Below are 57,671 nucleotides of genomic sequence, written 5' to 3' on the forward strand. Positions count from 1 at the left end.
CTGTCGTATTATAAAAGGTATTAATACGTGAAAGTACCTGTCTGGCCGTTGATTGATCTATGATATTATTTGAAGCAAGATTGATATAATCAACGTCGTTCATATGATTTATATCGATATAAAGACCGGACTGGCCGGCAAAATCATATCCGCTCCAAAGATTGAGAACATCTCTGTTATCATACTTAAAATTATATCCGTAATGAGAATCATTTTGCAGATCATTTTTAAGGAAATAATCGCCTTTTTCCTTAAAATAACCCATCTTCAACTCCCCATGTGAGACTTTTGAGTCAACAAAACGAAAGTTCGTGTAAAGACCGGATCCTCTGCTTGTTCTAATTTGAGGCAACAGTTCCAGATCCCACCAATTCTGTTCTGCAATATAAATTGGCTGCTGATAATAAAATCCTTCATCATTTGATAACCCGACAGAAGGTTTTAAAAGACCTGTTCTTCGTGTCGTATCAAGAGAATAGCCAAAATAAGGTGTATAGAGTACTGGGATATCGTAAATATACAGACGCATATTGTAAAGATTGATCCACTTTGACTCGGTATTGTAATCTGAAGAAGAAAATTCCATTGTCCAAAGCGGATCTATCGGATTACAGCCACTGACCACACCTGAGGATATATCTATTTCAGCATTATCAGCTTTACCTTCATCACCACTCATCCAGACATCGGATTTGTTATCTATCATATAAAAAGGTCGGAAAAGTTTCTCTTTCTTTGCAAGGTTGAGTCTGGCATATTTTCCCAGAACCTTATATTTACCTGCACTGTTGGCACGGATGTTTTCAAAAAGTTCAAGCTCTCCTGTTTTTTTATCATATCGCGCTCTGTCTGCTGTAATAACATAATCTTTATAGATTACCGAAACACCGCCGGCTGCACTGACAACTTCATCATGAGAAGTAAGTTTTGAAGCATAGATCTCTACTTTATCACCGGCATGCAAGGATACAAAAAGTAAAAAAAGAAGAAAAAAACTACGCATTGACCACCAAAGTTCTCGCTGTTTTATCATGCCATGTCTGACGTGCAGGATCCATTACACCCCATAAAAATCCCAGATAAAAAAGCATTTCACTGATAATGCGAAAGACAGCACGGTTCAAAGCAACCGCAAACGTAGGATTTTGCAGTGTTGCTATCTCAATGACACGTATTTTCATGGCAATCTTACCAAGAGTTGCACCATACTGCATGACAAAAAAAGTCTGATAGACGATTTTCATCAAAATATATTCCCATAAAAAACTGTTTGTAAGCATGATCATCTCTTCTACAGTTTTTGCATTGGAAAAAGAGTCAGACATTGCAATGATTAATAAAAAAGAGAGAAGCATCTCATCAATAAAAAAGGCTATAGCACGTTTTTTAATATCTGCTAATACAAACCCTTCACGATGGAGAACGTTTTCTATCTCTTCATTCAAAATCAAAAACCCTACAACGCTTGATAGGCTATGTCGCTACGAAATTTCTTCCCTGCAAAGTGTACCTGACCACAACGAAGATAAGCTCTGTCGCGTGCTTCTTTGATACTATCACCCAGACCGACACAAACTAGCACACGTCCGCCTGTCGCATACAGTTTTCCATCTTCTTTGCTTACGCCTGCATAAGAGATATGCGTATATTTTTCAATCTCTTCGTGGTGAACATCGTCTAAAATTATTTCAGCTGGTGTTGAAGATCCATACGGATAATTTTCACTGGCCATGACAACGCCGACGGCATACTGGTCTGAAAATTCCACTTTTATCTCGCCTAAACGATTTGTTGCCGCTTTATAAAACATATCTGAGACAGGTGAAGTCATCAGCGGCATCAGTATTTCACACTCAGGATCACCAAAACGTACATTGAATTCTAACGTAATAGGCTCACCGTTTACAACCATGATGCCGATAAAAAGGACACCCTCAAACGGTGCACCCTCTTTTTGCATCCCATCCAATGTCGGACGGATAATTCTATCTTTGACTTTTTGATACAATTCCTCATCGACAAGCGGTGTCGGAGCGTAAGCCCCCATTCCACCTGTATTTGGTCCGGTATCACCGTCACCAACACGTTTATGATCCTGTGCTGCAGGAAGCAAGATATAATCTTTTCCATCACATACTGCAAACATTGAAAGCTCATATCCGTCTAAGAACTCTTCGACAATCACTTTTTTTCCTGCATCACCGAAGCTTTTTCCACTCAGCATCTCAGAGATCGCTTTTTTTGCCTCATCATGACTCTGCGCGATGATAACACCTTTTCCGCCACAAAGCCCATCTGCTTTGACAACGATCGGAGCCCTCAAAGAGTTTGTGAATTTGAAGAGATCCTCAATTGAATCACTCTCAATGTAACGTGCTGTAGGGATGTTGTACTTCGCCAAGAAGTTTTTCATATAGACTTTGGAACCTTCAAGCTGTGCCGCTTCCTTACTTGGTCCAAAAATAGTCAATTCGTTTGATTTAAAGATATCGACCACACCGTCAACCAAAGGTGCTTCAGGTCCGACTATCGTCAGATCTATTGCATTTTCTTTGGCAAAAGCAGCAAGTTCATTGTAATCTTTGATATCGATATTTGTTCCAAGTGCATCTGTCGCACCATTTCCAGGTTGAAAAAAAAGTTCATGTCCGGCATTTTCATTTGCAATCGCAAGCCCGATCGAGTATTCACGGCCACCACTGCCAAGTATCAATATCTTCATAAAATCTCCATATAAATAAAAAAAGTTTACTTAGCCCACCTCTGTGGAATAAGTAAACTTTTTATGTAGCCTGAGAAGCCGTCACACAATTGGCTTGGTTCTAAAAGCCGAATTTGGGTGAAGAGAGGACTATCTGACGGCGACAATCTCATCGGCAGAGTAAACATGCCTCAAGTGAGACCATCGACACACGATAGTTCTACTAGTTCACAATATGAATATGTAGAACCCTCATATACGTGCTGACACGTACTTCTCAGACTAACAATATTATTATACTAAGTTTTTGCTTGAAATTATTTTAGAAAGTGCTCTTTTGCTATTTCTATACAGCTCTCAATAGTTGTTTGCGGTGATAGAATGTAGTTACACTCTTGAGGCAGTGCTTTTGCCGTTGTTTTTCCAATGACTATCACACTCTGTTCCTGCGTGAGCTTATGCTTTTTCAAGAAACATTTTACACTTGAAGGCGACGTAAAAATGAGTACCGCATCTTCTTCGACGGTGACATTTTGTATCGCTTTGGAGCAGCCACTCTCGTAGACCACTACTTCATCGATATGATATCCCTCATCTCTACACAACTTTGCAAAATCCGATGCCACCTCTTTTGCACGCAGATAGAGCCACTTTTTCTGTTTTGGATAGGCCTTTATTTTTTCAACAAGATTATCTCCGTAACCGCCGCCGATATCTAAAACCTCTCCTCCCAATGCCTCATAAGAAGCAGCACTCGCAACCGAGACACATAAAGCAGGCAAAGAAATATAACTCTCTTTGGCATACTGCGTGAGTGCTTTGGAAGTCTGTTTGGATGTAATGATGAGCGCATCATATTTTGAAAAGTCGATATCAGGCTTGAAAAAAGTAATGTCTAAAGAGTTGATGCTGATTGCATCGGAATGTGAAGAGATGGAAAAGAGATAAAGGGGACGCATGGGATAAGCTCTCGCTTACTCCCACTCAATTGTAGCCGGCGGTTTACTTGAGATATCGTAAACAACACGATTGATGCCATCGACCTCATTGATGATTCTTCTTGAAATTCTTTCTAAAAGATCGTGCGGCAAATGTGCGAATGTTGCTGTCATACCGTCAACGGCTTCAACAACTCTCACGCAAACTGTATTGTCATATGTACGATTATCACCCATAACACCGACAGATTTTACATTGAGCAATACAGCAAATGCCTGCCATGTTTTTGCATAGTATCCGCTCGCTTTTAACTCATCAAGTAAAATAACATCTGCCTCACGCAACAGATCAAGATCAGCAGGATTAACATCACCCATGATGCGAATCGCAAGTCCCGGACCAGGGAATGGATGACGGTTTATCATAGATTCAGGAAGTCCAAGTTCAAGACCAATCTTGCGTACTTCATCTTTAAAAAGCTCACGCAAAGGCTCGATCAGCTCAAAATCCATCCAGTCAGGAAGGCCGCCGACATTATGGTGTGATTTGATAACTTCACTTGGTCCATTTACAGAGATAGACTCGATAACATCCGGATAGAGTGTTCCCTGTGCAAGAAACTTAATACCGTCGTGTTTCTTCGCCTCTTTTTCAAACTCTTCAATGAACGTATGTCCGATAATCTGACGTTTTTTCTCTGGGTCACTAACACCCGCTAATTTTGAAAGAAAATTTTCACGTGCATCAACGACAACCAATGGAACTTTCAAGTTCACTTTAAAAACTTGTTCCACCTGCTCACGCTCACCTTTACGAAGAAGCCCGTTATCAACAAAAACCGGCACAAGCTGATCGCCAATCGCTTCATAGAGCATCGCTGCAACAACAGAACTATCTACTCCACCGCTAAGACCGCAGAGGACTTTTGCATCACCGACCTGTTCGCGAATCTTCTCTATTTGCTCTTTTAAGAAGTGTTCCATTTTCCATTTTTCAGTCACGCCGCAGATATTTTTTGCGAAGTTACGAAGCATAAGATAACCCTCTTCTGAGTGTTGAACTTCAGGGTGAAACTGCATTGCATAAACACGTTTTTCATCATTTGCGATAGCTGCATATGGAGAGTTGTCCGATGTCGCAATGACTTTAAAACCCTCAGGAAGTGTCTCAACTCTGTCAGAGTGGCTCATCCAGACAATACGATTGTTTTCACACTCTGCAAACAGCGGGGAGACATTGTCAGGATAACCGACAATGTTTAGCTCCGCTTTTCCATACTCATGATGGTCAGAACGAATGACACTTCCACCGAAATCAACTGCAATTCTCTGCATGCCGTAACAGATACCAAGAACAGGAATCCCCATCTCATAGACACCTTGATCAACTTCATAGGCATCTTCACTGTAAACAGAAGAAGGTCCGCCTGAGAGGATGATACCTTTAGGGTTTTTAGCCTGAATATCCGCTACTTTTGTATGGTATGGAAGAATCTCACAATAGATCTTATCTTCACGTAAACGACGAGCGATAAGCTGTGTATATTGAGAACCGAAATCGAGAACGATGATGCTAACATTTGTCATGTAAATGCCTTTAAAAATGTAGAGTAAATTATATTAGTGAAAGGATACTATAAATAAGATTAAGATTTAATTTGTTTGAAAGAAAAAAATCCGGAATGAAAATTCCGGACTAAAAAGATATTTTTAGTAAAGTCCCATAATTTCGAACTGAACATACCAAATGGCGATAGAAAGGATGTAACCTACCAAAATAGTCCAGGCATGTTTCATGTGTGAACCAAAAGTATAGATACCTCTTAAACGACCCATAACACCGACACCTGCAGCAGAACCAAAAGAGATAAGGCTTCCACCGACACCAGCTGTCATTGTAACAAGCATCCATTGATCGATTCCCATTTCAGGAGAAGATTTTAAAATCGCACTCATAACCGGAACATTGTCGACGATCGCCGAAAGGAAACCAACACCAACATTGGCTGCCGTTGAACCTATCATACCGTAAAGCTCGTGAATATACTCCAAAAATCCTAAAAAGTGAAGTGCACCAACAGCTGATAAAATACCAAAGAAGAAGAGAAGCGTATCATTTTCAACTTTTTCCATATTCACATAGATATTAAAACTCTCTTTTCCGCCTTTTTCAAGCGTAACTGAGTAAAGTTTAAGCAGTGCGAGACCAAACATCATACCCCACATTGCCGGGAAATGGAAAAACTGATGTCCCAATACGGCGATAACGATCGTACCCACACCAAGATAAACAACACCCATACCGCCATCTCTGACAACCGGTTTTTTCTCTGTTGCTGCATCGAAGGCAGGCTCACCAGAAGGAACACTCATAGAAAGAAGAAATGCCGTAACACCCCAACCTAGAAATGCAGCTGGAAAAAGATAAAGAAAGTCTACAAATTCTCCCTTACCGGCAGTCCATGCCATAAGCGTTGTGATATCACCAAACGGCGACCATGCACCACCAGCGTTGGCAGCGACAACGATGTTGATGGCACCGGGAACCAGGAAGTTAATATTTTTCTTATCTATTGTAAAAAGTACCGTTGATAAAATTAATGCCGTTGTCAAGTTATCTGCAACAGGAGAGATGAAAAATGCCAAAAGACCGGTCAGCCAGAAAAGTTTTTTATAACTGTATCCTTTGGAAACAAGTTTGTACTTCATAAGGTCAAAAACACCACGTTCGATGAGTGTTTCAATGTATGTCATAGCGACAAGCAAGAAGAAGAAAATCTCTGCAATCTCAAGAATAAGATTCTCCAACTCATCATGCAGACCATCTGGACTCATGCCATTGATAGTGAAATAGATACCGATGAGCATAAACATAAATGTACCGGCAAAAAGTGCAGGTTTCGCTTTGTTTACCTCATATCTCTCTTCAGTAGCAATAAAATAATATGCTATGATAAAAACAGCTAAACTCAGCCATCCCACCCATGTCGTAGCCAGATTTATATGTGTTGCAGCATGTTCTGCAGCCTGTGTAACACCTGCGATTGCACTATGTTCCATTAGTTCTCCTCTTGAATTGTGTGAACCCCTATCGATTCACTTCTGTTTAATGCCGAAAGTACGATCTCCCGTGCCGTTAATAAACGAAATTTCAATAGTTTACCAATTTTTTCATTTAAAAGAGCATTAATTGTATCTAAAGCATCATTTAATCCATTTTTTGTTCGAATAATGGACACATTTTCCCACATTATATGACGCAGTTGATTTTTTTTGGACTTATCGTCTTTGTAACTCATCACCGCTTCATCGACAGGAAATTCTCGAAACTTCTTTTCCTCTGCAGTGTGCAAAATATCATCAACAGCGACCTTTGCAAACACCAGACCCTCAAGCAGTGAATTTGATGCAAGACGATTTGCGCCATGGACTCTTGTAGAAGCCACTTCCCCGATGGCATAAAGATGCTTTACATTCGGTACACGCGCATGCAGATCCGTTCGAATACCTCCAATTGCATAATGAAAAGCTGGCGATATCGGCACTCTGTCCTTTGGCACCTTATAGCCAAGTGCACGAAGATTTTTATATATATTTGGAAATCTGTGTTCGAAATACTCCTCTTCAAAATTTGCCATATTGAGATAAACATTAAGTCCGCTTTTCTTTTTGTATTTAAATATTGATTTACTGACAATATCACGTGAAGCAAGTTCTCCCCGCTTATCATACTCAAACAAAAATCGTTTTCCGTTCTCATCTTCGATTGTCGCGCCCTCACCTCTGAGTGCCTCTGTTAAAAGCATTTTTTGCGCACCCGTAGCATTGACAAAAACAGTCGGATGAAACTGCAACATCTCCATCCTGTCGAGTTCGATTCCCTTCATGACACAAAGTCCCTGCATATCCGCACTGATGCACGGAGCATTTGTATGGTATTCATAGAGTGAACCGACACCGCCGCTTGCGATGATGACATCTTTGGCATAGAGATTATAACTCTGACGATGATCAAGAACGGTTACACCATAGCATTCTCCATCTTCAATCAACAAATCGACAACACGGGCATCACTGAGCATTGCGTGAGAATTATGAGAGAGCAGAAAATGGTGCAGGTAGCGTCCTGTCGCATCACCACCCGCATGTAGTATCCGCTCACAGGAGTGTGCTGCCTCTTTCGTATAAAGCAGATTGCCCTCATCATCTTTGTCAAATTCAAATCCGTTCATTATCAGATCATCAATCGCTTCACGTGAGTGTTCGCTTAGAAGTTCAACAGCCTCTTTGTCACACAGACCGTCACCTGCAGCAAGCGTATCTTTTATATGCAGTGGTATGTCAGCTTTATCCTTCGCAAGCGCTACACCTCCCTGTGCATAGAAAGTGTTACATTTAAAAGTCTGCCGCTTATTGATCAGCAGTACTTTTTTCTCAGGCGGCAGTTTCATTGCAGCATAGAGTCCGGCGACACCTGCACCGACTATAATGACATCATATTGAAACATTATCTGCAGCTCGCATTTGTTTCATTGTTCTCAAAATTCTTGTCTTTATAATAGAACTCCACATTTTTATCACCTTTAGGCACTTCATCCTGATAATATGGCGGTGCCTTATAACCACAAGCACTTAAACTTAATAAAAAGCTTGTTATAATTGCCATATGAAAAACGCTTGTGATATTATTCATTCTCTTCAAAACAGACCTCAGTTCTCGAAACTATCTCGTTTTACATGTATTGACAAGATTCGTTCCAGTTTTAGTTCGCCCCTGCAAAAGATGATAAAGTTCTCTTACATAAAAAACAATACGCTCTTTTTCGTTCTCAATCATCCGGGTGCCAAACAAGAGTTTGATAATAATATACAAAGTATTAAAAGCGCTTTAAAGTTCGTACAACCGCAGGAGTGCAAAGCACTCAATATTACAGATATAAAAGCATTTGTAACGCATACACCGACTGTGCGAACCGCTCCGGCTCAGATAAAAGAACCACAGACATACCCTGAACGTTCATCTGGAGAGTTCAAAATCACAACCGAAGATGAGAAGCTTCGAGGAGTTCTTGAATCAATACAGAATATTATTAAAGAGAAGCATGAATCTTAAAAAAACCATCACGCAACTCCCTGCATCTCCCGGAATATATCAATATTTTGATGACAACGGCAGACTGCTTTACATCGGAAAAGCGAAGAATCTTGCCAACAGAGTAAAAAGCTACTGGCTTTTCAACCCCCAACTGCGGCCAAATCCAAATCTCTCAAGCAGAATAATAAAGATGCTGCAGCAGACGACATCGCTTAACTATATCGTTGTCAATTCCGAACATGATGCTTTGATACTTGAAAACTCACTCATTAAACAGTTGAATCCCAAGTACAACATCCTTTTGCGTGATGACAAGACATACCCTTACATATATATAGACAATTCTGAAAAATATCCACGATTTGACATTACCCGCAAAATCATCAAAAGTGATGACATTACTTACTATGGACCCTACAGCATCGGTGCACGCGACATTCTCAACTCTCTTTATGAAATTGCCAAACTCGTTCAAAAAAAGGGATGCCTCAAATCAAAAAAACTCTGCCTCTATCATCAGATTGACAAATGTCTCGGACCTTGTGAACTGCCTGTATCAAAAGAGCGTTACCAAAAAGAGGTCGATTTGGCCACACAGCTGATTAAAAATAAAAAACTTCTCCTTGAAAAACTGCAGAACAAAATGGAGTTCTACGCAGAGGAGCTGCGTTTTGAAGAGGCTGCCGAGTTGCGTGACAGAATGGATAAGATAAGCCGCTCCGAGATCAAGAGCGAAATTGATTTTGCATCCAATGAAAATTTTGATATTTTTGCAGTGGATCACACAGATGAACGAGCTGTGGTTGTGAGAATCTTTATGCGTCATGGTAAGATCATCTCTTCTTCTCATGATTATATAAACCTGCGTGAGGGCTTTGATGCCAACGAGCTCTACTCGCGTGCCCTTCTCGATTTTTATAAAGATGAAAGACCGCCGATTATCGCACCCATTCTTATTGCACATGCGTTTGAAGACCTGCTTCTCATCCAAAAGCATTTAAGCCGTGTCTTTGAGAAAAAAGCGACCATAACCATGCCAAAACGCGGTAAGAAAAAAGACCTCACTGCGCTCGCACTGCTCAATGCCCGTGAGCTTCTTAAAAAAGATACAAAAACAAAAGATCTGAAAACATTTCAGGATGTACAAGAGCTTTGTGCGCTTGAAAACACGCCATACCGTGTCGAAGTCTTTGACAATTCTCATATGGCAGGTGTTGCCACTGTCGGTGCCATGATCGTTTATGACAACGGCAAGTTTGATAAGAAGTCTTACCGGACCTATCATCTTGACGCACAAGACGAATATGCACAGATGAGAGAAACCCTCTCACGCAGAGTAGAAAGCTTTTCAAAGAATCCGCCTCCTGATTTATGGATTCTTGACGGCGGTGCGACACTGCTCAAACTGGCTTTGGAAATTTTAGACTCAAATGGAGTGACACTCGATGTTATCGCCATTTCAAAAGAGAAAGTCGATGCAAAAGCACATCGAGCCAAAGGGAAAGCAAAAGACATTATCTACACAAAAAAAGATATATTTCGGCTAAAAGAGAGTGACAAGCGATTGCAGTGGGTACAAAATTTGCGTGATGAAGCACACAGATCGGCAATAACATTTCATAAAAAAACAAAACTCAAACTCGATCAGGAGAGTAAGCTCTTAAGTTTACATGGAATTTCAGCTGCAAAAATACAAAAACTGCTCAATTATTTTGGAACTTTCGAAGAGTTGAAAAGGCTCTCAATTGAGGAGATTAGTGCAGTTTTGAATGAAAAAGATGCAAAAACTATCAAAAATTTTTATAAATAAGTTTTTTTTTCACTCCTTTATGATATATTTGTGATAATTTTAGTTATCTTTAACTTATAAGGTTTTTTAATGAACAGACCAACACCCATAGATGAAGAGTATTTTTTTGAAGGCTCAGCCATCATTAGCCAGACAGACCTCAAAGGTACGATAACCTATGCCAATAGAGCTTTTAGCGAAGTTTCCGGTTACAGTGTCGAAGAGCTTGTAGGCAAACCTCACAATGTTTTAAGACACCCCGATATGCCAAAAATCGTTTTTGAAAAGATGTGGAGCACCATTCAAAGCGGACAGGCATGGAATGGACTTGTTAAAAACTTGAGAAAAGACGGCAGATATTACTGGGTTGATACAGAAATACTTCCTATTAAAGATAACGACAGCAATATAACAGGCTATATAGCAGCCAGAAAAGCGGCCTCACGCAAAGACATTCAAGAGAATGAAGAGACATACAAACGTATGATTGAAACACAAGATTAAGAAGGTAGAACGATGCTAATTTACAATTATCAAAAAGAATTTTTAGGAATTGATGAAAAAGATTTAAAGACGCTTGGCTTTAACTCCCTTTCAGAACTCAGAGCCGAAGTAACAGATTTTGCCGATCTCTTTGTAAAAACACCCGGTTATGTTCATAATTTTCAGCATGTCCACTGGATAGATTTTATTAACTATGCCGATGTTTCTGAAGAATCAAAAGTACTTATCAATGTAAATTCAAAAACATTTAAAGCTACCCTTTCTGTCTCAACTATCTTTTTAATAGACAATCCTACATCGCCTGCTTATATGATATACCTCAATAATCTCCGTCCTCTTTCAAAAAGTGAAAACGAAAATATTTCAAGTGATGTTTTAGATAGAGAACTGCCAAAGGTTGAGAAACAAGAGCCTAAAGCCTTTACCCCTGCACCTGAAGTGGCACCAGCTATCCATGATGCCTATGATACAGGAGCACAGGAAGCAGCACCTATACCTCAAGTGGAAGAAGATCATCTCGAAGTTCAGGAAAATTATGATGAACCGCTAAGTGTTCCGGAATTTGAAGAAGCACCATTGGAAGTTTATGAAGAACAGCAAGTCACAGAGCCAAAAATATCAGATGAGTCACTTGATGTAGGAGACCTTTCACTAGATGTTTTTGATGAAGAAGAGAGTACTCCAGTAAAAGAAACAGCTGAACCAGTGGCAGCAACACAAACAGCTGCACCGAAAAAAGTTGTGAAAAAAAAGGTTATTCAAGAAGAGTGGGACAACGGTTATCACTATGATCCACACATCGCATCAAAAGAGTTAGGACTTCCACTTGATCTGATTGAAGAATTTATTCAGGACTTTATTGCACAGGCTAAAGAGTTTAAACCAAATATCTACAGCTCGATAGAAGATGGTGATGTAGATAATGTAAAAATACTTTCTCACAAACTCAAAGGTGTTGCCGCCAACCTTCGTATAGAGGATGCGCATGAAGTTCTCTCAGCTGTCAGTACGACAAATGATATGGATGTAATTCATGACAATCTCGATACTTTTTACAAAATTATTGCAAAATTATCTGGTGAACCAATTGAGAAAGTAGTCGTCGTCGAAGAAGAAATCGTCGAAGACACTCCAGAAGAAGTCACAACAGATTCTGAACCTGAAATTGCAATAGATCTGGCAGATGACGATGAGCCTCTTACTCTTGATTTTAAAGATGACGAAGATGAAGAAATTACATTATCAGAAGAGATCGAAGATAAAGATGTTCCTAAAAAAATCGAAATGCCGGAACTTGCCGATGATGATTTTTTAAATATTGAAATCGCCGACGATGAGGACGATATTATCACTGAAGAGAATCCGTCTGAAGTTGACATATCAGTTGATGAGGAAACGGAAGAAATTCATTTTAACAAAGCAGATGCCGCGAAAGAGATTGGCATAGACGAAGAAAGCTTCAATGAGCTCTTTAATGATTTCGTTACAGAAAGTCATACGATCTTTGAAAAAATCGAAGAGGCCATTGAAAATGATGATCTGCAAAGCTGCCGCAATGAAGCACTGAAATTTAAAGGGATGAGTGACAATATGCGTTTTCATGAATTTACAAATGAGCTTGAAACACTTATTCACTCTTCAGATAAAGATGCCATTGTTCAATCAGCGGAAAAAATAGATGCATCACTAAACAAAATCTCAAAGATGGGAGCTTAACATATGCAATTAGGCTTAAAGAACAGACTTAGACTAATCAGTCTTTTTCCAATTATCATTCTTATTTCTATTACAAGTTACTTTTTATATGACTCATATATGAACTATAAAGCGGCTCAGGTCTTACAAGATAAACTCTCAGTAAACAGAGAGCTTAATGACCTTATCAATAATATCTCTCGTGAGAGAGGTATGACCGTAATGTATCTTGGTAACTCATCGCCAAATACATTAAAGTCTCTTGTAAAACAGAGAAAGATCGTTGATGAAAAAGCAAAGCTTTACTTTGAACATATCAAAAACCAGCCAAAACTGCATGACCATACCCATGGTGAAAGCAAATGTCCTACATGTCAAAGAGTCCATACACTAGAGGGTGAGTTAAAACAGATAGTAGAGATCAGAAAACTTGTCGATGAACAGCAGACAAACTTTGAAGATGTCTATGATATCGTTTACGGTAAAGCTGAAAAAGAAGGTATTAAAGAGCTTGAAGAGATTACCTCTCAACAGATGGATCCAATCATCAATGAATTTTCTACAGAGTATATCTCCCTTGTTCGTGCCAATGCGGCAACTGCAGATGAACGTGACTTTATCTCATATACCATTGCACGTTCAACAGAACTTGAAGAAGAAGACATTAATAAATGGATTTCACTTATAGCAAAAGCGGATGCCATCAGCTATGATACTATTCAAGATAAAGAACTCGTTAAAAAACTCGATGAGATTCTTAAAAATGAAGATGCAAAAGAGCTCTTTGAAGATATCAATAGTGAACGTGCAAACATTTTAACACTTGCATCAAGTGGAGAGTATGACACCAATGCCGGTGTATGGTTTGCGATGATATCTGAAAAAACAAACCTTCTTTCTGATGCTGAGAATACTGTACTCTCAAGCATGGATGAACGAGCTGTTACAGTAAAAACGGATGCACTGCAATTCCTTGCCATAACGCTTTCAATCTGGCTTGTCTCTATTATCTTGGCTATCCTTGGTTATCTTCTGTCAAATGAAATTGCAAGAAACATCAAGAACCTTGAAGATGTCCTTACCAAAGTTGCCGAAGATACGAACGAAGGCGACTCAGCGGTCAATATCAACCTCCACACTGCGCAGGGTACAGCAGAAGCGTATAAACTTCTTGAGAAAATCATTGAACAGACAAAACTCGATAAGGAAGCGGCACAGGAAGCTTCTGAAGCAAAATCTATGTTCCTCGCCAATATGTCGCATGAGATTCGTACACCGCTCAATGGTATTGTTGGATTTACTGAACTTCTTAAAGATACAGGTCTGCGTGAAGAGCAGGCAGAGTTTGTCGAAATCATTGAAAAATCATCTGAAAACCTGCTTGAGATTATCAACAACATTCTTGACCTCTCTAAAATCGAGTCAAATAAACTTGAGATTGAAGATATTGTCTTTAATCCTATTGAAGAATTTGAAAGTGCCGTTGAAGTCTATGCTGTGCGTGCGAGTGAAAAACATATCGATCTTGGATGTTTCATCGATCCTGAACTTGAGCAGCCGCTTAAAGGGGATCCAACTAAGATTAAAGAGGTTATTATCAACCTTCTTTCAAATGCTGTCAAATTTACAAGTTCCTCAGGAGCCATCAATGTCGATATCAGAAAACTTGACTCCGAGCAAGATGGCATCACCAGAGTACGCTTTGAGGTACAAGACAGCGGTATCGGTGTAACCGGAGAACAAAAAGCAAGAATCTTTGAAGCCTTCTCTCAAGCCGATACATCGATTACGCGTAAATATGGCGGTACAGGTCTTGGACTTACAATTTCCGCACGTTTTATCGAACTCATGGGTGGTCAACTTGACTTGCACTCTGAGCCTGGTGAAGGAACTACTTTCTTCTTTACAATCGATTTTGAAGAGATTGAAGTTCTTAATGAAAGTTCAAAAGGCACATTCTCAAGTATCAATGCGCTCATCCTTGAATCTACACATAAAACGAAACGTCAGGATACTTACCTTCGTGAATACCTTGACTTCTATGGCGTTAGTTATACGACATTCAAAGACAGAAGTGAACTCGAGATTCTACAAAGGCAGGTAAGCTATGATCTGCTTATTACCGACTACGAGTATGCAAATGAAGATGATCTAGAAGCTTACAGCAAAATGCCCGAAGAGATGATACTTCTCACCAAGTCCTACTTCATGAGAAAAATCGACTCAATGGCTCTTGATATCTTTAAAACGATCTACGAACCGCTCAACAATACAAAACTCAAATCAACGCTTGAAGCATACAATAACGAAAACTTCAAAGCTGAAAAAGCAAAAAAAGCAAATCGTAAAAAATTCAATGCCGAGTCTTCAAAATTCGATGCAAACATTTTAGTTGCCGAAGATAATATCATTAACCAAAAGCTCATCAAACGTACACTTGAAGATCTTGGACTTACAGTTGACATTGCATCCAATGGTCTTGAAGCATTCCAAAAACGCAAAGATGGAAACTATGACCTTATCTTTATGGATATTCAAATGCCTTTCTTGGACGGAATGGAAGCGACAAAAGAGATACTTGAATATGAAGAGGACTACAATCAGCCACACGTTCCTATCTTGGCTCTTACTGCCAATGCCCTTAAAGGTGACAGGGAACGTTTCTTACGTGCCGGTCTTGATGAATACACAACAAAACCACTCGTTCGTGCAGAAATAGTAACACTCTTAAATCACTTCCTTTCTGACCATATCGTTGATGCAGATGAAGCTGTTCCTGCAAATGTAGAAGCACTCAAGGAGACAGAATCAACACAAGTAGAGCAGGAACCAACACCAATAGCAGAAGAAGAGTTGGAAATAGAAACTCCTCCTGCATCTTCAGAGCCTCTTCTCATGCCACAATTAGATCAGGATGATGAAGAGATTCCTGCAATTGAAGTAGAGGAGGATATCCAGACAGAGATCGATGAAGAGCCGATAGAAGCAGAAACAGCAGAGGAAGCAGCCAAAACACCTAGCTATACTGCAGACATTCTCTTGGCAAAGAAAAGTCCATTTGAAACAAAACTTTTTACAAAACTTCTTGATTCATTGGGTTACAGTTATGAAACAGCAGCATCTTCTGATGAACTTAACAGTAAAATAAAAGAAAATGCATACAAGCTGGTTCTTTTTGATAAAGAGTCTGAAAAACTTGACGTAGTTGATTTTGCAAACTTCGTAAAATCTCAGAATGAAGAAAAAGGCATTACATCAGTACTTATTTTAATTACAGATCCGTCAATGCCGGAAGATGCAACAGATCTCAGTTATGTAGACGAAACTATGAAAAACATCATAAATAAAGATACACTTCACAGTGTAATAAAAAAATTCATATAAACAAAAGGTAAAAGAAAATGACAAGAACAGATCTGGTTGTACTCGCTGTCGATGATGACATAATTAATTTAAAACTTTTAAAGTCAATGCTTATGAAAAGTGGTCATGTAAAAGAAGTAATTGAGGCAAAAAATGGTTCCGATGCCATCGGAGAGCTCAAAGCGCGGGATGATATTGACCTTATTCTCTTAGATATTATTATGCCTATTATGGGTGGTATAGATATGCTGAAAGTCGTTCGTGCGGATGACAATCTCCGTCAACTGCCTATTATTGTGCTCACAACAGACGAGACAAAGAAAAGTGAAGCATTGGAATATGGTGCAAATGGATTTTTAATGAAACCTATCAGAAATGATGACCTTCTTCAAAAAATGGAGACGGTCATCGTTTAAACATGATTAAAACAGGTTCTAAATCAGAACCTGTTTTAAAACCTCTTCAACTCGTTTTACAGGAACAATCTCTAAAGATTCCTGAACTTCTTTTGGAATATCATCCAAATCTCTCTCATAATTTTTAAATGGAATAAGCACTTTGCTCATTTCAGCTTTATGCGCTGCAATAAGCTTTTCTTTCAATCCTCCGATAGGAAGAACTTCGCCACTAAGTGAAACTTCACCTGTCATGGCAATCTCAGAACGAATCTTGCGTGAGCTTAAGATAGAAGCAATAACACTCACCATAGCAATTCCTGCGCTTGGACCATCTTTTGGTGTTGCACCGTCTGGGACATGAACATGCAGATCATAACGCTTATAGACCTCACTCGGATCGACCTTTATCTTTTCAGTTTTTTCACTGTAGGTCATAGGAATATTATCTTCAGAAATACGTAATTTACGTTTGTCTATCAAAGTCTTGACAACACTCATCGCAATGCGTGCAGACTCTTTCATAACATCACCAAGACTTCCGGTTAACTGCAAATTACCTTTGCCTTTGATGCGTATACTCTCTATTTTAAGAACATCACCGCCTACAGCTGTCCATGCAAGGCCATTCACCACACCTACAACAGGAACCTTATCTGTCTTTTGGATTTCAAAGACTGATTTATCAAAGAACTCTTTAAGATTCTTGACAGATACAGATACTTTCTCTATCTCTGAATTTTTCAACAGTTCACGCGCTGCCTTACGGCACATCTCTGCGATTCTTCTTCTAAGATTTCTTACTCCCGCTTCACGTGTATAGCTGTGAATCAGCTCACGCAGCGCCGGTTTTGAGATAGTAAGCTCAGACTTTTTCAACCCGTGCTTTTTCAGCTCCTGCGGTAAAAGATAGCGTTTGGCTATCTCAAACTTCTCCTGCGGCGTGTAAGAGCTTAGTGTAATGAACTCCATTCTGTCACGCAGCGGTGCAGGAATACGGCCTACATCATTTGCTGTAGCAATAAAAATGACGTTGGAGAGATCCAAATCAAAGTTAAGATAGTAATCACGAAACTCACTGTTTTGCTCAGGGTCAAGAATCTCTAAAAGTGCTGCTGTCGGATCACCCCTCTGTGAACGTGAAACTTTATCTATCTCATCAAGAACAATGACAGGATTCATCTTCTTCGCATCGATAAGCCCTTGCGTGATACGTCCAGGCATAGCACCCACATACGTTCGGCGGTGTCCGCGCAGTTCATTGACATCTTCAAGTCCGCCTAAAGCGATGCGGATAAGCGGACGCTTCAAAGCTGTAGCGATGGAGTTCGCAAGAGAAGTCTTACCAACACCCGGAGGACCTGAAAAGCAGAGAATTGCTCCAGCACCTTTTTTGAGTGCTATGCCGCGTAACTCCAACAGCTCTTTGACCGCAAAATATTCTACGATCCGCTCTTTTGGCTTTTCAAGTGAGAAGTGGTCTTTGTCAAGCTGCGTCTCTACATTTTCAATTTTAAGTGCTTTTTTTGCAAACGAGCCAAATGGAATATCTAAAACCCAGTCAAGATAAGTCTGCGTCATGGAAGCATCAGACGAGTCAGGATGCATACGCGCAAAACGCTCAAGCTGTTTTTTTATCTCTTTATAGGCATCTTCGCCCATTTTGTCTTTTTTCGCCTCAAGCTTTTTATAATACTCTTCTATCTCCTCTTCACGAGCAGTGTCCGTTCCAAGCTCTTTTTGTATCTGTTTGAGCTGCTCTTTTAAAAAGTACTCTTTATTGACCTTTTCAATGTGCGTATGCACTTTTGAGCGAATCTCTTTTTGTAGTTTATTCGCTTCTATCTCATCTATGAGAATGTCAATCAAATCCAAAAATCGCTTTTCGGTATCTGTCTCTACAAAAAGTTTATATGCCTGCTCTTTTTTGAGTTTGATCGTTGAGCAGATAAGGTCTATGATACGGTTGTGGTCATGATTTTCTTCTATGGTACGAAGCAGATCTGGCGGAAAATAATTACTCACCGCAGAAAGCGCTCGAACCTTCTCACGCACCACTTCTAAAATAGCATCGATTTTCAGTGAATTTACTTCTGTAGGTTCTAAAATATCTACATGGGCAATCAGTGGATCATCAGATACTTTATAAAGCGATTTTGCGCGTGCAAGCCCCTGAAAAAGAACTTTTACACGACCATCCGGCAAAGAGACCTTGCGCATAATGGAGCCGACAACACCTGCATCATACAGTGACTCATACTCACGTTCTCCTTCATGTTCCGCTTTTGTCGGGCAGACAATGACAAGTGTATTTTCATCTATAGCCTTTGTTGCCGCTTCTATATTCTTTTCATCACTCAAAAAGAGCGGTGAGATCATGAAAGGGTATAAAAAGATCTCATCTTCGGCTATCACAGGAATATCAGCCGGAAATTCACCGTAATTACTTAGTTTCATTACTGTCCTCCTGAACTGTGTTGCGTGAAACGACACTTTGCGTGTCTGGAATCAAAAAGGCATACCAGGATGCTGTGCCGTCACCCTCGAACATAGAACGATACCAAGGAGTATTCGCACGTTCAACTTCATCCCAGTTTATCCATTTCTCCGGCATTATTGCACGGTAATAAGCTGCTGCTTTTGGCTTGTCTATACGATCATAAAGAGACGCAATGGTCTCATTTAAAACAGCATCTGCGAGATAAAGATTTGTAAGCATGCTGTCTACCAAAGAGTAGTACATAGAGCGTGGATACTTTTGTTTGAATGATTTTGCTTCACTGATAGCATCGGAAATAAGCACCTGGTCACGGCGTGGATTCGGCAGCGCCATGTATTTCGCTTTTATCTTTAAAAACTCTGCAAACTCCCGCTCGTTTTCATTGGCATAACGCTTGACATACTCATTCAAAAAATGTTCAGTTAAAAGATACTCTTCATTGTGCATATGAGCAATGGCAAGAATCATCGTAGCTTCCGGCAGCAACGGCGAACCGATATGTTCACCCTGCAGTGAAGAATAGTAATCATCTGCTTTGTCAATATCGCCATCGGAGATAGACTGAATGATCTTGCCATACCAATAGGCAGCCGGTTTGTTATACTCGTCAACCTCTTTGGAGCATGAGCTAAATATGAGTAGAGAGATAACTGCAAATGTAAAAATTTTTAAACTTTTATTCATAAAATAGATTCCTGTTGTTAATTAGAATGTTATTTTATCCAAAAGATATATAATGAGGATTAAATTGCTGAGTAATAATGATTTTTAAAAGGAAGTGGTGGCCTGTCTCGGAATCGAACCAAGGACACAGTGATTTTCAGTCACTTGCTCTACCGACTGAGCTAACAGGCCATCTTTAAGAGGAGAGAATTTTACAGTTTTGTATCTAAAAAAGAGCTTACACCCCTTAAAATAATACTTTTAGAAAAAATAAAACATAAAAAAACATGAAATCTTTGTCAAAAAAACTCTATTTTCATATATTTTCAGAACAATCTGTAAAAAAAGTGCTACAATAGAGTAAGGACAAGTAACATTAGTGTTGAGCGGATGTTTGGTGCACTAATTTTACTTAAAAAAAAAGGGGGGGGGGATCTGCCATGAAGTCATTTTCAAAAAAAACAATTTTTTTATTATTACTTATCATAATACCCACATCATCAATTGCTGCAACAGCATGTACTGGAACAACAGCTACCTGTTCTTATGATATCACAGCTGCAGAATTGGCCTCACAAATAGAAGGCTCTGGTATCACTATTACGAATCCAGTTATTACCCATGGTTCTGGTTCCCAAGTAGGTATTTTCTCAAATGGAATTAATGGATCCAATTTAGAAATTGATGAAGGAATCACACTTACCTGTATGAGTGTTGAAGAATCCTTTACAACTAATAGCTCATGGAGTACTTCAATTACTGCTTCAGACACATATACTGATGCTGACTTAACCGGTATTGACGATAAAGCAATATATAACCCTGTAATCTTTGAGTTTGATGTTACATTAGATGAGAATACACGTCTTTTATTGATTGATTATCAATTTGCTTCTGAAGAATACAATGAGTATGTAGGTTCCCAATATAATGATGCTTTTGGCTTTTTTATCTCAGGTGGTGATTTAAACCAAACATACAATATAGCAAGAGTCGTTGACAATCAGACATATGTAACCATCAATGATATTAACAATTATGACACTGTCACTTTAAATAATGTCAATAACGGAACTGCTGGACAATATGGGACACAAGCAAATGTCAATACAGCCAATACAGCTTATTATATAGACAATGATCAAAACAACCAAGGAGGAACTTCTCCAGTTCTTGTAGAATATGATGGTCTTACACATACACTACATGCTACGCTTGACAACCTTACACCGGGAGAGACCTATCATTTTAAAATGGCTATCGCTGATACTGCCGATGCATATTGGGATACTGGTGTATTCATTAACAAAATACGTGGTCTACGGGCACCAAAGCTTTGTTATGACTATGCTTATAAACAAAATGAAAGATATATCACTGCAGAATATAATGATAGTGTTGGTCCCTATATTGATACTGATGTATCTACAAGCGAACCACTTGAAATTGCAATGTACTTTAAAAATCAAGAAGAATCTGATTTAGCAGTAAGCAATGTCAAACTCAATGTACTTGATATCAATACATCACAGGCAGCATATTCATCAGAGTCTGTATACGTTACACAACCAGGTAGTGTCTACCCAGAACATATAGCAGATAATACTTTAGGTATGACTACAACTAATAGTGAAATACTTAACATACCAATCGATTCTTTTGATAGTTTTGAAAACTTCTATACATATTTTTCTATTAACCCTCAAACATCTCACTTGACAATGCCTATAGTCGCTAGACTTGATTACAATATCACTATTCCACTTTCAGCTACACAAAGCGTAACTCTTCCGCGCTCAAGTCTCATTGACCAGGATATTCCAATTTGTGGAGGCGGAGCATCTAGTTATAAACCTGCATACGGTCTATTTAATATCATAGAAAATGGGTTAAATCCTGGAAAAAGTGCAGGTGACAATAACCTGTTCTATAATTTAAATACTCAGGTTGTCAACAGAACTCCAAATATATCTGTTGTTTCTATGGATGAGAACAATCTAGATACCTTAAAAGACATCAATGGTTCTGTGATAGTGGCTGTTGACATGGTGGACTTAGGAGCCTTTCATGATACAGTCGCTTCTTGTAACGAAGAGAGTAATGCTATTTCCAAGAGAGTATGGACAACAATTGACAATGCTGCACAGGCAGCTGTTTCCTTACTTCCTGGAGAAGCCCGTGTAAATGCCACATTTAGAGTGAGCTACAATGCTGACGGCAACAACACTGGAGCTTTACATCTCATACCTGCTGCGACAGATGGTAGTGGAAATGTTATATCTTGGAATGTAGCTAATTTCCCATCACTGGCGGGCAACAATTGTTTACAAGACATGGATGGCAATCCAAATAATGTAGATACAGTTCCTTCCTGGTGTAATAATGCAGGGACAGCTGCTGCATCAGCTATGGACTTTGATGAACTCGTGGCATGTCAACAGTGTATCTATGGATATGATACGAAATTTATCTGTTCACGAGACAATTTTGCTGTTCGTCCTGAAGCTTTTCATATACAGATAAAAGATCAAAACCAAACTGTAACAACTGCAAATGAACCACTGATTGGCACGAATACATCGACATCCCCTCTTAAATTAGCAGCAGGTTATAACTATATTTTAGAGATAAATGCTACAAATCATCTTGACAACAATGCATCACGAGGTTATTATACAGGCATTGATACAGCATATATTTGGTCTCCGCCAGTAGGAAAAGATATAAGCGGATGTAATGACGACAACAACTATACTGCCAATATCAATTTTGGCAATGGAATTGCCGACCAAAACACAAGTCTTAATCAAGTAGGTGCGTATAGTTTCAATATAAGTGACACGAAATGGACAGCAGTGGATAGTGACCTTAATTATTTAATGGATACAAATAGGACTAATCATTATCTTGCACCTTATTCAGCCCACTTTTTAACGGGAACTGATTGTGTTCTCAATAGCGATTTTGTAGATCAGTCAGCTGTAAATGACAATCTTACTGGATGCGATATTAACAGTACACATTCTACGCATATAAGTAGTACACAGACAATTACATATAACGATTTAAATATCAGTTTCTATCCTTATAAATTCGACATTAATGGATCAGTTACAGGCAATCCTATTCTTCCAACGGTAGGAATAAATTATCAAGCAGTAGCCCCAATCCATGCATTTGTCTATATGTCCGATATAAACAACAGTGCAGATGAAAACATGTCTTATCATCTCAACGGATTTATATCCGCAGCAGGCTACAATGATGTATTAGTAGGTAATTTTGTAGAAAAATGTTATGCAACTCCATTAACAATCACTATAAAAACAACAAATAGAGATCTTAATGATACGGAGGGTAATCATGTAACGTTTAGAGCAAGATTTCACGATGTAAACAAAACAACCACTAAACCTATCACAAATTTAGATGTCAATGTAAGTGACACTGCACCTAATGTTGCAGAGTTTCAATTTGATACAAACGAAAGTCATTTTTATAAAACATCAAATGGTAGCATAAGGACATATCTCAACCTCAATTATGATAGAAATGTAACCAAAACGGTCAATCCAAAAGCAATAATTTTTCTCTCTTATGATGTAAATGATACCAATATAAGCCATGCTTTCCATGCAGATCTGCTTAATAATAAAACTTCTGAAATGAAAAAGGATCTCAACACTACGCTACCTATTAAATTTTATTATGGTCGTGCTCACGCAGGAAAACAAAGATTTGAAGTACCGACAGACAATCCGTATACTACAAATATTTATTATGAAATCTACTGTTATAATGCAGGCTGTAATCTTGCACTGATCCCTAGTATCCAGCATGTTGATGATATTCGCTGGTATCAAAATACATTACATGTGACGACAAATGATGGTAATGTCAGTAGTCCGCTAACAGAGCAGGGAGCGTTCAATGTAACATCAAGCATCCCTGCCAACGGAACGAATACAACAACGGCAAATCTTAACTATAATGGAGCTCTTGGTTATCCATACACAACCACTATGGAAATCAATGCGTCCAATTGGCTAATTTATAACGAAAACGATGCAAATGCGCAAACAAACCCTTTTCAAGTAGAATTTAACAATGCTAATAGCAGCTGGAGTGGTGAGAGAGAAACAACCACAACCACAAAAGCATCCAATGTTTCAAAAACGAACAGGAGAACAATGTGGTAAAAAGATATGCATTTACGATGATCGAGCTAATATTTGCTATTGTCATCATATCAATTGCCATTGTCTCTCTGCCTGTTATGACAAACACGACGCAAAAAGGGGTCGAGCAGAATATAGTACAAGAAGCCATCTTCGCTGCTTCTGCGCAGCTAATGGGAATCATGTCCGGATATTGGGATGAACTTTCTATGCAAGACAATGCTCTTAGTAATCTTTCAAGAGTCATCAATATAGGCGGTGATTGCGATGCAGTTACACGAATGAGACCAGGACATATTGCTCAGCCTTTTCATCGCCGCTGTTTAAATAATGATGTAAACCCTGCAAACTTAAGTGCAACAGGCGGCAATTTTTATTCACTTGATGATGCTGTTGCTGCTGTCAATGGGACAGCTGATATATTTGATAATCCAAATGCATCTGATACAGGGTATAAAGATACTTATACAAGTACAGCAACAATTTCAAGAACAAACGACTTAAAAAAGATTGCTGTCTCAATTCAAGACAGCAATGGCAATACAATTACAAAACTTATCAGTTACAGTGCAAATATCGGTGAGCCGGAATACTATAAAAGGACTATGCAATGATGCGCCGTTATGCTTTTACAATGATAGAGCTTATATTTGTTATTGTGGTAATGGGAATATTGGGAAAATACGGAGTTGAATTCCTTGCACAGGCATATCATAACTATATATTTGCACAGGTAAACAATCAACTACAGGCAGATGCTGAAATGGCAGTTGAAACGATTGCTGCAAGATTGCAGTACCGTATAAAAGCATCTGTTATTGGTCGCAAATCAAGTGACAATACATTTGTAGCTATCCAGAGTGCAAGCGGAACACAGTACAATATATTAGAGTGGGTAGGGAGTGATGAAGAGAGCTTTCGAGGGAAAACAGCTCCTTATTGGAGCGGAATTATAGACTTAGATGACTCCAATGCTACCTATCTGGCTTCTCCTGGAACGAACACTGCCGAGATAAACAATATAATTGATGCTCTTGCACATAATAGTGGTACCGATATTAATGACAGTGCCATCTACTTTGTCGGTTCCAACAGTAACAGCCAACAATGGGGATGGACGATTCCACATGCTGCTTTTATTGATCAAAGCAATGCTATGCATCCAATACAGACAGATGCAAACACTTCTGTTCTCATTCCAAAAGTCGGTTCATTCAGCGGAGAAGATGTTTATGAATATTATAAACTTGCATGGACTGCTTATGCAGTTGGTATAAAAGATTATGATGCTGCTACAAACAAGGGCACTCTTACACTTTGGTATGATTATCAGCCATGGGAAGGAGATGATTATACAAAAGCAACAACACAATCCTCTGTTATCATGGAAAATGTAAGTACATTCCAATTTCGTGCAGTAGGGTCTGTCATAAAAATTCAAGTCTGTGTAAAATCAGATTTAATAGAGGATGAAAAGTATTCATTATGCAAAGAAAAAACAGTTTTTTAAGACATTCAGCTCATAAAAGAAGATCGGGAATAGCTATGATAATGGCTATTATGGTAATTGTTATTATTGCTACCATTATGGCACTAGCCTTAGCGCTTACATCACAAACGACTAAAAGGACAACAGATATCTATCTTCATGAACAAGCATCTCTCTATTCAAAAGCAGCAGCAGAATTAGCACTTTTGAACATTGCAAAAAACGGTTGTTCTAATAATTACAATCATACTTTTGGAGATGCAGGAGAAATCAAATATGATGCAAATGTAACCATGCAATATATCTATACTGTTCCAATTGGAGGATGCACCCAATATATTACCATTCATACTCCTGAAGAAAGTGGCTCTGTCATGATGGATATAGCAGTAACACTGCATGACCCTTCAATAACAAGCGAACCTATCCGCTATTTTAGAAGAACTATCCAAAAATTATAAAATTACATTTTCTATAAACCTTTTAATGATATAATCCAAAATATATTATAAAAAAGGATTGGGAAATGAATATTTCTTTAACAGGCAGAAATTTAGAACTGACAGACGCTATCAAGCAACATATGACAGCATCTATAGAAGCACTTAAAAAATACAATATGGACATTATTTCTGCAAATGTAATTGCAACGACTGCGACAAGAAAAGGAAAAGAACACTTTAACATAGAGTTTGTTCTTAACCTTCCTCAAAAAAACACTATTGTTATCAATCAACATGACAGTGATCTCTATGCAGCTATTGACATTGCGTTAGAGCGTGCGGAAAAAGCACTTCGTCGTTTACATGACAAAGAAGTCGATCACCATAAAGTCGGTCTTAATGAACTTAAAGCAGAAATTGTCGATGTAAAAGAGGTAGCCGAAGAGATGGAAGATGAGATCATCCCTGTAGAACTTGATCTTTACAAACCACGTGAAGTCGAAGATGTTCTCAGCGACCTCAAAGAGAGCGGAAAAATGTTCGAGATCTTTGTGGACAATGAACATAAAACTCGTGTTCTCTACAAAAGAAACGACGGTAAATTCGGTCTTTATTAATCGTTATGAGGTAAAAGAAGCAAATCTTCTTTTACTCTCTTCACTATCTCTGTATCTTCAGCAAAATCCACCCACGTAAACTGTGAACCACTTTGATTTTTCCCTTTCAGTAGATCACCGCTTTTTCTATATTTGAGATCCAAGTTAGCTATATCAAAGCCATTGGTAGTTTTTACAAATTCATCCAATCGCTCAGAGTTGTTTTGGTTAGTATATAAAAAACAGTAGCCCTTGAGTCCTGTTCGGCTCACGCGACCGCGTAACTGATGCAATGTTGAGAGCCCTAACCTCTCAGCGCCTACAATGACAACCGTTGTGAGCCTCGGCAACGATATACCTACTTCCACCACTGTCGTAGAGATGAGAATATTGCCTTTTTCTCGAAAATCCAAAAGCACCTGCTCTTTTTCTTTGTCTTTTCCGTGAGTGACATAAACATTACTGAAATTCTTTTCCCAATACCCTCTAGCTTCATCAATACTTTGATACGCCAGCATCTCACTCTGCTCCACCAACGGATAGACAATAAGTACCTGATTATTTTTGGCTATCTCATTTTTGATATGTTCCAATAACTCTGAAAAATCATTTTTATGGATCACTTTCGAGTCAATGTCTTTTTTATAAGGTGTAGAAGTAATTAAAGAAACATCAATATGGGCAGATTCTATCATTGCTAAGGTTCTTGGAATAGGCGTAGCCGAAAACTGTAGATAATGTGGTTTCTTTTCACCCTGCGTTATGAACTTTTCAAGCATATTACGCTGCTGCGTTCCAAAACGGTGCTGTTCATCCACCATAACCAAAGCGGCATCTGGAAGTTCTCTATAGAGAAGTGCATGGGTTCCTATGATGAAATCATATGCATCCAGAGGTACTTTTTTTGTTTTGTTCGTGATAAGGGCTATGTTCATACCCGGTAGAAATTTTTGTGCCTCTTCATAGAGCTGATTTGCCAAAATTGTCGTGGGTGCCATTAAGATGGAGCGGTGCGGCATCATCATAAAAGCAGCCGCTAAAATCACCATTGTCTTTCCGCTGCCCACATCCCCGACTATCATTCTCTTGGCTGCCACATCTTTGGAAAAATCGTTTTGTATATCGTTAATGGCATGTAACTGCTCCTGCGTGAGCGTAAATGGCAAAGCAGATAGAAAAGACTCATAACTGCTCTTTTTTGAAGCTATGGCACTGAAATATCTTCGCTTGCGTGAGAGCTGTTTCATATAGATAAAAAGTTCAAGGTATTTTAATGCTTCCATCGTCTGCTGTGAAAGTTCTCTGCTTTGAAGCAGTATTTCATCAGGAAAATGCAGTTTTACAATCTCCTCTGCAACCTCTTGAGGTATCCCCTCTTCTTGCAAAGATTGTACACTGACAAGTTCCTGCACAAGACGAGCCATCACATCCGTTCTGAGTGCTGTTTTATATTTTGGAGTGATAGTGCCTACTTGTGTGACTTTTCGCGGCATACTCATGGAGCACTGTCCGTTTTTGCACTCTATCATCCCATAGTAGCAGTCTCTCTCTCCTGCCTTGAACTGATGCAGCATATACGGCTTAGGACGAAATAAGACACCGGTTACTCTATGTCCAAAATTATGTGCAAAGAAAGTTACCTGAATGGAATTTGGTGCACGATAAATCGACTCGACGGTTGCATCGATGAGTTGTGCTGCGTGAGGATGAAGTCTGTTTTGAATTCTGTAATCTTCATAGGAGTTGGGAATCAAAAGAGCGAGTTCGCTTATGGTAGATATACCGAGTTTTTTAAATTTTGCTTCTTGCTCTTTTGATAGTTTTTTCATGCTTATATTATACAAGCAAATTTAAAAAACTTTTTAAAAATATGTCAAATTGAAATATTTACCCGTTAACGCGTTTATTTCTCTCTTCTTCCTGTGCTTTGTAAAGTTCTGCGCAGCCGCGTGAGAGTTCACGAATTTTAAGTATATAGTTCTGTCGCTCTGTCTGCGAGATCGCTTTTCTTGCATCGAGAACATTAAAGACATGCGATGCCATCATACAAAGATCATATGCCGGTAAAGGCAGCCCGGCTTCAAGTGTTCGCATGCACTCTGCACTTTTTGCATTAAACTCTTCAAAAAGCATTGCTGTATCTGCCACTTCGAAATTGTACTTACTAAACTCTATCTCGCTCTCTTTATGTACATCTTTATAGAGTGTTTTGTTGCCCTCTTTATCTACATTCCAGACAATGTCAAAGACCGTATCAACCCCTTGAAGATACATAGCAAGTCGTTCTGTTCCGTAAGTTATCTCAGCAGTAACCGGTGAGCACTCGATGCCGCCGACCTGTTGAAAATATGTAAACTGTGTCACTTCCATACCATTGAGCCACACTTCCCAGCCAAGTCCCCATGCACCGAGCGTAGGTGATTCCCAGTTATCTTCAATAAAGCGGATATCGTGCTTACTTACATCAAGACCCAAATACTCCAAAGATTGCAGATAGAGTTCTTGAATATTATCCGGTGAAGGTTTTATAATTGCCTGAAACTGATAGTATGAACCAAGTCTGTTTGGGTTCTCTCCGTAGCGTCCGTCTGTCGGTCTGCGTGAGGGTGCCACATATGCCGTAGCCCACGGCGTAGAGTCAAGTGAGCGAAGAAAAGTTGCCGGATGAAATGTTCCTGCCCCTGCGGGAATATCATAAGGCTGTACAATATTGCACCCCTGCTTCATCCAAAATTCCTGTAATTTAAGTAACATCTCACTAAAAGTTATCATTATATCTTGCCTTATTTTATTTTTCGTATTATATCCAAAGAGACTTTTTTGCTATTTAAACATTCTTGTTTGTCAATTTGCAAACGATATCACCGACACTTTTTCCTAAAGAAGCAGCGACAACTTCACACTTCACTTTAAGCAAAAAGCAGATGTTACCTCTGTGTGAAGGAGAAAGACACTCATAGTTTCCCATCCCTTTGCTAATGACAACATCCGCACTGTCAAATACTGATTGAGCATACTCACTGGCACGTTCATAGGTAAATCCCGGAGTATTGACACCACTGTCAATAAGTTCACACAGTTTATCAAAACCAGCCTCTTGTGCTTCTTTAAGTGTCACATCGTTGATAATTGGACATCCGCGTACCATGTAGGAAAAATGGATCTGCGGATAGAGTTCCTGCAGCACTTGAATGAACATATAATCAAATATATGCTCTCCTACATTATCTCCTAGTATCGTAACACTCTTCGCACAAGCGAGCTGCTCACGCAGAGCTTCAAAATCATTATGAGCAAACTCAGTATGAAAAATTTTCTCAAGCTCTTCTTCAAGATCAAAGGTAACTTCAGCCGCCAGATCTATGACATTGCCTGCAACCGCTATCTTTGTTGCCGTTAGAAGTTTATCATCTGAATTTTGGAGTTTTTCTTTTAAAAAAGGAACGAATGAGCGGGCTTTTTGGGTAGAGTGTTCTTTGACCTCAGCATAAAGATCCTCTTTATGAGCTATCTCAGCCATTTTTTCATACACATCGGCAGCAATTTCAGGAGGTGTGAGGTCAAAAGAGAACTCTTTACTCATTGCATCGACAGTAGTAAGCAGTTTTTTTCTTAAAGCGCTGTCCGCACCAATAGCATCCGCGACTTTGACGCTCTGGTTAACAATACAGCCCACACATGCAAGATCTATATTCATCTAAGAAGTGTGTTCATCGATGGCTTTATTCCACATAAGCTTGTACTTACGACGCATAAACTCAACTTCCTGCTGAGAAAGCTTCAGCTGTTCTTGAAGCGTGTGAATGGTCTTTCTGTCTTCATCATAAAGTTCTTGCAGCGATGCAAGCGCCTCACGCAAAAACTCATTTTCTGTTTTCACGGCCTCAAGCGTCTCATCTTTTGCATCAAGAACTTTCTCATGAAGATTGATGATCGTACCTATCGTCTTTTCAACGAACTCAGGCTGAACAAGCATCTCATGTTTGTTTTTTTCACTGAGTTCACTCAGTTTTGCAGGAACGACAACTTCTGTAGCACCTTTTGATGGATCGATGTAGCGTATGCCGTCTTCAACTTTTACAGTCAATTTACCACGCTCTACCAGATCATCAATAGCCGATAATTCCAGTCCGGTCAATTCACTGTATTCATCGTCCTTCATCCACTGCATCGTTATCTCCTGCTTCTGTTTGCTATTTTATAATAGTCTCTATCTCTAAAGAATCCATCTCGACTTTTTTCGCTTTTGCAATGCGGTCTTCTTTTAGCTTAATCGCCAGCTCTTCATTTTCCAGTGCCAAAATCTGCATAGCAAGATATGCAGAGTTGATCGCTCCGGCTTTTCCTATGGCAACTGTAGCAACCGGCATTCCAGCAGGCATCTGTACGGTTGAAAGGAGTGCATCGATTCCACTCAGTGCTGAAGCCGACATAGGTACACCGATGATAGGTTTGATTGTCTTTGAAGAGAGAACACCCGCCAAGTGTGCAGCCATTCCGGCCGCTGCAATAAAGACCTGTGCGCCTTTTTTTTCAGCTTCTGCAATATACTCTTTTGTTCTCTCCGGTGAACGGTGTGCAGATGAGATAATCATCTCATAATTTACACCAAAACTCTCTAACGTGTCAGAACACGACTTCATTACTTCATAGTCACTCTTTGAGCCTATTACAATTGAAACAAATTTCATACAAATACCCTTATAATTTTATCTTGAAATTATACACTAATTTTTTGGAGCAGTGTTCATATCATCCCGTGCCGGAATCCTAAAAAATGTAAACGGCGGAAATGTTGTCGGCAGTTTTATCGGGTTGATGTTTCCACTGTGTACCGCTTCCCAAACTTTGCCTTTTTCATCACGCAACTCCTTAAACTGCAGGTAAAGCCTACCCTCTTTTTCGTATGTTGTTCCTGTCTCATTGTCAACAAGTGCTATTTTGCTATCGAGCGGTGCAACGACTTCAAGCTCATCACCCGGTCTTGTCGTAAACTTACACATATAATGCGTACCGGCTTCATTAGTCACACCCGTTACCTGATGTGTTCCTAGTTGCATCGTAAAATCAAGTGACTGTGTATCGTGCTTTTCAAAAGGACGAGAGATAAGATACGCATCCGTGTAACCACGGTTTTGCAATGACTGAAGCTCATACTGATACTTATCACTCTCAACTTTCCCTGCATAGTAGTCATCTATCGCCATTCTATAGGCTTTTGCTGTCACTGCCGCATAGTAGGCTGTTTTTGTTCGTCCTTCTATCTTAACGGAATCAACAACACCAGAATCCAGGATTTCCTGCATATGTGAAGCGAGATTGAGGTCTTTTGAGTTCATGATGTAAGTACCGACACCCTCCTCTTCTTCAAGCTTGAAAAGCGTTCCTGTTTCAGGATTCGCGGCATACATCTCATAAGGAAAACGGCAGTCATTGGCACAGCTTCCACGGTTTGGGACACGACCACTTTGCAGTGTAGAGATAAGACAGCGTCCAGAATAGGCAAAGCACATAGAACCGTGAACAAAAACCTCAAGCTCAAGTTCAGGCAGCTCTTTTTTTATCTCTTTGAGATCTTTTAAACTAATCTCACGTGCAGTAATGATACGTGTCGCTCCAATGTCCGCATAAACCTTTGCATCGAGAACGTTCATCACATTTGCCTGTGTGGAGAGATGTAACGGCATATCAGGAGCAAGTTCATGGGCTAGTTTTAAAACACCCGGTGTTGCCACGATAAAAGCATCCGGTTTTAGCTCTGCCATTTTTAAGATGTGTTTTTTGAGAAGATTGAGCTGAGAATTGAACGGAAAACCATTAATGGTTGCATAGACTTTCTTACCTCTTGCGTGAGCATAGGCGATTCCTTCTTCAAAATCTTCCCAACTAAATTCTTTGCCGCTTCTTATCCGAAGCGAAAAATGGCTCACACCGCCATAAACAGCATCAGCACCGTAATCAAAAGCAATCTTGAGTTTTTCTAACGTTCCTGCCGGAGAGAGGAGTTCAACTTTTTTCATTATTGTCCAAACTGCGCAAGCAAGGCTTCGATATCTTCAGTAGATGCCACATCATTGTGAGCATCGCCGACAATATGTGTTGCTGAAGCAACACGTTTTTCATCATCGACTTTTCCTTCAAAAAGAGTGTTCATGTATTTTGAAAGTGCACGCATAACATTGATGACACGTTCTATCTTCTGTCTGTGAATATCCTGATACTGCATGATATCCATTACATTCATGATGGAATCACCGCTGTTTTGTAGTGTTTCTATGACTTCTGAAAGATTCTCTTTTGCCTCTTTATTCGATGCAAGCTGTGTTTGAAATGTTTCAACATCAGGAAATTTATCGCACAGTTTTTCAAAGAGAGCAATATTTGCTTCTATAACTTCCGTTACACCGCTTAACGTCTCTTCTCTTTCCATAAGGTCATTACTGATATTTTCAATAATGTCAAAAATTTCACTCGCTTTTTCTTCAGACTCTTTAGTCACATCATCAAGCTGGTGGACCATTTTATTCTCATCTGTTGCCGGAAGTGGAAGTTCAGCTGATTTTATCTTGTTTCCTATGATCTCTTCAGGATCTATTTGAGAATTCTCATCTGCAGCATCCTCTAGAGTTTCCTCTGCATCTTCCGCTATATTTTCTTCTGCAGACTCCTCTTCAGAGAGTTCTTCCATATCGCCCATCTCACCGTTCATCAATGCATCTAATTCTTCTTGCGTCATCAAGGTTCTCCGTACTCAAAATTGGTTTAATTTATCAAATGTCACTATAATAGCATAAAATAAATAAATTCGAGAAAAAATGATAGTAGATTTACATAACCACACACCCCTTTGCAACCATGCCGAAGGTGAGATAGAAGAGTATATTGAAGCAGCTATACAAAAGGGAACAAAAGTTTTCGGTTTTTCCGATCACGCACCGATGGATTTCGACCCTGAGTACCGTATGAAATTTGAAGATATGCAGGCGTATGAAGCGAGTGTGCTTGCTGTAAAAGAAAAATATAAAGACAAAATAGAGATCCTTTTAGGCTACGAGGTCGATTATCTGCCGGGTCATATGGATGAGCGAGTTCTGCATGCAGATGTAGACTATCTCATCGGTTCTGTACACTTCATTGATGAGTGGGGCTTTGACAACCCTGAGTTTATAGGGCAGTATGAAAATGAAGACATCGATGTTATCTGGCAGAAATATTTTGATGCCATAGAAGCCATGGCAAAGACAAAATTATTTGATATCGTAGGGCATTTGGATCTTATTAAGATCTTTAAGTTCATGCCCAAAAAAGAGATAACAGAGATTGCAAAGAAGGCTTTGCTTGCCATTAAAGAGAGCGATATGGTTTTAGAGATCAATGTCGCCGGATACAGAAAACCTGTCGCTGAGGCATACCCTTCCAAAGAGCTTTTAGAAGAAGCGTATAAACTCGGCATCGATATAACCCTCTCTTCCGATGCTCATAAACCCGAACAGGTAGGACTCTATAACGATCAGGTGATTGCCATGGCAAAATCAATAGGCTACAGAGAGTGTGCCTATTTTCAAAACAGAGAAAAGAAGTTTCTCCCTCTTTAACTCTTTGTATTAATGACCCATTTGGAAAAAATGTCAAGGTAGTTCCAAAAAGATTCAATGTACTCCGGGGAGATGCCTTCATCTTCAAGTTCCATCAAAAGCGGCTGATACAACTTCAGCCACACCCGTCTTGCTTTTTCATCAATTCGAAAAGGGGCATGACGCCCTACCATCTGATGGTCACCACGTGTCTGCGTGAAATAATCAGGTCCACCGGATATCTCTATAAGAAAATCCGCTGCATGCTTCTGGGCTTCTGCAAAATCTTCATCGTCAAATACAGGAAACAAAAAAGCTATATCACTCGTTTTAATGGAATCATAATGATCATGAACAAGTTTCCTGAAACGCTCTTCTCCCACCTCATGAAAAAATCCCGGATGCGGCTTTGCAACTGGAGGCCGAACACCAAGTTCACCGTCTGTAATTTTTAGATTCAAAAAGCTTCCTATTTTTTATAAAAGTATATAAAAAACTCCATCCCTCTAAAATTAAAATTTCTGCATAATATCACTATAAAGTTATAATTAATAATTGCACTTGTATAATACTTCAAAACAATAATGTAAAAGGAAATCCTAATGGGTAAATATATTGAACTAACAGCTGATAATTTTGAAGCGACACTTGCTGAAGGTGTTTCACTAGTAGACTTCTGGGCTCCATGGTGTGGGCCGTGTCGTATGATCGCTCCGGTAATCGAAGAGCTTGCTGAAGATTATGACGGAAAAGCAAAAATCTGTAAAGTAAATACTGACGAAGAGCAAGAGATTGCTGTAAAATTTGGAATCCGTTCTATCCCTACTGTAATGTTCTTCAAAAACGGTGAGTTAGTTGACCAAATGGTTGGTGCTGCTTCTAAACAAGCATTTGCTGACAAACTTGACGCACTTTTAGCGTAATTTTAAAAGGCTAAGCAGAGTGGCAAAACGCAAAGGAGGCAAAAGCCTCTTTTCACTCTCCACTCTTCTTGCTTCTTTCTTTGGTGCCGCAATGATTGCCGGTGCTTTTGCCTACTTCAACTACAAATTTTCCGAATACAAATTTATCGATTTCAAAGAGTGGTCTTTTTATGAAAAAAGTGATATTTTCATGCCAAAAGAAGAACGCTACATCGTTATCTTTTACTCCTCACGCAACAAAGGAAGTATGGAAAAACTGGCAAAGCTTAATCTTAACAATCCTATTATCGCCATTGATTACTATAACAAGATCTATCCAAACTCAAAGAACACCACTTTTTTACGCGCAGGAACCAACACCTCACTGAAGTTCATTCAGCGTTTCAACATTTATGAAGTCCCATCTATGTTCTTTATAAAAAGAATCAAAGAGACTCTTTATAAACAAGATAGTATGATACGTACACTTGATAAACTAGATGATTTAAAGGATGCGAATTATGAGTAATATATTAGACTGTGCCATCGTAGGTGGAGGACCGGCAGGTCTTACTGCAGGACTCTACACAACACGCGGCGGCTTGGAAAATGTCACTATGTTCGAAAAAGGTATGCCGGGCGGTCAGATCACACAAAGTTCAGAGATAGAGAACTATCCCGGAGTTACAGGGGAGATCACAGGAATGGATCTTATGATGCCATGGCCCGAACAGTGCCAAAAATTCGGTCTCAAACACGATATGAGCGAAGTGAAACAGATCCGTAAAGACGGTGACATTTTCACTGTCATTAAAAGTGATGATTCACTTATTCACGCTCATTCTGTCATTGTATGTACAGGCTCTTCTCCAAGACGTGCAGGTTTTGCTGGCGAAGATGAGTTTTTCGGTAAAGGTGTCAGTACCTGTGCGACCTGTGACGGTTTCTTTTACAAAGGCAAAGAGGTCGCTGTTATCGGTGGTGGAGACACAGCACTTGAAGAAGCACTCTATCTCGCTAAGATCTGTACGAAAGTCTATCTCGTTCATAGACGTGACACATTCAGAGCAGCGCCAAACACAGTAAAACGCGTAGAAGAAAATGACAAAATAGAACTTGTTCTCAACTCTGTTCCCGATGAAGTCTATGGTGATGCAATGGGTGTTAACGGTGTGAAGGTAAAAGACAAAGAAGGCAATATCCGTGATATTGAAGTACCAGGTGTCTTTGTTTTTGTCGGAAACGATGTCAATAACCAAACACTCATTCAAGAAGACGGCAGCTTTTTATGCGATGTCAATGATCAGGGGCAGGTTATCGTTGATTTGAGCATGAAAACCTCGGTACCGGGTCTTTTTGCAGCAGGTGATATGCGTATTGAAGCGCCTAAGCAGGTAGTATCTGCAGCCGGAGACGGAGCAGTTGCAGGTATTGCAGCAATCTCATATGTAGATGAACTATTAAACTAAAAAGGATATAAATGACAACTATCAAAGTAGGTGTATTTGGAGCAAGCGGCCGTGTAGGCAAACTACTTATAGAAGATTTAAAAAATACGCAAGGTATGGGTTTAAGTTCTGTTTATGTCAGAAACTCTCTTGATTTTGCAATCGATCCTTCCGTATTGGTAACATCTGATATGCATTCATTTATCGGTGCTTCTGACATCATTATTGATTTCTCATTGCCAGAGGCTTGTGAAGCACTGCTCGAAGAGGCTATTAAAACACCAAAACCGCTTGTTATCGGAACAACAGGTTTAAATACACATCAACTCAACCTTCTCAAGCAGGCAAGCGAGCTTATGCCTGTTCTCTATGCGACGAATATGAGCCTTGGTGTAGCTCTTTTAAATAAACTTGTTCATCAAGCCTCAGCCGCACTTGAAGGTTTTGATATCGAAATCGTAGAGATGCACCACAGACATAAAAAAGATGCCCCAAGCGGTACAGCACTCACACTTGCAGAATCTGCCGCAAACGGTCGTAATCTTGATCTTGATAAAGTTCGTGTCAGTGGAAGAGACGGTAACATCGGTGAGAGAACGAAAGATGAGATAGCCGTTATGGCACTTCGCGGCGGCGATATCGTCGGACGTCATACAGTCGGTTTTTACAATGACGGCGAGTTCATCGAACTCAACCATACCGCAACCTCACGCAACACTTTTTCAAAAGGTGCACTGCGTGCCGGAAAATGGCTCTCAGATAAAGAGCCGGGGCTCTACAGCATCAGTGATTGTTTAGAACTTTAAACATCTTTTTGTTTTAAATCTCTAAAGCCGATTTTGCAAGCTTTGCCCAGGCGGAGCTTGGATCGGCCTTTATCGCTTCGTTATAGGCCTTCTGTGCCTCTTCATCTCTCCACAGTTTACCAAGAGCCATGCCAAGCAGATATTTTTGTCTTGCTCTCTCATTTTTACTCAGTTTTAACGTATCCAAAGAGCGTATTACACTTAATGCTTTATTGTAATCATGTTTATTCATCAAAGCACTGTAAAGAGCAAATTCTATAAAAGGACTTTGTGCATGGGAGTGAGATCGTTTTTGAATACGCATTACTTTTGTAGCGTATTTGATTATCATATTATCATCTTTAAGTTCATCTCCAAGATTTACCATGGCAACATACCTGTCGATATCTTTATAATCAAGCCCAAATATATCTTCAATCTTCGCCATTGTTTTAATCATATTCTCTTTTTGTTCTAAGCGTTCATAGGCATCAAAAAGATATCTGTAAACCTCTTTATAAGGCGATTTTTTAGCATTTTCAATGAGAGCGATGAGATCTTTGGCAGCATCCACTACCTCACTGTAGTTTCCTGTCTCAAAATCAATCTTGATGTATCGATAGAGCCATTTTTTACGCTGCTGAATATTTTTAGACTTGAGATGTTTGAAAGCGACTGATTTACAAAGTTTGAAATCTCCGCCTTTCATCCCACACTCATATATACCGTCATCCCATGAGTTAGAGAGAGTGATATTGTAGTCATTAGCAATAACAAGTACATTTTTACAGTTTTTCTTCTGCAGTGAACTCTCCATGAGTCCCACAGCTGCCTCTTTTATGATCTGACCAACATCTGTAAATCTATCACTGTCAAGATTCTTCAGCTCATCTTCCATAGCGAGCAGTGCTTCATAACGTTTCTCTCGAAGCAGCAGTTTCGCTTTTTCATACAGTGCTTTATCGGCAATGAAATCACCCTGATACTCTTGAATGAGTTTGTCATACTCAGCAAGTTTTACACTGCTGTTTTGATCATCATCTTCAAAGAAGAGCCCATCTTTAGCTGTTTGTACATCATCGATGTAGTCACCATCCGGAAATTTCTTTATATAGCTGTTGAGTGCTGCCAATGCCGCTTTTTTATCTTTTGTTTTTGCCAGCCAAAGCGCTTTGTCTTTGAGAAGCTCTTCATATTCATCATAGGTAGGCCCCATAGAATGCAGCATGGTATCTGCTATAGCTGCTGCTGTTTTGTATTCCCCTGCATCAGCAAGTGTCTGCATAATCTTCATTGATGCCTTGATATTTTCCATAAAGAAATCCGGTTTTGCCTGGATGATCTTCATGGCATATTTGGCTGCTTCTTTTGGAGAATGACTTATGAGTATCTTGGTAAGATGAAAAGCTGCCGAAGCTGCCACTTCAAGATTCTTCGTTGTATAAAGCGCTTTTTTATAGTACTTTATCGCTTCTTTATTAGCTCCGGAACTCTCAAGCATCTCGCCCTTGTAAATATAGCCCCATTGCGCATAGACATTTCCTTTATGTTCACTAAAAAGCCTATCAAAGAAATAATCTGCATCTGTATTTTGACCTATCTTCGCATAGGCCTTTGCCATCAAGGAAAGCACTTCAGGAACATTCTCATCCGAAGAGTACTCACGCAGAAACTCTTTTGCCAGTGCAATGACATTATCATAATTTTTAATTTTATCATTGATTTTAATCTTATAATAAATAAGTTCCGATTTAAAAAGTGTGTGTGGATAGGCTGAAAGAACATCGTCAATCATCTCAATGGCTTCGTCATATCTCTTTTTCTTGAAAAATCTTTTGATTTTCAGATACTCCGTTACATCTTCGACTTTTTTAATTTTGACAGGATTACCCTGCAGGTCCAAACTTCCTACATATGGAAGTTTGTCCTTATCAAGAAAAAAAGGAAAATTAAGTGCCAACTCTGATTTTGACTCCTGCTTTATTAATGGTAAAACTTTTTTATAGCCAATAATTGTCCAACTTTTAGCCATTTTCACATTGGCCGTAAATACTGTATCATCTTTACTCAAATCAAAGACATTGGCAATGAGCTTCATCTTATAAAAAGGCTTGATAGATACAAAAAAAGTATCTTTTTTAGTAAAGCTGTGCACTATAAAAAAATCGTTCTGAAGTGACGGTACTAACTGTGCCGGTTTTTTAGAAAATGCACAGACTATCTCTTTGGTTACATCGAGGTCATCTTTAAGTTCTTGGCAAACAAAACTGCTTTTGTCTGAGATAAGTAGAATGGAATATTTTGTGAAATTGTCTTTTGCACTCTCGATTGAGATCTCAAGTGCAAAAGCATTCAGTGTTATAAAGGCTAAGAGTATGTATCTGTACAAATGCTCTTCTCCTTTAAAACAGAGTTTTATTGAGTTTAGTAGCCGCTATGATATACAAAAGCTGTAACAAACTCTAATAGTGGATTTATCGCTATAAAAGCAAATATAGTTCCTATTGCTGCTATACCGATGATGGTTTTCAATGCAAGCGTAGCATTTGAAACATATACCTGTCCACTTTTAGCATCGATAACAGGCTCTTTCATAAACATATAGACAATGAGTTTCAAGTAGTAGTATCCTGCTATCGCAGAGTTAAGAGCCATTATAAGTGCAAGTATAGTATAACCGTTTGTCACTGCAGAACTAATCATATACAATTTACCCCAGAACAGTGCAAAAGGAGGAACTCCAGCCAAACTTAACATAAACAGACCCATGATAAGTGCTGCTACCGGTGCTGTCTTGATCATACCTGCAAACTTGTCATAAGAGTGATCTGAACTTTGATGAGCAGCAAGATGTTTCTGACGTGACATCCAAAGCATAGAGAACGATCCAAGGTTTGTAAAACTAAACAGGATCCAGTATAGGAAAAGTGCTGAGTTTGCCTGTGTCGTTCCAATCAAGATCGCAGCCATAACAAAACCTGCATGAGATATGGAAGAGTAAGCAAGCATACGTTTTACATCCGTCTGCACAAGTGCCCACATATTTGATGCTGTCATCGTAATAACAACAAAAGCATATAACACGATATCTAGCCATACTATATCGCTGTGTACCAAAAATTCAAAAAATCTCATAGCAACGACAAATGCAGCTATCTTTGGAACGATTGACATATATCCTGCCATTGCCGCAGAAGAGCCTTCATAGACATCAGGTGCCCATGTATGGAATGGAACAAGTGAAAGTTTGAACCCGAATGCTGCTAAGAAGAAAGCTACACCCACAAGAACGAATCCTATATCTGCATAGCCGTTTGCAGCTAGAACAAGTGCAATCTTATTGATCTCAACAGATCCTGTAAGTGCATAAAACACCATTGCACCAAAGCTAAAGAAACCTGCTGCAAGCGCACCCATTGTAAAATACTTCACAGCCGCTTCAAAAGATTTTTCACGGTTATGCATCGCAATGAGTGTATAGAGTGCAAGCGATGATGTCTCAAGACCGACAAATACCAAAATAAGGTTATCTGTAGCAACCATAAATTGGAATCCTGCAATCATGAACAAGAAAAGTGCAAAGAATTCAGGATATGAAAACTCATGAAAACGCTTGTGTGTCAATGCTAAAGGAATAAAGAGCATGGAAGCACCGACAATGATAAACTGTGCAAGAATTGCAAGTCCGTCTACAAGCATTACATCAAAAACACCAAGAATAGTACCATCTTGCATAAAGATACCGCTGGCATCTGCCACTGCGGCAAAGTCCATCGCCAAGAACAGAAGGCTTAAAACTACATAGAGTGATTTATGCAAACCACCTTTGACAATATCTATAACTAAGATTAAAAGTGCGCCAACTACTGGAATAAGCATTGGTGCCAAAGTCATCAGATTTAATGACTCCATTGAAACATTGATCGGCGACAACATTAGCGCACCTCCTCTTCAATTACAGTTTTTTTAATGACAATCACTTTCTCTTTTATAAGATTAGGGATTCTCTCTTTTGCTAATTCAGTAGTTGATTTATTATGCATTAACTGCACAATTGATTTCACACTGTTGTTAATTGGTTCCAATACAGGTTTTGGATATACACCCAGCCATATTGCCACAATCACCAAAGGAATCAAACCAAAGAGTTCTTTTTTATTGACATCCGGTAAATCTTTATTTTTTTCATTCGTTACTTCACCGAAAAATGCTTTTTTATATGCTGCAAGCATATAAATAGCACCGACGATAATACCAGTACCTGCTAAGAGTGTCAAAATATGAGACTGCTGATAGAAACCAAGTAAAGAGAGGAACTCTCCTACAAAGTTGATTGTAAGCGGCATACCGACTGAAGCCATCATCATGATTCCGAATATAGCTGCATATCTTGGCATAACATGCGCCAAACCGCCAAACTCACTCATAAGTTTTGTATGACGTCTGTCATAAATCACACCTACAAGTAAGAAAAGTGCGCCGGCAACAACACCGTGACCTAACATTAAGAAAATAGAACCGGAAATACCTTCTACATTTAATGCAAAAGTTCCTAAGATAATAATACCCATATGTGAAATAGATGAGTATGCAACGACCTGTTTAATGTCTTTTTGCGCATAAGCAACCATTGCCGTGTAAATTACCATAATGATCGCTAAGACTGCAATAGGAATCATAAAAAATGCAGAAGCATCAGGAAATAGTGGTAATGAAAATCTCACAAATGCATATGTTCCCATCTTTAAAAGAATTGCTGCAAGTATTACAGAACCGATAGTCGGAGCTTGTCCGTGTGCATATGGCAACCATGTATGAAATGGAAACATTGGTACTTTAATGGCAAAGCCAAGAAAGAAAGCGGCAAAAAGCCACAATTGAAATGATTCAGGTAATATAAGTCTATACCAGTCTAAAAGAGCAAAACTCCACGCACCTGTTGCCTGATAATAAAAATATGCCATAAAAAGCATGCCTACAAGCATTACAAGTGAACCTGCAAAAGTGTATAAAAAGAATTTTATTGAAGCATATATTCGTAATGGTCCACCCCATGCACCGATAATATAAAGCATCGGTACAAGTGAAAGTTCCCAAAAGATATAAAATACAATTGCATCAAGAGCTGCGAACACACCGACCATTGTCATTTGTAAGAACAAAAGAGTAATAATCATATATTTGACTTTTGGTGTATCTGTTAAAGAACCGATACCCAAAAGTGTAAAGAATGCTGAAAGTATAATAATAAAAACTGAAATACCATCAACACCTAATATATAATTAATTCCAAAAGATGGAACCAACGGAAAATTTTCCATGAATTGCATGCCAGATACATTTCCATCAAACACATACCACAGCCACAATGCAAGTCCAAACTCAATAGCGGCAACACTCACACCGTAAGCACGCATACTCTCTTTTTGGATCATAAAACCAAATACAGCAGCCAGTGCCGGAAAGAAGATTAAAATCGATAAAATATGATCTAACATTTACATAACTCCTAAGCCTGATAAGATCGGTAGGATCGCATCAGAATATCTTGCTGCAAGTCCAAAGACAACAGCTAATGAAAGCAGACCAACGAGACCGGCTACCATCCATTTGAGCATTGTAGAGAGATTACCGCTCTGCATTGCTCTTGTTCTCTCACCCGTACCATAGATAATACCGGCAATACCATCGACAGTTGCATCGACGATTTTAAGATCGACTTTACTCCAAAATACATCTGAAATTTCTCTATACGGTTTAACAATGTACTCCTCATAAGCATAAGGAATATAGTATTGATTAATAAGTAATTTATACATAAAAGAGTTTTCCACTTTGCTTGTACCATCCGGCACTTTAACACGTGAATTTGCATATTTTTTATATGCATAAAGGATAGCCAAAGCAACAAAAATCTGTGTACCTACAAGCATAATTAAAGCCGTAACATGTGAATGGATATGATACTCTGTAGCACCTAATATCTCTTCAACCATATGGAAGAAAGGCTCTTGAAAAACACCTGCAATCATCGCAAGGATCAAAAGAGGACTCATAGCTACAAGCATAAATCTATATGCTTCATGTGGATGGATTCCAAAGATTTTGTATCTCTCTTCACCATGGAAGATCAATGCAACAAGTCTAAATGAATAGAATGCTGTCAAACCTGCCGTGAAAAGAAGCACTCCATAGATTACCATATGATGTTCTGCAAATGCCGCTTCAAGAATTGTATCTTTAGAGAAGAAACCTGCAAATGGGAAGATTCCAGCCAAGGCAAGAGATGCAATGGTCATCATGATCCAAGTCCACTTCATAACCTTTTTCAAACCACCCATTTTAAACGGATCGAGTTCATCATGCATAGCGTGCATAACGTTACCCGCACCAAGGAATAAAAGTGCTTTAAAGAATGCGTGAGCCATGAGGTGGAAAAGTGCCACCCAGTATGCACCAAGACCCGCGGCTGCGAACATATACCCTAGTTGTGAAAGTGTAGAGTATGCAATGATTCGTTTCATATCGCGGTTAACAAGTGCCATTGATGCTGCAAAGAGTGCAACAAAAGCACCGAGTGAAGCGATAAAGAGACCTACATTTGGAATGAGTGTATAAAGTTCATTTGAACGAATAACCAGATAAACACCCGCTGTAACCATTGTCGCTGCGTGAATCAATGCAGAAACCGGTGTAGGGCCTTCCATCGCATCGGCAAGCCATGTATGAAGTGGAAACTGTGCTGATTTACCCATAGCACCTATGAAAAGGAAGATTCCGATCCATGTCAGTGTTGCGCCGTCAAGAGTATGAAATGCTGCAAAAGCACCGTCATACTGAAGTGTTCCTGTATTCCAATATACAAGGAAAAGTCCGATCAACATTCCAAGGTCAGCTATACGATTCATAATGAACGCTTCGTTTGCCGCCCATGTTGCACTCTCTTTGTGAAACCAGAAACCAATAAGTCCCCAAGAACAAAGACCAACACCTTCCCAACCGATGAAAAGACCTGCATAGTTGTCACTCATAACAAGAATCATCATTGAGAAAACAAATGCTGAAAGCCATGCAAAGAATCTGTTGAATCCTTTATCATGGTCCATATATCCTATAGAGTAAACATGAACGATAGTTGAAACAAGCGTTACAACCATCATCATTGTCACAGATACCTGATCAACGATAAAACCAAAAGGAATATACAAGTCTCCTGTAGCCATCCATGTCATCATCTCAACATGTATCGGCTCGCCACCCTTTAAGATATACATTAAAAGGATTGAACTCGCAACGAATGATGTAAAAATCAACAGTGAAGCGATAATACCTGTAAACAGTTTCTTTGGTGTAGCAGTAAATAGTGCTGAAAAAAGAGAACTGACAAGTGGTGCAAAAAGTGCAATATATAGATATTTTTCCATTCTCTTAACCTCTCATACTTGTCATAGCATCTAAGTCTATACTGTTATGACGTTTATACCAAACGATCAGCAGACCAAGTCCTACTGCAACCTCTGATGCAGCGATCGCAATTACAAAAAATGCGAACATCTGACCAGTAAGATCACCATAGTAATGTGAAATCGCAGCAAAAGCGATGTTTACTGAGTTCAGTAAAATCTCTGTTGCGAAAAACAACAAAAGTAAGTTCTTTCTTCTCATCACACCCACGAGACCTATACAAAACAAGATCACAGAAAGGACAAGATAATGATTTAAACCTATCTCCATCATGAAAGCACCTTTTTATTTTTTTCTTCATTCTCTTTAATCTCATCTGAAGACATAAGCGTAAGAGAGATATCCATTTTCTTTCCTGCAAGAACAATACCGGCAACCATTGCCACTAGTAACATAATGGCAGCAACTTCAAATGGAATAAGATATTTTGTAAAGAGTACAACTCCTACCATTTGTGTATTGCCAACACCTTCCATTGCAGGATAAAGAGCAACAATATTTTCAGACACCATCGGTGCAGCAAAAATAACGACAACTAAGATCGCTGCCAAAGTTGCAAGTCCTACGATGATATATTTATTCCCCTGCTTCTCTTTGACTTCGCGAGTTGTATCGAAAAACATCATACCAAAAGCATATAGAGCCATTACAGCACCTGTATAGACAATAATTTGAACTACACCTAAAAAATCAGCACCAAGGATAAAGAAAAATGCCGATATAAAAATCATTCCTGCTGCCAAGGCAGTTAATGCATATAACGCCTGCTTAGTTGTTACTGTGATGTAAAACATAGCAATCGTTAAAAATGCAAACAAGTAAAACGCTACCGCTTCAAACATAATCAAAACTCCTTAATACGCTAGAGGTGTTTTTTTAACACGCTCATCTTCATGTGGGGTGATAGAACCAAAACCTTCAAACTCAAGCTGTTTACCAGCTTTCATAGTGTCAATCGGTGTCAACATATCTTCATACATAACGAAGTGTTCTCTCTGTTCTGAAGCATTTTCATACTCACCACCGTGTGTAATTGCAAGCTCTGGACAAACCTCTGCACAGTATCCACAAAAGATACAGCGACCAAGGTTGATCGTATACTCAGTAACTTCTTTACGAGAATTCTCATCGATCTTTGTGTCAATTCTGATACAGTCAGAGATACAGATCTTTTCACAAAGACCACAACCGATACAACGCTCAGTATCTGATTCCCAAAGTCTTTTCATCTTATGTACCGCACGGTATCTTGGACCGATAGGCATCTTTTCCTGAGGATACTGAATTGTATGGATGTCAAAGCGAATCATCTCACGCATAACAACCCATAGTCCAACAAATAACTCCCCTTTGAAAGTTCTCTTTACTACACGCTTAAATTTACCCCAACCATCAGTAGGATAATCTTCAATATCTACAAGAAAGTAACCGTTATCTGCTACATTTCTGTCATTAAATGCTTCCATTTTCATTCATATCCCCTTAAAACATCATCACAAAGCCAGTGATTACAACATTAATCACCGCTAATGGCATTAGTACTTTCCAACACAACCACATAAGTTGATCCGGTCTCACATCTGGCCATGCCGCTCTTGTCCACAAAAAGAAGAAAAAGAAGAATGCCATTTTTCCAAGAAGACCGAGTGCACCAAGAAGTGTTCCGTCACCGTAACCGCCTAAGAAGATCAAAGGAATTACAAATGAGATAAAGAACATATTTGCATATTCACCGATGAAGAAAAGACCCCATCTCATACCGGAATACTCAGTACCGAAACCATCGATGATCTCATGATCATTCGCTATCAAGTGAAACGGTGTACGACCGGTTTCAGCAAATGCAGCGATCCAAAACAGAACAAATGCTACAGGCTGTGACCAGATTATCCAGTGAGAGATACCGCCTGCCTGATAATTATTAAAGTCAATTAATGAAAGTGAACCGACCATCATAATAGGTGCAAGCAGCGCAAGACCTGTGACAACTTCATAAGAGATAAAGACCGCTGCAGTACGTGCAGCTGAGATCAATGAAAACTTATTTGCAGATGCCATACCACCAAGAAGCGGTCCGTAAAGTCCAACTGCCATCATACCGAGAATATAAAGAATACCAATGTTCACATCCGCTACAATCGGGTGAACTTCATACCCAAAAATTTCAAAAGGAGGTAGGAATGGAATTGCAGCAGATGCCATAAAAGCAGTTGCTGCAGTAATTGCAGGTGCAATTTTAAAGATAGGACCAACTACATTGCTCGGGATGATATCTTCTTTTGTGAAAAGTTTGATACCATCGGCAGCCACCTGTAAAAGTCCGTATGGACCAACATTCATCGGCCCTAAACGGCGCTGCATAAATGCAAGAACCTTACGTTCAAAATATGTACCGATACCGGCTAACGCTGAGAATATAAGTAGAATTACAACGACTTTGATTATCGTTTCAATTAAATATGCTGTATCCATATATTACACCTTTTCTATCGAAGCTGAGTTAAAGCGGTAACCGCTAAAAAGTGCTTCTGAATTTAGATTTTTATCAAAAGTAGGCAGAACTACGATTGAACCTTCAATTTTGTTATCACTCACTACATTTGCGGACAATTCGCCATTTGCAGTTGTGATTTTCACAGTATCACCTTCATTGAAGTCAGAATTTGATAAGAACTCTTCACTCATATAGATACCACTCACCTCATCAAGCTCCGTCGTTTTGTATGTAAACGGCGTAAACTGTCTTACAGGATTTGCTAAATAAATTATACTACCTTCAAGCTTGTCATCCCTGAATTTATCAACACTTTCATCACCAGATGTCTCGACTGCTACATTTTCTAACACATAACCGCGCATTTCCGTACCGTCGTTTTCATAATGATTTGGAAGATTATCGAACTCCTCAGCTTTAAATCCGACAGCCGTAGGAAGTTCTACTGTATAGTCAATAACATTCTCAGCTTCAAATCCAAGTGCATTGGCAATATCATTAAGCTCATACCCATTGTAACCGATCGCTGCATTTGTAGGGTTGACACGCTTGTTAACACTTGTTAATGTACCCTCTTGCTGATTGATAGCCGGCATATCCAGATCACCGTCACCAAGTCCTGAAAGTACAAAATCGCCATCAGTGTTATAGCCTACGGTGTAGCTGCCTTTTTCATCATCAAGTTCACAGATAAGGCTTACACCAAGTGTATTTGTTAAGGTTGGAATCATTACAAGTTCAAATGCCGTATATTTCTCAACCAAAGCGACAAGACGGGCAAGATTTTTAGAGTTTGGATGTGTATAGAGATCCGGTCCGACCATAAGAGCGAACGTCTCTTTTTTCTTCAGATTTTTTTCCAAAGTTTCCATAAACTTATCATCTGCCCCAAGAATTTCCAAGAGTTTGTTATCATCAACGACAATCTCTTTTTTTACTTTTGTAGAGACCATTTTAGATTTTTCTATTTCGACTTCTTCCTCTTCACCTGTCTCTTCATTGACTTTGATCTCTTTGACGATCTCAACTACTTTTTCTTTGACGACCTCTTCAATTTCAATTGTTTTAGAAGAGTGAAAACCTGCTAAATAACTAACGATGTCAGCAGGCAGTTTTTCTTTATCTCCAAATAGATCAAGTAATAGATAAAGTGCCGTCTCTTCTTGAAGCGGTGCATGCTGCACTGTCATAATAGACTTCCCAAGACCTTCTATAATAGGATCTTTGACAGGATGGAAATAGAGTCCGGCACCTTTACTTACAGTAAGAGAATTGTTCAGTGCATAGCGTGCATTTGGATTATCTGACTTGAGTGCTGAACCGATAGAGACGATAAAATTCGTTGTGTGAACACGTTCAAGGTCTGAACTGTAAAGTTTTGTACCGCTTATCTCAGAGTAATCATTCAAAAATGTCTGGAAAGCCTTCGCTTCAGGGTTGACAAGCTTATAACCGAATTTCTCTTTCATTTTCTGTAGAAGCAGTGCTTCTTCATTAGTGATTGTCGAAGTAAAAGCGATCGTATCTGCTTTTTTGAATGCTTCTATGGCTGCATTGAATGCATTTTCATCTCTAACAGCATCGGCATTTTGATAATCAAATCCGTAACGTCCCGCACCGCAAAGTGAAACGTAGTTCCACTCATTCATCACACGGTAGATCTTATCTTCAGGATTTTCAATGCTTGTATGTTTGACATCATAAGAGATCTGACATCCTGCTGAACAGTGACCACATGTTGCCGGAATCTGCTTGAGCTCCCATGCATTTGATTTATACATAAAGTGTGTATCAACCAGTGCACCGACCGGACAAACGGCAGCACATTCACCACAAGAGGTACAGTCAAGTACATCCGTACCGTTTGTCAGACCGATAAGTGACTTATTGAGCTTATTCCACATCGCATATGAATCTTTTGGCATCGTCTCTTTGAATTCTGCATCGATCGCATCTGCTCCACGAGGTACAGTCTTTAAAGAGTTGTCACCGATCATATCCTTACAAGCCGTCACACAACGCTCACAAACAATACAGAGACCTGGATCATAATGTAAATGTCCCCAATCATGAGAACTTCTATCTACATCCTTAATCGCATAGCTTTGGGAATCAACGCCGATATGGAGTGTATAGTTTTGAAGTTCACACTCTCCTGACTGATCACATACACCACATTGAAGCGGGTGATTTACATCATATACTTCCATGATAGCGCGACGTTCTTTTTCAATATTGTCCGTACTTGTTGTGATATTCATCCCGTCTTTTGCTTTGGCATTACAAGCATAAACCTGTTTACCATCTGCCTCGACAAGACATATACGACACGCAAGAGTTGGACTACAACGTGTTAAATAACATATAGCAGGAATGAAGATATCATTCGCACGAGCAGCATTGAGTATATACTCACCCTCTTGCGTATGAATCTCTTTTCCATCAATGTTTATGGCTATTTTACTCATTACATTACTCTCACTATTTTGGATTTAAGAAATCTATAACTACTGTAGTCAGCCCCGCTGTCAAAAGTAGGGTTGAGCGCAATCGTTCCTTTTAACTCATCATCAAGTTTAAAGACTCTCTTTTGTGTAAGACCGTTTAAACTGATCTCAATTCTGTCACCGTCACTGATCTTCGCTGCAGCAGCAAACTGTGCCGATCCGTGAAGTGCCGTATCGCGTTCAAGCTGTCTTGTCACATTTGTAAAACTGTTAAACTGCAGTACAGGGTTTGCATGATAGATGACCGTACCGTTATACTCCGGAAGTTCAGCGATCTCTTCAAGCTTGCCATCCATAGAACACTCTACGGTATCAAGCAGATAACCGCGGTTATCTTCACCGAATTCACCAAGGAAATTCTCCAACGAATCAAATTCCACTGTTTTAAAACCGGCAGTTTGCGGAAGTTTTCTTGTGTAGTCAATCGTATTTTCACTCTCAATTCCCAGTGCGTTGGCTAGGTCATTTAACTCATATCCTTCAAATGCAAGTGCTGCATTCAGAGGAAGTACACGGTTATCAATATTTACGACAGTACCTTCTTGCTGGTTGAGTGCCGGAATTTTCAGATCTGCATCTTCTAAAGCCGAGATTACATAATCACCTTTGGCATTGTAACCGACAACATTGTCTATGTTCTCATCACAATCAAGATCACAGATCAGTGAAACACCGACAGTGTTGACTTCATTTGGCACAACAAGCAGTGAAAAATCAGTATACTTTTCAATGAGTGCTGCAAGTTTTGCAATATTTGCCGCTCTTGCGTGAGCGAACATATCTGCACCCACGATAAGTACTTTGTTCTGAGATCGTGCAAATGATTTACTCATAAACGCAAGCTCATCATCACCGACATTGCTCTCAGCCTCCAGATATCCAAGGTCAAGATCATTCAAAAATGCACGCGTTGCATCATCGACATCAGCATCTTTCAGCAGTTCGTTCGCAAGCAGTGCCATAACACCCTCTTCCGTTCCAACTTCATACTTCATAAACTGTGTCGCTGTATTTTTCATTAAAGCATCTTCCATCGGATGGGCATAAACGATTTTCGCACCATTATGACGCGCTGCAGTTGTCAGTGCATAACGTACACCAGGATTGTCAGTTGCGATGCGTGAGCCTATAAGAACGACAGCATCCGCCTGTTTCACAGCTTCTAAATCAGCAGAAGCCTGCAGTTTACCGCTTACAGATGCGTACGCTTTCATAAACGCACTATAGAGTCGTGCATCTTCGTTGAAAAGCTTGATGCTAAACTTCTCTTTTATGCTGTTGAGAATATAAGCCTCTTCATTGGTGATCACCGAAGAGAAACGAATCGCTGCAGCATTTTGAATCTTATCAAGCGCTGTTGCAAATACTGTTTCATCTTTTGTCGATTGTGCATCGAAATCAAATCCGAAACGTCCTGCACCGCAGAGTGATGCAAATTCAAAATTGTTCTTCACTCTATAGATACTCGCATCTGCATTAATACCTGCGTGACGTGTTTCATACTCCAGAGTACAGCCTGCAGAACAGTGTGCACACGTAGAAGGCACACGAGAAAGTTCCCAAGCATTTGCAGTGTATTTAAAGTCTGAACTTACAAGTGCACCGACAGGACATACTGCGATACATTCACCACAGAACGTACAATCAAGTGTCTCTGAATCTTTTGGAATGATCGTCGAGCTGTATCCACCGAATTTTACTTCAATGGCGTCATCACCGATCACTTCATTACAGACATGAACACATTTCTCACACATGATACAAAGAGCCGGATCATAATTGATAAGGCCCCAGTCTTTTACAGTTCTGAGCTGATCTTTCGCTGAAAACTCTTGATGAGCTACACCGAATTCAAGTGTCATATTTTGCAGATCACACTCACCTGACTTATCACATACACCACACTCTAAAGGGTGATTTACATCATAAAGCTTCATGATGTTCTGACGCTCACGCTCAAGCTCATGAGAGTTTGTTGTTACATTGATACCTTCTGTCGGCGGCGTGTTACAAGAGAGGATGAACCCGTCAACTCCCTCAACTTCCACAGAACAGATACGACACGATGCACATGGCGATGTTTTTGAGATATAACACATTGTAGGAATATAAACACCGTTTTTACGTGCAGCCTGAAGGATTGTCTCACCTTTGGCTGCCGTTACATTTTTGCCGTCAATTGTAAAGTTAATCATTTTTTCCATCATCAACTCCTAGGCCTGTACCATTGCTATATAGTAACAACGCATACATCTCTCGGCTTCAGCAAGTGCCTGCTCTTGAGTAAATCCAAGATTAACCTCTTTGTTGTTGTCTTTACGATCATCAACAGCAAGTACAGAAGAGTGCTCACGCGGTAGACCCGGAAGCCAGCCGCTCACTTTCTCTTTCTTATCATAGACCTTGAGTTTCATCAAATGATCTTCCATGATCTCTTCATCTGTAAGCGTCACTTCTCCTGTTTGCACATAACGAGCCATAACCGAAGCGGCACGTTTTGCCTGACCAACGGCATTGACAATCGTCATCGGACCATATTCACAGTCTCCCGCAGCAAAGATACCCTTGCGTGAGGTCATATAGTCTTTACCATTTGTTTTAATGGTAGCCCATGAAGTCATCTCAATATCCCACTCTTCAGGAAGCAAGTCTAAGTCTGCTGACTGAGAAACGGCAGGAATGAGATAATCTGCTTCGATCGTATAAGATTCACCCTCGATTTTAACAAGTTGAGCACGACCGCCGTCAGGATCGGGAACAAGTTCAAACTTATCGATGAGCAGTTCATTTAGAACATCATTTTCATCGGTAGAGATCTTGTTGACAGCCGAGTGGAAAAGAAATTCAACACCCTCTTCTACTGCTTCATGATACTCTTCATAGGTCGTGTTACGGATAATTGTCTTCTCATCACGACGATAGATCATATAAACTTTTTTGGCATTGGCACGAATGGCACAGCGGACAACATCCATAGAGGTAAATCCACCACCGACACAAACAACTGTTTTACCGGTTAGATCAACATAGTCAGTCGTTAGAAGATTCTCTTCTTGTACCTCTTTTGGAATTTTAATGCCGTACTTCTCATAAAGGTTTACCCTATCGAGGAAATCAATCGCACCCCAGTAACCTTTAATTTCAGGTCTTTCATTTTCACAACGAACCTTTTTAGAGATACGTGTTCCAACAGCGACCATCGTTGCATCATACTCATTTTCAAATCTACGCATATCATCTGCAGAGATTCTTGAGTTCGTGATGAAATTGACACCCATATCACGAACACATTCGATATCCTGATTGTATTTATCAATCGGCATACGGTATTCAGGTACACCGACGGCAACCTCACCACCAAGAACAGGAAGGTCTTCATAAACATCAACTTCAACACCCTCGGCTGCAAGATAGTAAGCCGTTGTAAGACCGGCAGGTCCTGCACCGATTACTGCAACTTTTTTACCGATAGGTGCTTTTTTCTCCATCGGATGGAAAAAGTCATATTCATGATCTGTTTCCCAATCAGCACCAAGACGTTTGAGTGACATAATAGAAATAGGCTCATCAAGATTCGTTCTACGGCATGCATCTTCACACGGGTGAGGACAGACACGCCCACATGTATGTGCAAGCGGCATCGTTTGACGTGTCGCCATTAATGAATCATCAAAACGTAAATCCCTTACGCCTTCAATATATCCCGGAATATCAACATGTGATGGACAGGCATCCGTACAAGGTGCTGTTATCTTTGCGATATAACCGATAGAATCTTCATAGTGCTTTGATTTTTTCTTTTCATTGATACACTCCATGAATGTATCTTCAAAGTGTGTCATCAGATCTAAAATAGGGTTTGGAACAGTCTTTCCAATCTCACATTTAGAAGTGATCTGCATACTTTTTCCAATCTCTTTCAAGTGATCCAAATCAGCTACTTCACCTTCACCGCGAGCAATCTTGTCAAGGACATCATATAAGATACGACCACCCCAACGTCCAGGAGCACATCGTCCACATGCTTCCGAATACTCTTGATACTGTGCAGCATACTCCATTGCCAAACGGATGACATCGACATCTTCATTAAAAAGTGCCACACCGTCCCAGCCTATAAAGGCTTTGGAATCACGGTGATCATCATACTGTGCCGGCAGGTTATAAGCTGATTCTTCCCACTCTTCTTCGGATTTACCTATATTGTTTATAGATTCACCCTTCCAAGTAGAAAAATAGACTTTACTCACATTCAATCCCTATTTTTTCACGACGATAGTCCAGTCGACTTCGTTGAATTTTAATGAGTTGTATAACTCATACCCACACTCTTTTACAAGATCAGCAGAGCGCTGAATCGGTGTAAAATCACCTATTTCAAAAAGAAAGATCAAAGTCTCGTTCGGCTTATGTTTTTCTTCTAAAATCTCTTTCATACGAGGTTCAAAATCGTTTCCAAGTTTTCTTAAGTCATATCTTTTCATTATCTGTCAACCTCACCAAATACAATATTTGTCGTACCGATTATAGATACAACATCCGGAATATAGTGACCAGGTAGGAGGTCAGTCAAGATTCCTGTATGCCAGAATGATGGCGCACGAAGTTTCAATCTGTACGGATATGGTCCACCTTGAGAGTTGATGTAAAAACCAAGTTCACCTTTTGGTGATTCAGTCGGAACATAAACTTCACCTACAGGCGGTCTCATTCCCTGCGTTACAAGCACGAAGTGCTGCATCAAAGAGTAGTTTTGCGTCATGATGTCAAGTTTCGGCGCGGAAATATACTTCGGTGCGTGAGCCATTAGCTCTGTTTGACCGTCTTTTTCACATTTCTCGTACATCTCTATACATTGATAAAGAATCTTCGCAGACTCTCTCATCTCTTCCATGTAAATACGATAACGGGCGAAGTTGTCACCCTTATCAGAGAACGGTACATTGAACTCTACTTCATCATACAATTCATACGGTTCTTCCTTACGAATATCCCAGGCAACACCGCTCGCTCTGAGCATTGGACCTGTACATCCCCAAGAGAGTGCCATTTCTGTCGGAATCGTTCCAACTTCTTCCATTCTCATTCGCCAAATACGGTTTGAGTCTAAAAGATCTTCATAATCTTTAATATTTTCTGGAAGTTTATTTAAGAACACTCTTAACTGATGTAAAAAACCGTCCTGAATATCCAAAGGAACACCACCGATGCGAATAGCCGCATGTGTAAGTCTCGCTCCACAATAACCTTCGATGATATCCATAAGATATTCTCTCTCACGGAATGCAAAAAGAAAAACCGTCATTGCACCGATATCAAGAGCCGTAGTCGCCAGCCAGAAAAGGTGAGACATCAAACGGTTGATCTCTAAAAGAAGCATACGAATAACTTTCGCACGACGTGGTACTTCAAGACCAATGAGCTTTTCAACTGCCAATGCAAATCCATAGTTATTTGAAGATGATGCAATGTAGTCCATACGATCCGTTGTCGGCATGAACTCGTTATAGATCATATTTTCAGCCATCTTCTCCATACCACGGTGAAGGTATCCGATATCCGGATGTGCTTTTACGATCTGCTCTTGTTGCAGGTGCAACATCAATCTTAACTGTCCATGAGCAGAAGGGTGCTGTGGACCGAAGTTAAGAATCAATTCATTATCGTCTCTGTCAAATGTAATATTTTCAAAAAACGGTGTTAATCTGTTTGTTACTTGTGCCATATTTTTACCACCCTATCTTTGCGGATCATCAATTACTTTTGATGACTCTTTATCTAATTTTGTAACCATAAACACGCCACCCTCTTCTTGATAAGATTCAACATGTCTCTCTTCGTCACCTGTGATCTCAGTACCTTTTGGCACTTCAAATCCAAGACGGGCAAAACGCTCAGAATCATATCTGTCAACTCTTGCAGTGTCACGAAGTTCAGGCCCGATGATATCACGTGCTTCTTTTCCGTAGATTTTATCTACTTCATACCATGCAGCGAATTCATCACCTTCTAGCGGATACGTTTTAAGAAGTGGATGTCCCTGCCAGTCGTACGGCATTAAAATACGTTTCATAAATGGATGTCCGTTTGCCTCAATACCAAACATATCGAACATCTCACGCTCTGACCAGTCTGCACTTCTAAAAAGCTTCTCGACAGAGTCTACTGCCTGACCGTTTTTAATGAAGTATTTTACACGGACACGTTTACGTTTTGTCATAGAAAGCATTTGGTAGAAGATCTCGAATGTATCATCTTTTGCCAGCCAGTCAATCGCTGAAAGTTCTGAAAGTTGTGTATATTCAAGTTCATCTCTCATCAACTCAAGCACACCGTAAATATCATGCGGGTTGATATAGATGACCATTTGCTCTACCTGAATGTAAGCATCTTTTACTTCAAACTTTTCTTTGATAGCTGCCAAATCTGCTGCAAATACTTCATCACAGTCTACATTTTCTTTAGGAACCTGCGGCGCGACATAAAATCTGTCTGTATAGTAGGCTTTTGCCTGTACATCGTCTTTAGGTGTATACGCTCTCATTACATTAACCTTTTTGCTTTTTGTGCATTACCGGCTTTGTTCGCACGGATCTTTTTCTGTAACAACATCACACCGTACTGCAGTGTCTCAGGACGTGGTGCACAACCAGGAAGATACAAGTCAACAGGAATGATTCTGTCACATCCCTGAACAGTTGCATATGTGTTGAACATTCCACCTGTATTCGCACATGAACCCATAGAGATAACCCATCTTGGCTCTGTCATTTGATCATAAAGACGCTTGATGAACTCTGCGTGTTTTTTCGTAAGTGTTCCGGCAACGATCATAACGTCAGCCTGACGAGGAGAAGCACGGAAGATAGTTCCATAACGGTCAAAGTCAAAACGAGATGCACCCGAGGCCATCATCTCAATACCACAACATGCAAGACCATATGTCAGTGCCCAAAGTGAGTTTGAACGTCCCCAGTTTACTATCTTGTCAATAGAAGTCAGCGCGACAGGAAGTCCACCGTCTTGTGTATAATTTACTTTATGTTGTGCCATTCTAGCGCTCCTTTTTTCCATGCATATACGAAACCAATTGCCAATAATACGATGAACATAATCATCTCAGCAAATCCAAACCAACCTAAAACTTTAAAGTCAACTGCCCATGGAAACATAAACACAATCTCAACATCAAAAAGTAAAAACAGAAGTGCGAACAGATAAAACTGTGGCGACAATCTATTTGGTTGTTTTGTGATTTCCGGTCCACATTCGTAAACAGAAAGTTTGATTTTTTCACTATCTTTTGCAGCTAATGCACGACTCGCCAAACGAGCGATAATTGTCGTTGTTATAAATGCACCGAATGTAATGACAAACAGTACGAATACCCCAAAATACGGATTCGCAGTATTGATATGATCCATATAACCTACCTTTTAAAATAAAAGCCATCTTTATGAAAAACATAGCTTTTTTCAATATTTGTCTTCTAACGCTTATCAACATCCCTTGTGAAAGGGTCTGTTGTATTTACATTTAGAAAAAACAGTTACTGCACTATATCAAAAAGAGTATTAAAAAAAGTTTTATAAGGAAGAAGTATTTAAAAATGTCACTTATTGCAACACGGCAATAAAAAAGAGAAAATGAAGTGTGTAGATTCGTAATCTACAGCACTCTATTTGTTAAGAAATCCCATCGATTTTTCACTGTCGAAATTGGCATCTTTCTCGCGACGAATCTCATCAATGAAATCCTCAAGCGCAAAGAGCGGCTCTTCTCGTACTGCCACTTTATAGGCAGTATTTTTGACTATAAGATTTATCTGACCGCCTGTTAAAGAGTACTCTGCAAGTTTTTTCACATCGAAGCCTTCTTCATACGGAGCACTTTTAGGAAGCATTTTGTTCCAGAGTTCAAGTCTTTGTTCTTTATTGGGTTTTTTAAACTCTATCTTGTAATTAAATCGGCGTGAAAACGCTTTGTCAATATTTTCAAGCAGGTTTGTCGTGGCTATAAGCATGCCCCGAAAATTCTCTATCTGCTCGAGAAAGATATTTTGCATCTGGTTATGCATCTGATCAGAGCCTGTGATGTTACCGGAACTTCTCGCACCTAAAAACTGGTCTGCTTCATTGAGTAACAGTA

General features: G+C 39.5%; 51 protein-coding genes and 1 tRNA gene (2 of these 52 only partly in view). 16 read left to right on the forward strand and 36 right to left on the reverse strand.

Going from position 1 to position 57,671, the window contains the following annotated elements; translation table 11 throughout:
- The 8 genes from FM071_RS08595 to FM071_RS08630 all read right to left on the reverse strand — a co-directional run.
- Positions 1-1,003: the beginning of an LPS-assembly protein LptD gene (locus FM071_RS08595; RefSeq protein ID WP_193110590.1), read on the reverse strand. It extends 1,172 nt beyond the left edge of the window; the window shows 1,003 of its 2,175 coding nt (coding positions 1-1,003); its start codon is at positions 1,001-1,003; its stop codon lies off the left edge, out of view.
- Positions 996-1,445 (reverse strand): RDD family protein, encoded by a 450-nt coding sequence (locus tag FM071_RS08600; RefSeq protein ID WP_193110591.1) that lies wholly within the window; start codon positions 1,443-1,445, stop codon positions 996-998. The genes FM071_RS08595 and FM071_RS08600 overlap by 8 nt, the downstream gene beginning before the upstream one ends.
- Positions 1,446-1,456: 11 nt before the next feature.
- Complete coding sequence (gene purD, locus FM071_RS08605; RefSeq protein ID WP_193110592.1) at positions 1,457-2,722, reverse strand: phosphoribosylamine--glycine ligase; 1,266 nt, start codon at positions 2,720-2,722, stop codon at positions 1,457-1,459.
- 296 nt (positions 2,723-3,018) lie between these two features.
- Positions 3,019-3,660, reverse strand: coding sequence for a uroporphyrinogen-III synthase (locus FM071_RS08610; protein ID WP_193110593.1), 642 nt, complete (start codon positions 3,658-3,660; stop codon positions 3,019-3,021).
- 15 nt (positions 3,661-3,675) lie between these two features.
- The gene (gene guaA, locus FM071_RS08615) at positions 3,676-5,226 is read right to left on the reverse strand and encodes a glutamine-hydrolyzing GMP synthase (RefSeq protein WP_193110594.1); all 1,551 of its coding nucleotides are present in this window, start codon (positions 5,224-5,226) and stop codon (positions 3,676-3,678) included.
- 123 nt (positions 5,227-5,349) lie between these two features.
- Complete coding sequence (gene nhaD, locus FM071_RS08620) at positions 5,350-6,699, reverse strand: sodium:proton antiporter NhaD (RefSeq protein ID WP_193110595.1); 1,350 nt, start codon at positions 6,697-6,699, stop codon at positions 5,350-5,352.
- Entirely contained in the window at positions 6,699-8,147 is a 1,449-nt protein-coding gene (gene nadB / locus FM071_RS08625; protein ID WP_193110596.1) for an L-aspartate oxidase, read from the reverse strand. Before nadB ends, nhaD begins: the two co-directional genes overlap by 1 nt.
- Positions 8,147-8,305 carry a lipoprotein gene (locus FM071_RS08630; protein ID WP_193110597.1) on the reverse strand — a complete coding sequence of 53 codons (159 nt, stop codon included), beginning with the start codon at positions 8,303-8,305 and terminating at the stop codon, positions 8,147-8,149. The genes nadB and FM071_RS08630 overlap by 1 nt, the downstream gene beginning before the upstream one ends.
- On the opposite strand from FM071_RS08630, the gene FM071_RS08635 reads away from it, so the two are divergent.
- The 6 genes from FM071_RS08635 (at position 8,306) to FM071_RS08660 (ending at position 16,501) form a co-directional block, all read left to right on the forward strand.
- Positions 8,306-8,752 carry a hypothetical protein gene (locus tag FM071_RS08635; protein ID WP_193110598.1) on the forward strand — a complete coding sequence of 149 codons (447 nt, stop codon included), beginning with the start codon at positions 8,306-8,308 and terminating at the stop codon, positions 8,750-8,752.
- Complete coding sequence (gene uvrC, locus FM071_RS08640) at positions 8,742-10,544, forward strand: excinuclease ABC subunit UvrC (protein ID WP_193110599.1); 1,803 nt, start codon at positions 8,742-8,744, stop codon at positions 10,542-10,544. The genes FM071_RS08635 and uvrC overlap by 11 nt, the downstream gene beginning before the upstream one ends.
- Positions 10,545-10,613: 69 nt before the next feature.
- On the forward strand, positions 10,614-11,027 hold the full coding sequence (locus FM071_RS08645) for a PAS domain-containing protein (RefSeq protein WP_193110600.1): 414 nt from the start codon (positions 10,614-10,616) through the stop codon (positions 11,025-11,027).
- 12 nt (positions 11,028-11,039) lie between these two features.
- Positions 11,040-12,743 carry an Hpt domain-containing protein gene (locus FM071_RS08650; RefSeq protein WP_193110601.1) on the forward strand — a complete coding sequence of 568 codons (1,704 nt, stop codon included), beginning with the start codon at positions 11,040-11,042 and terminating at the stop codon, positions 12,741-12,743.
- A gap of 99 nt (positions 12,744-12,842) precedes the next feature.
- On the forward strand, positions 12,843-16,106 hold the full coding sequence (locus tag FM071_RS08655) for a hybrid sensor histidine kinase/response regulator (RefSeq protein ID WP_226960526.1): 3,264 nt from the start codon (positions 12,843-12,845) through the stop codon (positions 16,104-16,106).
- Positions 16,107-16,123: 17 nt separating this feature from the next.
- Positions 16,124-16,501, forward strand: coding sequence for a response regulator (locus tag FM071_RS08660; protein WP_193110603.1), 378 nt, complete (start codon positions 16,124-16,126; stop codon positions 16,499-16,501).
- A gap of 18 nt (positions 16,502-16,519) precedes the next feature.
- On the opposite strand, the gene lon is transcribed toward FM071_RS08660, so the two are convergent.
- From lon to FM071_RS08675, 3 genes are all read right to left on the reverse strand, one after another.
- Positions 16,520-18,937 (reverse strand): endopeptidase La, encoded by a 2,418-nt coding sequence (gene lon / locus FM071_RS08665; protein ID WP_193110604.1) that lies wholly within the window; start codon positions 18,935-18,937, stop codon positions 16,520-16,522.
- Positions 18,924-19,664: an outer membrane protein assembly factor BamD gene (gene bamD / locus FM071_RS08670; RefSeq protein WP_193110605.1), complete on the reverse strand. Its 741-nt coding sequence runs from the start codon at positions 19,662-19,664 to the stop codon at positions 18,924-18,926. The genes lon and bamD overlap by 14 nt, the downstream gene beginning before the upstream one ends.
- 95 nt (positions 19,665-19,759) lie before the next feature.
- Positions 19,760-19,835, reverse strand: a tRNA-Phe gene (locus tag FM071_RS08675).
- Between the two features lie 248 nt (positions 19,836-20,083).
- Here FM071_RS08675 and FM071_RS08680 point away from each other — a divergent pair.
- The 5 genes from FM071_RS08680 to hpf all read left to right on the forward strand — a co-directional run bounded on the left by FM071_RS08680 (position 20,084) and on the right by hpf (position 26,370).
- A complete protein-coding gene (locus tag FM071_RS08680) occupies positions 20,084-23,842 on the forward strand; it encodes a choice-of-anchor L domain-containing protein (protein WP_193110606.1) in 3,759 nt (1,252 codons plus the stop codon).
- Positions 23,836-24,435, forward strand: coding sequence for a prepilin-type N-terminal cleavage/methylation domain-containing protein (locus FM071_RS08685; RefSeq protein ID WP_193110607.1), 600 nt, complete (start codon positions 23,836-23,838; stop codon positions 24,433-24,435). The genes FM071_RS08680 and FM071_RS08685 overlap by 7 nt, the downstream gene beginning before the upstream one ends.
- A complete protein-coding gene (locus FM071_RS08690; RefSeq protein WP_193110608.1) occupies positions 24,432-25,331 on the forward strand; it encodes a prepilin-type N-terminal cleavage/methylation domain-containing protein in 900 nt (299 codons plus the stop codon). Before FM071_RS08685 ends, FM071_RS08690 begins: the two co-directional genes overlap by 4 nt.
- Positions 25,307-25,771, forward strand: coding sequence for a hypothetical protein (locus tag FM071_RS08695; RefSeq protein ID WP_193110609.1), 465 nt, complete (start codon positions 25,307-25,309; stop codon positions 25,769-25,771). Before FM071_RS08690 ends, FM071_RS08695 begins: the two co-directional genes overlap by 25 nt.
- Before the next feature lie 65 nt (positions 25,772-25,836).
- Positions 25,837-26,370 (forward strand): ribosome hibernation-promoting factor, HPF/YfiA family, encoded by a 534-nt coding sequence (gene hpf / locus FM071_RS08700; RefSeq protein WP_193110610.1) that lies wholly within the window; start codon positions 25,837-25,839, stop codon positions 26,368-26,370.
- On the opposite strand, the gene recG is transcribed toward hpf, so the two are convergent.
- From recG to FM071_RS08735, 7 genes are read right to left on the reverse strand one after another with little or no spacing between them, the layout of a single operon-like run.
- Positions 26,367-28,178 carry an ATP-dependent DNA helicase RecG gene (gene recG, locus FM071_RS08705; protein ID WP_193110611.1) on the reverse strand — a complete coding sequence of 604 codons (1,812 nt, stop codon included), beginning with the start codon at positions 28,176-28,178 and terminating at the stop codon, positions 26,367-26,369. The two genes, hpf and recG, sit on opposite strands and share 4 nt — an antisense overlap.
- Positions 28,179-28,236: 58 nt before the next feature.
- Positions 28,237-29,121, reverse strand: coding sequence for a glycine--tRNA ligase subunit alpha (glyQ, locus tag FM071_RS08710; RefSeq protein ID WP_193110612.1), 885 nt, complete (start codon positions 29,119-29,121; stop codon positions 28,237-28,239).
- Between the two features lie 55 nt (positions 29,122-29,176).
- Positions 29,177-30,046, reverse strand: a complete 870-nt coding sequence (locus FM071_RS08715) for a damage-control phosphatase ARMT1 family protein (protein WP_193110613.1) — start codon at positions 30,044-30,046, stop codon at positions 29,177-29,179.
- Entirely contained in the window at positions 30,047-30,520 is a 474-nt protein-coding gene (locus tag FM071_RS08720) for a DUF3972 domain-containing protein (RefSeq protein WP_193110614.1), read from the reverse strand.
- A gap of 22 nt (positions 30,521-30,542) precedes the next feature.
- Entirely contained in the window at positions 30,543-31,040 is a 498-nt protein-coding gene (gene purE, locus FM071_RS08725; RefSeq protein WP_193110615.1) for a 5-(carboxyamino)imidazole ribonucleotide mutase, read from the reverse strand.
- Positions 31,041-31,076: 36 nt separating this feature from the next.
- On the reverse strand, positions 31,077-32,369 hold the full coding sequence (locus FM071_RS08730; RefSeq protein WP_193110616.1) for a peptidase U32 family protein: 1,293 nt from the start codon (positions 32,367-32,369) through the stop codon (positions 31,077-31,079).
- Complete coding sequence (locus FM071_RS08735) at positions 32,369-33,085, reverse strand: chemotaxis protein (RefSeq protein WP_193110617.1); 717 nt, start codon at positions 33,083-33,085, stop codon at positions 32,369-32,371. Before FM071_RS08735 ends, FM071_RS08730 begins: the two co-directional genes overlap by 1 nt.
- Before the next feature lie 79 nt (positions 33,086-33,164).
- On the opposite strand from FM071_RS08735, the gene FM071_RS08740 reads away from it, so the two are divergent.
- The gene (locus FM071_RS08740) at positions 33,165-33,944 is read left to right on the forward strand and encodes a histidinol-phosphatase (RefSeq protein WP_193110618.1); all 780 of its coding nucleotides are present in this window, start codon (positions 33,165-33,167) and stop codon (positions 33,942-33,944) included.
- Here the strand turns inward: FM071_RS08740 and FM071_RS08745 are convergent.
- Complete coding sequence (locus FM071_RS08745) at positions 33,941-34,384, reverse strand: globin domain-containing protein (RefSeq protein ID WP_193110619.1); 444 nt, start codon at positions 34,382-34,384, stop codon at positions 33,941-33,943. The two genes, FM071_RS08740 and FM071_RS08745, sit on opposite strands and share 4 nt — an antisense overlap.
- Before the next feature lie 141 nt (positions 34,385-34,525).
- Between FM071_RS08745 and trxA the strand changes: the two genes are divergently transcribed.
- From trxA to dapB, 4 genes are read left to right on the forward strand one after another with little or no spacing between them, the layout of a single operon-like run.
- Positions 34,526-34,846 (forward strand): thioredoxin, encoded by a 321-nt coding sequence (trxA, locus tag FM071_RS08750; protein ID WP_193110620.1) that lies wholly within the window; start codon positions 34,526-34,528, stop codon positions 34,844-34,846.
- Positions 34,847-34,865: 19 nt separating this feature from the next.
- Positions 34,866-35,354 (forward strand): hypothetical protein, encoded by a 489-nt coding sequence (locus FM071_RS08755; protein ID WP_193110621.1) that lies wholly within the window; start codon positions 34,866-34,868, stop codon positions 35,352-35,354.
- 1 nt (position 35,355) lies between these two features.
- Entirely contained in the window at positions 35,356-36,294 is a 939-nt protein-coding gene (trxB, locus tag FM071_RS08760; RefSeq protein ID WP_193112066.1) for a thioredoxin-disulfide reductase, read from the forward strand.
- A gap of 11 nt (positions 36,295-36,305) precedes the next feature.
- A complete protein-coding gene (dapB, locus tag FM071_RS08765; RefSeq protein WP_193110622.1) occupies positions 36,306-37,079 on the forward strand; it encodes a 4-hydroxy-tetrahydrodipicolinate reductase in 774 nt (257 codons plus the stop codon).
- A 13-nt stretch (positions 37,080-37,092) separates the two neighbouring features.
- Here the strand turns inward: dapB and FM071_RS08770 are convergent, their stop codons facing one another.
- The 17 genes from FM071_RS08770 to FM071_RS08850 all read right to left on the reverse strand — a co-directional run.
- On the reverse strand, positions 37,093-39,447 hold the full coding sequence (locus FM071_RS08770) for a tetratricopeptide repeat protein (protein WP_193110623.1): 2,355 nt from the start codon (positions 39,445-39,447) through the stop codon (positions 37,093-37,095).
- A 35-nt stretch (positions 39,448-39,482) separates the two neighbouring features.
- Entirely contained in the window at positions 39,483-40,994 is a 1,512-nt protein-coding gene (gene nuoN, locus FM071_RS08775; protein WP_193110624.1) for an NADH-quinone oxidoreductase subunit NuoN, read from the reverse strand.
- A complete protein-coding gene (locus FM071_RS08780) occupies positions 40,994-42,556 on the reverse strand; it encodes an NADH-quinone oxidoreductase subunit M (protein WP_193110625.1) in 1,563 nt (520 codons plus the stop codon). The genes nuoN and FM071_RS08780 overlap by 1 nt, the downstream gene beginning before the upstream one ends.
- Positions 42,557-44,482 (reverse strand): NADH-quinone oxidoreductase subunit L, encoded by a 1,926-nt coding sequence (nuoL, locus tag FM071_RS08785; protein ID WP_193110626.1) that lies wholly within the window; start codon positions 44,480-44,482, stop codon positions 42,557-42,559.
- Between the two features lie 4 nt (positions 44,483-44,486).
- Positions 44,487-44,795 carry an NADH-quinone oxidoreductase subunit NuoK gene (gene nuoK / locus FM071_RS08790; RefSeq protein WP_193110627.1) on the reverse strand — a complete coding sequence of 103 codons (309 nt, stop codon included), beginning with the start codon at positions 44,793-44,795 and terminating at the stop codon, positions 44,487-44,489.
- The gene (locus FM071_RS08795) at positions 44,792-45,364 is read right to left on the reverse strand and encodes an NADH-quinone oxidoreductase subunit J (RefSeq protein WP_193110628.1); all 573 of its coding nucleotides are present in this window, start codon (positions 45,362-45,364) and stop codon (positions 44,792-44,794) included. Before FM071_RS08795 ends, nuoK begins: the two co-directional genes overlap by 4 nt.
- A gap of 12 nt (positions 45,365-45,376) precedes the next feature.
- Entirely contained in the window at positions 45,377-45,994 is a 618-nt protein-coding gene (gene nuoI, locus FM071_RS08800; protein ID WP_193110629.1) for an NADH-quinone oxidoreductase subunit NuoI, read from the reverse strand.
- A 10-nt stretch (positions 45,995-46,004) separates the two neighbouring features.
- Positions 46,005-46,994, reverse strand: a complete 990-nt coding sequence (nuoH, locus tag FM071_RS08805) for an NADH-quinone oxidoreductase subunit NuoH (protein WP_193110630.1) — start codon at positions 46,992-46,994, stop codon at positions 46,005-46,007.
- A gap of 3 nt (positions 46,995-46,997) precedes the next feature.
- Positions 46,998-49,484 carry an NADH-quinone oxidoreductase subunit G gene (locus FM071_RS08810; RefSeq protein WP_193110631.1) on the reverse strand — a complete coding sequence of 829 codons (2,487 nt, stop codon included), beginning with the start codon at positions 49,482-49,484 and terminating at the stop codon, positions 46,998-47,000.
- Positions 49,484-51,727, reverse strand: coding sequence for an NADH-quinone oxidoreductase subunit G (locus FM071_RS08815; protein ID WP_193110632.1), 2,244 nt, complete (start codon positions 51,725-51,727; stop codon positions 49,484-49,486). The genes FM071_RS08810 and FM071_RS08815 overlap by 1 nt, the downstream gene beginning before the upstream one ends.
- Positions 51,728-51,736: 9 nt before the next feature.
- Positions 51,737-53,773: an FAD-dependent oxidoreductase gene (locus tag FM071_RS08820; protein WP_193110633.1), complete on the reverse strand. Its 2,037-nt coding sequence runs from the start codon at positions 53,771-53,773 to the stop codon at positions 51,737-51,739.
- Between the two features lie 9 nt (positions 53,774-53,782).
- Positions 53,783-54,007 (reverse strand): NADH-ubiquinone oxidoreductase subunit E family protein, encoded by a 225-nt coding sequence (locus FM071_RS08825; RefSeq protein ID WP_193110634.1) that lies wholly within the window; start codon positions 54,005-54,007, stop codon positions 53,783-53,785.
- On the reverse strand, positions 54,007-55,248 hold the full coding sequence (nuoD, locus tag FM071_RS08830; protein WP_193110635.1) for an NADH dehydrogenase (quinone) subunit D: 1,242 nt from the start codon (positions 55,246-55,248) through the stop codon (positions 54,007-54,009). The genes FM071_RS08825 and nuoD overlap by 1 nt, the downstream gene beginning before the upstream one ends.
- A gap of 12 nt (positions 55,249-55,260) precedes the next feature.
- A complete protein-coding gene (locus FM071_RS08835; protein ID WP_193110636.1) occupies positions 55,261-56,067 on the reverse strand; it encodes an NADH-quinone oxidoreductase subunit C in 807 nt (268 codons plus the stop codon).
- Complete coding sequence (locus FM071_RS08840; protein ID WP_193110637.1) at positions 56,067-56,576, reverse strand: NuoB/complex I 20 kDa subunit family protein; 510 nt, start codon at positions 56,574-56,576, stop codon at positions 56,067-56,069. The genes FM071_RS08835 and FM071_RS08840 overlap by 1 nt, the downstream gene beginning before the upstream one ends.
- Positions 56,558-56,947: an NAD(P)H-quinone oxidoreductase subunit 3 gene (locus tag FM071_RS08845; RefSeq protein ID WP_193110638.1), complete on the reverse strand. Its 390-nt coding sequence runs from the start codon at positions 56,945-56,947 to the stop codon at positions 56,558-56,560. The genes FM071_RS08840 and FM071_RS08845 overlap by 19 nt, the downstream gene beginning before the upstream one ends.
- A 254-nt stretch (positions 56,948-57,201) precedes the next feature.
- Positions 57,202-57,671, reverse strand: partial view of an ATP-binding protein gene (locus tag FM071_RS08850; protein ID WP_193110639.1) — the 3' portion only. It continues 1,267 nt past the right edge of the window; 470 of the gene's 1,737 nt are visible here — the last part of the coding sequence; the start codon falls outside the window, past its right edge — the gene reads right to left on this strand; the stop codon is at positions 57,202-57,204.

The organism is Sulfurimonas paralvinellae (assembly GCF_014905135.1).
Classification (GTDB): domain Bacteria; phylum Campylobacterota; class Campylobacteria; order Campylobacterales; family Sulfurimonadaceae; genus Sulfurimonas; species Sulfurimonas paralvinellae.

Bases quoted from the DNA above. Each gene is read 5' to 3' on its own strand.
- nuoI (WP_193110629.1), bottom strand. From the start codon at position 45,994: ATGAAAATGGAAGCATTTAATGACAGAAATGTAGCAGATAACGGTTAC.
- FM071_RS08630 (WP_193110597.1), bottom strand. From the start codon at position 8,305: ATGGCAATTATAACAAGCTTTTTATTAAGTTTAAGTGCTTGTGGTTAT.
- FM071_RS08740 (WP_193110618.1), top strand. From the start codon at position 33,165: ATGATAGTAGATTTACATAACCACACACCCCTTTGCAACCATGCCGAA.
- hpf (WP_193110610.1), top strand. From the start codon at position 25,837: ATGAATATTTCTTTAACAGGCAGAAATTTAGAACTGACAGACGCTATC.
- purD (WP_193110592.1), bottom strand. From the start codon at position 2,722: ATGAAGATATTGATACTTGGCAGTGGTGGCCGTGAATACTCGATCGGG.
- nuoH (WP_193110630.1), bottom strand. From the start codon at position 46,994: ATGGATACAGCATATTTAATTGAAACGATAATCAAAGTCGTTGTAATT.
- nadB (WP_193110596.1), bottom strand. From the start codon at position 8,147: ATGTTTCAATATGATGTCATTATAGTCGGTGCAGGTGTCGCCGGACTC.
- FM071_RS08780 (WP_193110625.1), bottom strand. From the start codon at position 42,556: ATGTTAGATCATATTTTATCGATTTTAATCTTCTTTCCGGCACTGGCT.
- purE (WP_193110615.1), bottom strand. From the start codon at position 31,040: ATGAAATTTGTTTCAATTGTAATAGGCTCAAAGAGTGACTATGAAGTA.
- FM071_RS08730 (WP_193110616.1), bottom strand. From the start codon at position 32,369: ATGAAAAAAGTTGAACTCCTCTCTCCGGCAGGAACGTTAGAAAAACTC.
- FM071_RS08720 (WP_193110614.1), bottom strand. From the start codon at position 30,520: ATGCAGTGGATGAAGGACGATGAATACAGTGAATTGACCGGACTGGAA.
- nuoL (WP_193110626.1), bottom strand. From the start codon at position 44,482: ATGGAAAAATATCTATATATTGCACTTTTTGCACCACTTGTCAGTTCT.
- FM071_RS08840 (WP_193110637.1), bottom strand. From the start codon at position 56,576: ATGGCACAACATAAAGTAAATTATACACAAGACGGTGGACTTCCTGTC.
- lon (WP_193110604.1), bottom strand. From the start codon at position 18,937: ATGAAACTAAGTAATTACGGTGAATTTCCGGCTGATATTCCTGTGATA.
- FM071_RS08795 (WP_193110628.1), bottom strand. From the start codon at position 45,364: ATGTTTGAAGCGGTAGCGTTTTACTTGTTTGCATTTTTAACGATTGCT.
- FM071_RS08835 (WP_193110636.1), bottom strand. From the start codon at position 56,067: ATGAGAGCGTATACACCTAAAGACGATGTACAGGCAAAAGCCTACTAT.
- FM071_RS08690 (WP_193110608.1), top strand. From the start codon at position 24,432: ATGATGCGCCGTTATGCTTTTACAATGATAGAGCTTATATTTGTTATT.
- FM071_RS08655 (WP_226960526.1), top strand. From the start codon at position 12,843: ATGAACTATAAAGCGGCTCAGGTCTTACAAGATAAACTCTCAGTAAAC.
- bamD (WP_193110605.1), bottom strand. From the start codon at position 19,664: ATGAATAAAAGTTTAAAAATTTTTACATTTGCAGTTATCTCTCTACTC.
- guaA (WP_193110594.1), bottom strand. From the start codon at position 5,226: ATGACAAATGTTAGCATCATCGTTCTCGATTTCGGTTCTCAATATACA.
- dapB (WP_193110622.1), top strand. From the start codon at position 36,306: ATGACAACTATCAAAGTAGGTGTATTTGGAGCAAGCGGCCGTGTAGGC.
- trxA (WP_193110620.1), top strand. From the start codon at position 34,526: ATGGGTAAATATATTGAACTAACAGCTGATAATTTTGAAGCGACACTT.
- nuoK (WP_193110627.1), bottom strand. From the start codon at position 44,795: ATGATGGAGATAGGTTTAAATCATTATCTTGTCCTTTCTGTGATCTTG.
- nuoD (WP_193110635.1), bottom strand. From the start codon at position 55,248: ATGGCACAAGTAACAAACAGATTAACACCGTTTTTTGAAAATATTACA.
- FM071_RS08610 (WP_193110593.1), bottom strand. From the start codon at position 3,660: ATGCGTCCCCTTTATCTCTTTTCCATCTCTTCACATTCCGATGCAATC.
- FM071_RS08645 (WP_193110600.1), top strand. From the start codon at position 10,614: ATGAACAGACCAACACCCATAGATGAAGAGTATTTTTTTGAAGGCTCA.
- FM071_RS08810 (WP_193110631.1), bottom strand. From the start codon at position 49,484: ATGAGTAAAATAGCCATAAACATTGATGGAAAAGAGATTCATACGCAA.
- uvrC (WP_193110599.1), top strand. From the start codon at position 8,742: ATGAATCTTAAAAAAACCATCACGCAACTCCCTGCATCTCCCGGAATA.
- nuoN (WP_193110624.1), bottom strand. From the start codon at position 40,994: ATGTTGTCGCCGATCAATGTTTCAATGGAGTCATTAAATCTGATGACT.
- FM071_RS08635 (WP_193110598.1), top strand. From the start codon at position 8,306: ATGAAAAACGCTTGTGATATTATTCATTCTCTTCAAAACAGACCTCAG.
- FM071_RS08680 (WP_193110606.1), top strand. From the start codon at position 20,084: ATGAAGTCATTTTCAAAAAAAACAATTTTTTTATTATTACTTATCATA.
- FM071_RS08650 (WP_193110601.1), top strand. From the start codon at position 11,040: ATGCTAATTTACAATTATCAAAAAGAATTTTTAGGAATTGATGAAAAA.
- recG (WP_193110611.1), bottom strand. From the start codon at position 28,178: ATGAAAAAACTATCAAAAGAGCAAGAAGCAAAATTTAAAAAACTCGGT.
- FM071_RS08660 (WP_193110603.1), top strand. From the start codon at position 16,124: ATGACAAGAACAGATCTGGTTGTACTCGCTGTCGATGATGACATAATT.
- FM071_RS08815 (WP_193110632.1), bottom strand. From the start codon at position 51,727: ATGGAAAAAATGATTAACTTTACAATTGACGGCAAAAATGTAACGGCA.
- nhaD (WP_193110595.1), bottom strand. From the start codon at position 6,699: ATGGAACATAGTGCAATCGCAGGTGTTACACAGGCTGCAGAACATGCT.
- glyQ (WP_193110612.1), bottom strand. From the start codon at position 29,121: ATGATAACTTTTAGTGAGATGTTACTTAAATTACAGGAATTTTGGATG.
- FM071_RS08845 (WP_193110638.1), bottom strand. From the start codon at position 56,947: ATGGATCATATCAATACTGCGAATCCGTATTTTGGGGTATTCGTACTG.
- FM071_RS08715 (WP_193110613.1), bottom strand. From the start codon at position 30,046: ATGAATATAGATCTTGCATGTGTGGGCTGTATTGTTAACCAGAGCGTC.
- FM071_RS08735 (WP_193110617.1), bottom strand. From the start codon at position 33,085: ATGACGCAAGAAGAATTAGATGCATTGATGAACGGTGAGATGGGCGAT.
- FM071_RS08825 (WP_193110634.1), bottom strand. From the start codon at position 54,007: ATGAAAAGATATGACTTAAGAAAACTTGGAAACGATTTTGAACCTCGT.
- FM071_RS08695 (WP_193110609.1), top strand. From the start codon at position 25,307: ATGCAAAGAAAAAACAGTTTTTTAAGACATTCAGCTCATAAAAGAAGA.